Origin of the sequence: Myroides marinus (assembly GCF_900109075.1) — a bacterium.
In the GTDB taxonomy this organism is placed as follows: domain Bacteria; phylum Bacteroidota; class Bacteroidia; order Flavobacteriales; family Flavobacteriaceae; genus Flavobacterium; species Flavobacterium marinum_A.
Map to the genome: position 1 here is coordinate 1 of NZ_FNYS01000003.1, position 57,671 is coordinate 57,671.

Genomic DNA, 57,671 nt, shown 5'->3' on the forward strand with positions numbered 1-57,671 from the left:
TGGGAAGGAAAGCGTTTCTACCATGTAAGTACTGATGAAGTATATGGAAGTTTAGGAGAAACAGGTTTTTTCTATGAAACAACAGCTTATGATCCTAATTCACCTTATTCAGCTTCTAAGGCAAGCTCAGATCATTTCGTACGTGCGTATGGAGAGACTTACGGTATGCCTTATGTAGTGAGTAACTGTTCTAATAATTATGGACCTAATCACTTCCCTGAGAAGTTAATTCCACTGTGTATTCACAATATTATCAATAAAAGACCACTACCTATTTATGGGAATGGAAAATATACGCGTGATTGGTTATATGTTATTGATCATGCTAGAGCAATTGATGATGTATTCCACAAGGGTGGAAGTGGAGAGACATACAATATTGGAGGATTTAACGAATGGCAGAATATAGACCTAGTTAGAGAGTTGTGTAAACAAATGGATGCTGTCTTAGGTCGTTCAGAAGGTGAAAGTGAACAGTTAATTACGTTTGTAAAAGATAGGCCAGGACATGATTTGCGTTATGCTATCGATGCTACTAAGATTAATAAGGAATTAGGATGGTCACCATCTGTTACATTCCCAGAAGGATTAGCTAAGACTATTGAATGGTATATGAATAATCAAGATTGGCTAGATAATGTAACAAGTGGAGCATACGCTGATTATTATAATGAACAATATAAATAGGTTTATAGTTTACTGTTAGCGGTTTACAGAAAATGTAGGACGTTGATAGTTTTCGTTAGATGAAATGTAGAGACGCAATACTTTGCGCATACCCAAAAGCACAAAAAGAAGAAATGAAAGGAATAATACTAGCAGGAGGATCAGGAACACGATTACACCCTTTGACATTAGCAGTAAGTAAGCAATTGTTACCTATATATGATAAACCGATGATTTATTATCCTCTATCGGTATTGATGTTGGCAGGGATACGCGAGATATTAGTTATTTCTACACCACATGATTTACCAAACTTTAAGAAGTTATTTGGTGATGGAAGCCAGTTTGGTATTCAATTGAGTTATGCTGAACAACCAAGTCCTGATGGATTGGCACAAGCTTTTATTATTGGAGATAAATTTATTGGAGATGATGATGTATGTTTAGTATTAGGAGATAATATATTTTATGGTGCAGGAATGCAGAAGTTGTTAAAAGCATCTATAGAAACTGTGAAAAATGAGAAAAAGGCGGTAGTATTTGGGTATTTTGTAAATGATCCAGAGCGTTATGGTGTAGCAGAGTTCGATGTGGAAGGAAATGTGTTAAGTATCGAAGAGAAACCTGTTATGCCAAAATCTAATTATGCAGTAGTAGGCTTATATTTTTATCCTAATTCTGTTGTGAAAATAGCTAAGGAAGTAAAACCATCCCATCGTGGAGAGTTAGAGATAACTTCTGTAAATCAAACTTATTTAGTAGAAGATCAGCTGAAATTACAGACTATGAGCCGTGGTTTTGCTTGGTTAGATACAGGTACACATGAGTCATTAACAGAAGCTACTGAATTTGTGAAGGCAGTTGAAAAGAGAACTTCACTAAAGATTGCTTGTTTAGAAGAAATAGCTTTGACTTATCAATGGATATCAAAGGAACAAGTTGTAAAGAATATTGAGGGCCTTAAGGGTGATTATTACGATTATATTAAAAAAAGATTTATATAATGATTCCAGTTGTAAAACCTTTTCTTCCTCCATTTGAAGAATATAAATTGTTGTTAGAAGGAATATGGGAACGTTGCTGGCTAACTAATATGGGGCCATTAGCAACAGAATTAGAAAACAAATTGCAAAAAACATTAAATGTTAGTAATTTACTATTTGTAACTAATGGGACTGTTGCTTTACAGATGGCCATTAAAGCCTTAGAATTAAAAGGCGAAATTATAACAACTCCTTTTTCATTTGTTGCAACAACAAGCACAATTGTATGGGAGGGGTGTACGCCTGTTTTTGTAGATATAGATAGAGAGAGTTTAACAATCGACCCTACTCAAATAGAGGCAGCTATTACTAAAGATACAGTTGCAATCTTAGCTACACATGTATATGGTAATCCATGTGATATTGAAGCGATTGATATAATTGCTAAAAAACATAATCTAAAGGTGATATATGATGGAGCCCACGCATTTGGAGTAGAATACAAGGGAGTATCTATTTTTGAATATGGTGATATATCTACTTGTTCTTTACATGCTACAAAGTTATATCATAGCACAGAAGGAGGATTTGTTGTAACCAAAGACAAAGATTTAAATATTAAATTACAGCGTATCCGTAATTTTGGAATATCTGGATTTGATACTTTTTCTGATTTAGGTTTGAATGGAAAGAATTCAGAGGTGCATGCTGCTATGGGAATAGTTAATCTCAAATATATTGAGAATATTCATAGTAAACGTAAGTTATTGTATGAGACTTATACAGAAGGTTTAAGAGGATTTGCTGCTGTACAACCTATATGGAGAGAAGGAGCAACAATGAATTATCCTTATTATCCTTTAGTTTTAGAAAGTGAAGAATTACTTTTATGCGTACGGGAAGCTTTGTTACAAGAAGATATTCATCTACGTCGTTATTTTTATCCATCACTTGCTTCTTCTTTACCTTATTTACCTGAACAGTTACTGGAGGTAACTGAAGATATAGCAAAACGAGCAATTTGTTTGCCATTTTATTACGACTTGGAAGTAAAAGACGTTAAGCGTATTTGTGAAATTATGTGTGGAATGTAATTAAAGATGTAAGATGAAGATAGCTATTATGCAACCTTATTTTTTGCCTTATATTGGTTATTTTCAATTAATAAAGGCTGTAGATAAGTTTGTTTTTTATGATGATGTAAATTATATAAAACAAGGGTGGATAAATCGTAACAATATATTACTACAAGGTAAAGCATCTTTGTTTACGATTCCTTTAGAAAAAGCAAGTTCTTTTACTAAGATTAATAATGTTAAGTTACATCCTATATTATTTGATAATTGGAAGGTTAAGTTCTTGCGTTCAATAGAACAGAATTATAGAAAAGCACCTTATTTTAGTGATGTCTATCAGTTGATTTGTAGTATTTTAGAGGTTAATAGTGATAGGATAGGTGTGTTAGCAAAAGATAGTGTCATTACAGTATCTAAGTATCTACAACTAGAAACGGAATTTGTTTATTCATCAGATTTCTACATGAATAATGAATTATCAGGTAAGTTTAGAGTTATTTCTATATGTGCTAAAGAAAATGCATTAGTATATATAAACCCTATAGGAGGGCAAGAATTGTATAATAAGGAAGATTTTTTATCTCAAGGTTTAGATTTATACTTTATTCAAAGCAAGAAACAGATATACCAACAATTTAAAGAAGAGTTTGTTCCTTGGTTATCTATTATAGATATTTTGATGTTTAATAGTGTTGAAGAGATTCAATTAATGTTAGATGAATATAATTTAATATGAGAAAAGCTTTAGGAGGATATTTAGAGTTAGACCTTATTTCTAGACAACAGATTCATGATAGTGCTATAGCTGTTAATACAGGGAGAAATGGTTTACGTTATATATTATGTACAAATAGATATAGAAAAGTGTTTTTGCCATATTTTACTTGTGATGTAGTACTTAATACCATAAAAGAAGAAGGGATAGAGTATGAATTTTATCATATAGACACTCTTTTAGAACCTATATTTCAATGGGAAGTATTGAAAAGTGATGAAGCATTTCTTTATACAAATTATTTTGGTTTGAAGGATGGTTTTATATCTAAGTTAGTTAATGTAATTGAAAATTGTATTATAGATAATGCACAGGCATTTTATGCACAAGCAATTAAAGGAGTAGATAGTTTCTATTCTCCTCGAAAATTCTTAGGGGTTCCAGATGGTGGATATGTATATTGTAAAGAATACTTAGATATTGATAAAGTAGATGTGTCTTATAATAGAGTATCTCATCTATTAAAACGTCTAGAGATTGATGCTGAAGAGGGATATACTGACTTTACAGAAAATGAAGAACTTTTAGCGAGGTTACCTTTAGAAAAGATGTCTGTATTAACTTGTTCATTAATTAAAAATGCAGATCATGAATACATTAAAGAAAAGAGAAGAGCAAATTATAGGTATTTGTATGAATACTTTAAGGATATCAATAAGATTTGTTTGCCTTTAGAAGAGAGTATTGTTCCTTTAGTTTTTCCTTTGTGGATTGATAAAGATATTAGAGGTGTATTGCATAAAAACCGTTGTTATACAGCTACATATTGGCCTAATGTTTTAGAATGGACAGACGAGTATTCTTTAGAAGAAAAATTGGTTAAGGAAGTAGTTTATTTACCAATTGATCAAAGAATATGTTTTGAGGACTTGAATGAAATTATTAATATAATTAAAAGTATAAAGTAATGAATGTTAGAGGGAAAAAAGTGCTATTGAGAGCAATAGAAGAAAAAGATTTAGAGTTATTGCATAAATGGGCAAATGATCCAGAAATTAATTATATGTTGGGAGGCTGGCATTTTCCTACAAGTATAAAAGATCAAAATAAGTGGTTTGAAAGTTTAAATGTTTCAAGTTTGAACCAGAGGTTTGCTATAGAAACAGAGGAATTAGGATTAATAGGTACAATAAATATTGTGGATATTAATTGGAAAGATCGTCGTGCTTTTACAGGAATGCTATTGGGAGATAAAGAAATGAGAGGAAAAGGATATGGAGTAGATGCTATAATGGCTATGAATCGCTATGCTTTTGAAGAATTAGGATTACAAAGACTTGATGGAACAATGATTGCTTATAACGAAGCTTCTATTAATGTGTATACAAAAAAATGTGGATGGGTCATTGAAGGAGTAAAGAAAATGGCATATTTTAGAAAAAATGCGTGGTGGGATGAAGTAGTAGTTGGTATTACTCTAGATGATTATAGTAAGTTAATAGTAGATTGTGATTATTGGAATAAATAGTATTAGGCAATGGGATATGTAATTATTGATGAAACAGTTAAAAAACCACTTGTTTCTGTTGCTATGCTAACGTATGGGCATATTGATTATATTAAGCAAGCTATTGAAAGTGTGTTGATGCAGGAAACAAATTTTCCAATACAATTAGTTATTGCGGAAGATTGTTCTCCTGATAATACTAGAGAAATAGTTAAACAGTATCAGGAAAAGTATCCTCATATCATAAAATTGATACTACAAGATGTTAATGTAGGAGCAATTATAAATAATCAGATTCTTTTAGAGAACTTAGATGGCCACTACATAGCTCCTTTGGAAGGAGATGATTATTGGTCAGATAGTAAAAAACTTCAACAACAAGTTGACTTTTTAGAACAAAATTCCGAGTATAATTTGGTCTATACAGATGCTCAATATTTTACTCAAAAAACACAGAAACTTGACCTTCAACGTACACAGCAAATCAGTGGATTTGATGATTTATTGGTAAAAAATAGGATATTTACATTAACAACATGTTTTAGAAGAGAAGTTTTAGATTCTTATTTCAAAGAAGATTATCAGAATTTAAAAACATTGCCATTTGGAGATTATTCATTGTGGCTTTATGCTACGACTCAAGGTAAAGCTAAGTATTTACCTATAGTATCTTCAGTTTATCGAATACTTGAGGAATCAGCTAGTCATTCTAAAGACATCAATAAAATAGTTGCTTTTGAAGAGGCTGTCAGTGAATGTAGAATGTATTACCTAAATAAATATTATACAGGTGATAAGGAAGCGTTGAAAAATAAGTTACTGGGCTCTAAAACTTTGTCAATAATAAGGTTAGCACTAAGAAATGAAAATGAAGAGGTTTTTAATAAATATAAAGATGATTTAAAATATATTGCTAATTATAAGTATAAATACTACCTTATTTATTCACTAGGTAAAATTAACTTTAAGATATTTATAAAACTCTATAAAACTTTTAGTAAAAGATAAAGTGGTTAAACTTGTAAGTACCAGTCATTAAGTAATCTTAAACTTAACTATTATTAGAAATATAAAAAAGCGATTAACCCATATGGGATTAATCGCTTTTTTATATTTCTATGATTAACTCCTTATTAAATCCATTATCTCTATCATCTATATACCCATGTGGATTACAGATTACTTTTGTCTGCCCAATATTATACTGAATAGGAGAGTGTATATGTCCATGAATCCAATACTGAGGTTGATGAGTCATAATAAAGCTTTCCAAGTTTGATGTATAAGCAGCAGTAACAGGATCATTCTGATATTGCTCAGGAACTGATAATAAACTTGGTGCGTGGTGAGTTATAACAATGTTTTTCTCTACTATAGATTCTCTGAGACTTTGTTCTAACCATCTCATTGATTTTTGGTGTATCTGATACACATCTATGCTACGTAACTTAGAATAAGAAGGGTCTCTTTTAATACGTTTATAATCGTTCATTTTTTCTTGGCAAAGCATACCATATTCTATGGGATTACCAAAAATAGAAAAGTCAGTCCATAAGGTACTTCCATGAAAGCGAATGTTACCAATATCAACAAAGCTATCTTCTAATACATGTATATTGCTACCTTTAGCTGCATCTTGTATTTTATACAAGGTTTTAGGATAACTTCCTTTATAGTATTCATGATTTCCTAAAAGGTATATTACTTCTTTAGTAGGAATATATTTTTTGATCCATTCAATACCCTTGGTGCCAATATGAGTATCACCAGCTAATATAATAAGGTCAGCTTGAACAAACTTTAGAGAACTGCTGTATCCGAACTCTAAATGAAGATCACTAAGAATTTGGACTTTCATATATTTTGTTTTAACAAAAATAAGAATTAGTAGGAGAGTTTACAGTATAATATTATCTTTAATAGATTGATAAAGCAAAGTGTAATGCGCAAAGATGAGTTGAAACTAAAAAAAGAAGACTTCTATCCGCCATTAGGTTTAGTGGCAGTGATGTGGTTTATATTCGGATTACAATACCTTGGTCTATTTGAGCATTGTTATGGTGTGATACCCTGGCGTATCGAGGGAATTAAAGGGATATTCTTGAGTCCTTTGTTCCATGGTAGCTTAGATCATATTATGAGTAATACACTTCCTTTATTTGTCTTATCAGTCATCTTATTTCTGTTTTATAAAAGACAAGCTTATACAGTTCTAATCTTTGGATGGATATTGTCAGGTGTTATTTTATGGTTATTTCCAGATATTGGCTATTTTCAGACTTCATTAAATAGTTGTCATATAGGAGCAAGTGGTCTAATTTATATGTTAGCTTTCTTTCTATTCTTTAGCGGAATATTCTTGCGTCAAGTAGTACTTATTCTGGTGTCTATTATTATTGCTATTCTTTATGGAAGTTTAGTTTATGGTGTGTTTCCTCATCTTGTCGCAGATGGTGTATCTTGGCAAGGGCACTTAATTGGAGCTGTTGTGGGCTTATTGTTTGCCTATCAATTAAATAGAAAGAAAAGAATAGTAAGAAGAAGTAGAAGGTAATTTGTTTGTTGTGAAGAGAGATAGTGGTAAATGTGATGTTTAGTGAGTTTTATTAGAAGTAAAACTACTTTTTTATAGTAAAATTAACAAGTTGGATAGTGTCATATTTCAGAAAAAAAATATTTTTGTGGTATGAAATATGTATCACTAATAGTATTATTGTTCTTCGTGAATTTCCTTGCTACGCCGACTATTGCGGTGTTGGCTGGTATTGACTTGGAGATACCTTCTGTGACTATTTCTGAAGAAAATAAAAAACCAATCACCAATGCAGAAGAAGAGCATAATGGACACGCATGGGATCTATCAGCTTTTCATAATCTTACTCTTTTAGATGCAGGTGAAAGATTGGAAACTAACTTCTCTCAATTAAAACTCGTGTACGAATCACAAGAGTTTGATATCTTATTACCCCCTCCTGAACATTTAGCTTAATTATCTATTAAGTAGATATTACAAAAGACATTTATAGGTGCCTTATATTTTGATATAAGAGAATGATTATGCAGTATAATTCATACTGTTAGAACAGTGCTATGTTTATAATTGTATCTATTAAATGTCTAATGTAACAAACAGAAGTCTCTATTGCAAAAGTGTTAATTGTCAGCAATAAGAGATACTTCAGTTTTATTAACTCAATCCCAGTTTTTAGCGAATTAAGCATTTTGTTATGCTTGTTATCATTTGATTTTTTGTACTTCATAAATCAAAAGGATTCCTATTGCTTTTATCGAAGTGATTTTAGCTACTACTGGAATGAAAAATTAAGCGTAAACAGAAAATGATAAATAATATGAGTTTTGCAGCACTTAAAAAAAGTGTTGCACCAGGCCTTGTGGTCTTTTTAGTCGCACTTCCTTTGTGTTTAGGAATTGCGTTAGCTTCTGGAGCTCCGCCTATTGCAGGAATTATATCAGGAGTTATAGGAGGAATTGTAGTGGGAGTTTTAAGTAATTCTAATGTTAGTGTGAGCGGTCCGGCAGCAGGATTAGCAGCTATTATATTAGGAGCTATTACAGAGTTAGGATCGTTTCAATTATTCTTAGCTGCAGGAGTTATTGCAGGAGTTATCCAAATAGTCTTAGGACTTTTAAAATCAGGAACTATAGCTAACTATTTTCCTTCAAGTGTTATAGAAGGAATGTTGGCAGGTATTGGATTAGTGATTTTAATTAAACAGATTCCTTTAGTATTTGGTGTTGATTCAGTAGGAGACATCACTTCATTTGCTTCAGTGCAAATGGGGACTGTAATTATAACAGTAGTGTCTTTAGCTATCTTGTTGCTTTGGAATAAGATGAAGTGGACTAAAAAAGTGTCTTTTCTTCCTGCAGCCTTGATAGTGGTAGTGGTGGGAATATTACTTAACCAATTTTGGATTGCTACAGAGAGTTCTTTAGCAATCGAATCATCAAGATTAGTATCTATTCCTGCATTTGACAGTTTATCAGATATTACCTCAATATTTGTTTTCCCAGATTGGGCTGGTTTTACTAATCCTGCCGTATGGGTAATAGGAGGTACTATTGCTATTGTAGCCTCTATTGAAACATTATTGTGTATCGAAGCTACGGATAGATTAGATCCGTTAAAACGCCATACAGATACCAATAGAGAGTTAAAAGTACAAGGATTAGGAAATATACTGAGTTCTTTATTAGGGGGATTACCTATGACTTCTGTAGTAGTGCGTTCGTCTGCGAATGTTAATGCAGGAGGACTGTATAAAGCATCAGCAGTAATACACGGTATATTCTTACTTGTAGCTGTAGTGTCATTGCCATTAGTGTTAAACATGATTCCTCTTGCCTCATTAGCAGCAGTATTAATATTAGTGGGATACAACTTAGCCAAACCAGCTGTAGTAATGCACTTTTGGCATAAAGGTTACACACAGTTTATCCCTTTTATAATCACATTTATTATGGTAGTAGCTACCGATTTATTAGTCGGAGTTCTTATAGGTATGGGAGTTAGTGTACTATTCCTACTTATAGGTAATGTCCGCAAAGCATTCTCTATGAATCGCTCTATTAAGGAAGAACAATTAGTTTATACGTTGACATTAGCAGAAGAAGTATCATTCTTAAATAAAACTGCGATAAAGAATAGATTGTATCAGTTGCCAGATAACTGTCACTTATCTATAGATGCTAAGCGTATGGGGTATATCCATATTGATGTATTAGAATTGATAGAGAATTTTATCAATGAGAAAGCAAAAGAAAAAAACATACTAATTACAACAACAGGTTTCCACAAAGAAATAAAAGTATCAGGAGACCAACAGAACATTATTTTATCACACAGAAAAACTATATAATTATGAATTCATTTACAAAAGAAATATTAGCAAACACAACACCAGCACAAAGTTTAGAGTTATTGTTAGAAGGGAACAACCGCTTTGTAAACAATTTAAAATTCAATAGAAACTTCTTACACCAATTACAAGAAACAAAAGATGGGCAACACCCTCATGCTGTTATTCTAAGTTGTATGGATAGTAGAGCTCCATTAGAGCACGTATTAGATCAAGGAATTGGAGATATCTTTAGTTTGAGAATTGCAGGAAATGTATTGACAGACGAGGTAATAGGAAGTATGGAATACGCATGTAATGTGGTTGGAAGTAAGCTGATTATGGTGTTAGGGCACAGTAGATGTGGTGCAGTAACAGGAGCGTGTAATCACACAACTTTAGGTAAGTTAGATACTATTTTAGAGCGCATACACCCTGTAGTAGATAAAGTAAAAGCTAAACACGCAGGAGAAGATATTTCTCCAAGTGAATTAGTAGAATTAGTAACTGTGGAGAACGTAAGAGCAATCGTTCAACAATTACAAAGTGTTAGTCCATCTTTAACAAAGCTGATTGCTGAGGAGAAGATTGGAGTAGTTGGAGCTTATTACGATGTAGTAAGTGGTAAAGTGGAGTTGATCTGCTAAGATTATTTGATTAGAGGAAGAAAGGGTGTCAGTATTGACACCCTTTTTTTATAAAGGATATTTATCGATATTTTGATAAGTGTTAAATACTGCTGCGATATATACGGTTTGTTTGTAAGGATTGATTCTAAAAAAAAAATGACATACGGAAATTTCTTAATCGAAATAACACGTATGTCATTATATCTTATTTGAAGGAAAGGATTAACCTTTAATACCTTTATTGTTTTATCAAATTGTCGTTTAAAAGATTCTAAAGCTTGTTTAGAGATAGAGTAGTAATACTCAAATATATCATCTAAGTCTTGTATAGTACTTGGAAGAATAACTATATTATAAGTCATACTTTTTATATAGCTGTTTTAAAGCATCGTTTAGAGGAACATAACTCTAAGTTGGTTCTGCAAGGCGTTGTTCTAAGATTCCTTGTTGCTCTAATGTAATTGTAAGATCATCTATCTGTTCACTATACTCAGCACCTATTATTTCAAGAAATTCTTGAAATACAGCTTGCTTGTTATTTGGTATTATAACGTGGTAGCTTATCACGGTGGTGTGTTTAAGTAATTGATTGTTAATTTTTTACTTTTACAAAGTTATTGTTTTTATTTTGGGTTTAAGTTATAAAAATGAACCTTTTTTGATAAAAGTTTATTAAATACAATATGTTGTATAAGTGCTTAGTATGTACTAAATCTATATAGTTTTGATTTCAATGAATCCGTTGTAATTCCGTTATGAGTCCGTAGTGAGTCCGTTAAAATGATAAAAACAACGGAGTGAGGACGGAATTATTAGGCAGTCATAGTTGATAGATGCATAGTAGGATTTTTACAGATCGATAGTAGTACTAAGGATAACCTTGTTGTTTTAAGCGTTAAATATGTTCATTCATGTCACTTTATCGTCGAAAATTAAAGACATTTTTATAATTTGCAAGTTACTAATTGTTTAAATAGAGATGATTAGTGACCTTATTAACTAAATTAAAAATGAGAGAATTTATATTTGATTGTGTTGATACAACACGTTTTGAACTGAGAATATTGGAATGTGAAACTTATCAAGAATTCCTTAAAATAGCTACAGATGAAGAAATGCTTTATTATATAGGAATACCTAGTACTGAAGTAGCTGAAGAAAAGAAAAAAGCTCAGTATGGGTTTCGTACATATAATAAATCATATTTGATGTTTTTGATTATAGATAGAGAAACATCAGAGATTTTAGGTTATTGTGGGTATCATACTTGGTATCTGGAGCATGATAGAGCAGAGATAGGGTATGGTCTTTATAGCGATAATTGGAAAGGAAAAGGAGTAATGACTGAGGTATTAAATACTGTTCTTCATTATGGTTTCACTGAAATGAACTTAAGACGTGTAGAAGCGTTTATTAGCCCTGATAATGTAGCATCATTAAGCACTGTTAAGAAGTTCGGATTTATAAAAGAAGGCCAGTTAAGAAGCCATTACGTGAAGGGAGATAATATAGAAGATTCGGTTGTGTATAGTCTTTTAATTAATGAGTATAATAGTATGAATTCAAATAAGTAATGAGATGAATGTAAGTATTAGTAATTTAAAACATATTACAATTGTAGAATTAGTAGAAGTATTTAATGATTCTTTTTCTGATTATATTCTTCCTTTTCATCTGACAGAGGAGAGCTTATCCTTTAAAATTAATAGTGAATTGATTGATCTCGAATTGTCTGTTGGAGCCTATGATGGAGCACGATTAGTTGGGTTTATGCTTACAGGGGTTAGAAGAGAAGGAGAAGAAGTCTACTATTATAATGCAGGTACAGGAGTAAGACCGTCTCATCGAGGCTTGAGATTGGTAGCGTTGATGTATGATTATGCTTTGCCAATTTGGGAAAAAGGAGGAAAAAAAGTAACGCTAACCTTAGAAGTAATTAAAGGTAATGATAAAGCTATTAAAGCTTATCAAGCGCAGGGCTATGAGATAAGTAGAGATTTATTGTGTTTCAAAGGAGATCCTAGAGAGGTTCATTACATCGATAATAATATAGTGATAAAGGATGTAGAAGAAGTGTGTTGGAATACAGTGACTCCTTTTTGGGATATACAACCTAGTTGGCAGAACTCTATAGCAGTGCTTAATCAAGCTAAAGAAGATGTACGATATAAATTAGCAGAGTATAATGGCGAAATAGTTGGTTATATTGCTTATCATAAGAGTAGTGGTAAAGTTTTTCAGATAGCAGTATCTAAGGCATACCGCCATAAGCGTATAGGCAGATTATTGATTAATGATGTAGTCAATATGTTAGAAAAACCATTATTAGTAACGAATGTGGATCATAGAGGAAGTGAAGTAGTAGATTTCTTAAATAAGATAGGATTAGAGATGTATATTACTCAACATGAAATGACGAAGAGAGTTAAATAAATTTAATACAACAATGGTATGCAGTTAGTAAAACCAAAAGGATTAAAACAAGGAGATACTGTAGCTACTATTTCTCTCTCTTGGGGAGGTGCTGGAGATTTACCTCATAGATATAAAGTAGGAAAGCATCAAATAGAAAGTGTTTTTGACCTTAATGTAGTAGAAACTACTAATGCATTAAGATCAGCTCAGTGGATATATGATAACCCTAAAGCGAGAGCTGAGGACTTAATGGAAGCGTTTAGAAATCCAGATATTAAAGCGATTATCAGTAATATAGGCGGAGAGGATAGTATTCGTTTATTAAAGTATATTGATTTTAATGTAATTCGTGATAATCCTAAAATTTTTATGGGGTTTTCTGATAGTACAGTTACTCATTTTATGTGCCTTAAAGCAGGGTTAAGTTCATTCTATGGAACATCAGTATTAGTCGGTTTTGCTGAGAATGGAGGAATGCACAAATATCAAGTAGAAGATATAAAACGTACTTTGTTTTGTAACAAGGCTATAGGTGAAATACATCCTAATAAAGAAGGATGGACAACTGAATATCTAGATTGGTTTGATATTTCATTACAACATACTAAGAGGAAATTGACGCCTAGTAATGGGTGGAGGTTCTTAAGAGGGGGAAAGTAAAGTTCAAGGCCCTTTAATAGGAGGGTGTTTAGAAGTACTAGATATGATAAAGGGTACAATAATATGGCCAGAGTTAGAAGTATGGAGAGGAGCAATATTGTTTTTAGAATCATCAGAGGAGAAGCCTGATCCGAAATATGTAAAGTATTGGTTAATGGGGTTTGCAGCTATGGGAATTCTAGATGTAATAAATGGAATAATAGTAGGTAGACCTTATGATAATGAATTCGTACAGGAATATGATGCTGTAATCTTACAGGTACTAAATGAAGAAGGATTGTATTCTCTACCAGTAATTACTCAAATGGACTTTGGGCATACTTGTCCTACTTTTACGTTGCCTTATGGTAGAATAGCAGAAATTGATTGTGAAAATAAGAGTTTTAGTATTTTAGAAAATGCTGTGGATTAATGATGTAATTAAATACAGAACTAATTTAGGTTAATTAAGATGAAAGATAAATTATATCACGATGAGAGTTTAGTTCAATTCTATGATTATGACAATGAGAGAACTAGTGATTATGATCAGTATTTAGCTATAGCAGATAAAGTAGAGCGTGTTTTGGACTTAGGATGTGGTACTGGAAGATTAGCAGTAGAATTAGCAAAACAAGGAAAGCAAGTTGTTGGAGTAGAGTTCGCATCTGCGATGCTTGATGTAGCAAAACTTAGAAGTTCATTAGTAGAATGGATACAAGGGGATGCAAGATCAATACGTTTAGATCAGAAGTTTGATTTAATTATTTTGTCAGGACATGTATTTCAGGTTTTTTTGACAAAAGAAGATCGATTAGCTGTTTTAGAAACAATAAAAGAGCATTTAAGTCCCAAAGGGAGATACATCTTCGATAGTAGAAACCCCTTGGCAAAAGATTGGTTAACTTGGACAAAAGAAGAATCAATACGAAGGTTTAGTCACCCTCTTTTTGGAGAAGTTACTGCGTGGAATACAATAGAAGGAGACGCAAAAGAACTTATATATTCTACTTTTTATATTGTAGAAAATACAAAGGATGAGTATAGTGCCAAATCAAAAATATCTTTTCCAACGGTGAATGAAATTGCAACGTTAGTGTCAGAAGTTGGATTAGGTATTGCGAATGTGTATGGAGATTGGCACTTTAATTTATACACAGAGTCTAGTGAAGAAATTATATGGTATGGTTATGCCTAATAAATTGATATAAAATGGAAAGTAAAAAGCTAAAAGAAATAGCTCAGTCATATGCTAAGCATAGAGAATTAAATGATTTTATTACTTATGGTAGTGTTGCTGCAGCTATAGAAACTATAGATGGTAATGTATATACAGGTGTAAGTATAGATACTGCCTGCTCGATGGGATTCTGCGCAGAACATGGAGCTGTATCAGAAATGCTAAAGCATGGTGAGAATAAAATAAGTAAAGTAGTGGCTGTAACAGAAGAAGGTAAGGCTGTCCCTCCATGTGGGAGATGCAGAGAATTAATGTCTCAATTATCACAAGAAAATGAGAATGCTATGGTAGAGGTGGAAGACAACTGTTTTGTTACTTTAGGATCACTGATGCCTTACGATTGGAAAAAAGGAATGAACAGAGAGTGGTAATTTAGATTACAGCATATATTAATCTGTTTTTTCGGTTTTAATTAACATCGGTTTGACATATTTTGTTCAAGTATGAAGTGAAGAAATATGTATCTTTCAATGCAGAATTAAATACTAAAAAAACACATTCTTTTAGACTATGGGATTGCATATAGGAGGACTAGTTATCGATAGAAACTTTCAATCAGATATCAAAGAGTTAGAACAGATATTGGGTAAGAGAATAGTTTTTGAACAAGAGACTACATTTAAGAAAGCTTCTGCTAATGATAAAGAAAAAGATTCTATTGATTTGTTTTTTTCTGATTCAGGAACATTGATACTAATGAATATAGAACAGGCTTCTACCTTATTTAAGGCAAAGGGTCAACAGGCTGTTTCTTTTGTAATTGATGAAGAGTCAATGACTTTTGGAGTTCATTATACGCGTAATGGTTTCTTAATAAGAAAGATAATTGAGGTTGAAGGTGAGGTTGTTGAGAGAAAAGGAGAACAATTAGAGTTTGAAGAATCAGAAGAGGATAAGATAGAACTGATTTATCATTTAATAGAGGAGGTATTAGATGAACACCTTTGGGATATTAAACCTGATACAGTATGTATGCGTTATCAATTAGAAGATATTGATAAAGAGTCTAAACAGGAGCAAGAGATAAGCATTCATCCTACAATTGAATTCGAAGATTTAGAAGAGTTTCCTACAGAAAAGACAACTCAACAAATTATTAATCATCAAGAGGAGATAACAAAGGTTAAAAGACCTAAGAAGTCAATACTTAAAAAGGTGATTAGAGGTTTAGGTCTAGAAGAAACAGACTTCAATATTATAAAAAAAAGAAAAGGGGAATAAATATTCCCCTTTTTCATTATATTTTTTTTTCCTCTGCAGGTTTGTTTTTATTGATTTCATCCTGAAGTTGACGTCTTATTTTTTGTTCGCGTTCTAAAGATGATTTTCTTAATTCATCAAGCTCTTCTTCAGTTTCAGTTAGCTTACTTTTAACTTCTTTGATATCCATGAAGCTCTTTTTAAATCTGTAGTATATAACTCCTAATAGAATTATAAGTACACCTATTATCGCCCATATAATCGTTAAGAATGTAGATTTTTCAGACGATAAACCTAATACTTCTATATTAGTTGTTTTAGTTAAAGATGTTTGTAAAGAATCTTGAGTAACTTTTAATTTAGCTGTTAATGCTTCTACAGAGTCCTTATGTTCTTGTGAAGCATCTTTATTATTTACTATAGTTAAGTGTAACTTAGTTAAAGAGTCATTTACGTTCTTTTGTAATTGTTGTAATTTATCTAGTTGAACAATTTTTGAGTTTTGCCAATTCGTTGATTCGTTTAGTAAAGTGTTGAATTGGCTGTCTATTGTATTTGTATTGTCCTGTGCGAAACCAGCAATATTAAATGCACATAAAACAATAGCCAATGTAAATCTTTTTTTCATCAATATTTTTTATTCCTGTATCCTTGTTTAGACACTTGTTGTTATATAATTCCGATCGTTAGTAAACATATATTAAGAATAAAAAGGAAGGTAGAATAGATAATACTAATTAGTTTGTCTTTAAAAAATGTATGAGAGTACATATAAAGACCAAAAATAACTATCTCCTTATTTGAAATCTTTCTGATTTTGTTTACAAGTGCAATATATAAAATGTTTATTATTATTTAAAATTGATTTAAAATTATTATAATTTTTAAGTGTTTATCAGTATAAGTGTTTGTTTGGTTCTTTTTTGTGACGTGATATCTGCTTTTTTTCTAATAATATGTAAAAAAATTATAAGAATGAAGCTTAGACATATATTTCAAAGTGGTAATAAAGGGATGTAAAACATTAAAAAATCCCATTAATCATATACTTAAATGCTAAGCTCAAGCTTATTTTAAGGCTTTGTGACTTTAAATATCTTGTTGAGTAATAACTAAGAGGTGTTAATATTTAATTGTAATAATAGGTATTTAGTACCATAATCTCATGGGTAGAAATAAAAAAACCGTTGATGACTCAACGGTTTAATATATTATTTTTTAATTCTATTTTATGTCTGTTACATAAGTACCGAAATCAATAAGCCCTTTAGTAAATGACTTATTAGTATAGTTGGCTTTGACAAATGTTACATTAATAAGTTTGATTTCATGAAGTAACTTAGGCTTAGAACCGTCAACAGGTTTTGTCTCTCTAGTTCTAATAACTATTTGTCCTTGTAGAGCTCCCCAATGTTCTAGTAGTCTATTTGGATTAGATGGACTTGAACCTGGTATATCGCCATCATTATTGCACACGTCTGTTAGTTTAATTCCTCCTCTTTGATACTGTTTTAATTGTACTAATCTATCTTTAGATAGTTCAATTACTTTATCAGTAGTAGTCGGAGCAGTAGGTAGATCCGCTTCTGTTAGATTTAAACTTAATGCCTCTTTATCTCTTAAAGTATACAATAGGTTATTGCAACTAAAATCGTTTAACCCTTGAGTATTGTTATTATTGAAGTTAAAGTCTAGTGCTCTAGTAATATAGTTAGTTGTTCCAAACAACATTTTATCATACTTGATGTTAGTTTGTCCTTCGCTAAAGTTTATGTTCTTTAATGAAAAGATATATTGGTATATTAAATTAACTGCATTAGATGTAGTCGAGGTTGCATTAGTTATTTGTAGATTATCTTCAATAACAACTGTTCCTCCTGGTGATGCAGGAATACTCTGTATAACAGAAGGTGAAGCTGGAGGAGGAAGATTACATATAGAGTTAGCAGCAACTTTAGCACTATATTTTCTATAGTCTAAACTAGTAGCTGTTCCATCAATATTAACTTCTTTAATACTATTAGTCTCATCCTTCATAATGTTTTCAGCATCTATAACTAAGATAAGAGCTTCATCATTTTGTAGTTTAAAATATATTTTATCAGCACCTAATGTAGTACATCTCTCTACAGCAGTTACTTTACTAAAATCAATGTCCTTATATACTAAATTACCATCATCACAAGAGGTAAGTAAAAACATGAAAGAAATACCAGTTAGGGTAAAAAACTTTTTCATCTGTGTGAATATATTATTTTCTACAGCAAAAATAGTTTTTTTCTTTACTATAAAACAGTTTGTACAGATATATTATGTTTTTTATAGCTTTTTACTGTTTACTATAGAATAGTTGGTAAGTGGTTTTACTTTATTTATAGTTAGTTATGACAGATATGGGTAGTTTAATGGATTGCTAAGGATGATATTGTAATAAAAAAAAGAATATTCTAATAGTAGGTAGAGGTAGTATTTGTCTATATTTGAAAATGTTAATTTAATTGTAATAAACACTTTTGGCACATGAGTAACACGGCAGTAAAAACTAATTATCCTGCATTATACACATTAGTTACAGTATTTTTCTTTTGGGGCTTCTTTGGAGCTGGAAATAGTATTTTTATCCCTTTCTGTAAGGCTTATTTTCATTTAGATCAGTTTCAATCTCAGTTAATAGATTTTGCTTTCTATACAGCCTATTATTCTGGAGCTCTTATACTATTTATCCTTAGTACTGTAAAGGGAAAGGATTTAGTAACAAGTTATGGGTATAAGAAGTCAATAGTATTTGGATTATTGTTTTCTGCTATAGGGGCAGGCTTAATGATTTGGGCTGTTAATGTTAATATATATACAGCTTTATTAGTTGGTTTATTTGTTGTAGCCTTAGGGTTCTCATTACAGCAGATAGCTGCTAACCCACTTGTTATATCAGTTGGAGATCCTAAGACAGGTACTAGTAGGGTAAGTTTAGGAGGTGCTGTTAACTCGTTAGGGGGTACTATTGGTCCGCTGTTAATGGCGTTCGCTCTTTTTGGTAGTACAGTAGCTTTAACTGATGATCAAATTCAACATTTGAGTTTGTCTAGTATGACATTACTTTATGCTGGTGTAGGATCTTTGTTTGTAATTGCAGCTATGTTATTTAAGTTTTCGAAGAAGATTCCTGATGGGGTACAAGTGGAACCAATGGAATCAGCTAAAAAAGCAATTACAACATTGGTCACTATGACTGTGTTATTAGTAATGATTTATATTCCTGTATTTAGTACTTATAGTGCGAGTTCGCTAAGTAGAGTAGAAGCATTAGAAAAAGAACGTACAACATTGGTAGAAGGGTTAGGTAGAATTGAAGACACAGAGAATAAAAAAGAGATAGAGAACAGTATCACTAATATAGATAATCAGAGGAAAGAGTATGTGGAATCTCTAGATAATAAACGTATTGTATTGTTATCAACAGCTCTTATTGTGATAGGAGGGGCTATTTTCTATGCATATAGAAGTAGTAAGAAAAATAAAGAAGGCTGGGGAGCGATGCAATATCCTCAGTTATTGTTAGGTATGTTTGGAATCTTTGCATATGTGGGAGTTGAAGTTAGCATTGGGAGTAATTTAGGAGAACTATTAAAATTGGAAGAGTTTGGTAGTTTACAGTCTTCACAAATAACACCGTATATCTCAATGTATTGGGGGAGTTTAATGATTGGTCGATGGGCAGGAGCGGTAAGTGTATTTAATCTATCTAAAGTGCGTCAGATACTTGCGATGATTATAGTACCTTTTATAGCATACTTTGTAGTTTTAGGAGCAAATTCTTTGGCAGGAAATGATGTGACACCATTGTATTACTACTCTATCTGTGTTTTACTACAGATTGTACTTACTTATTGGGCTAAGAATAAATCTGCACGTACATTAATACTATTCAGCCTATTTGGTTTGACAGCAATGGTTATAGGATTGTTTACTTCTGGTATGTTAGCTATCTATGCCTTCTTGGCAGGAGGGTTAGCATGTAGTGTATTGTGGCCTGCTATTTTTAATATTGCGATAATAGGTTTAGGCAAGTATACTGCTCAGGGATCATCATTATTAATTATGATGATCTTAGGAGGAGGTATAATACCTCCTATACAAGGGAAAGTCGCTGATATTATTGGAATTCATCAGTCTTATATAGTTAGTTTATTGTGTTTTGCATATTTATTGTTCTTTGGGATGATGGCCAAGAAGGTTTTATCTAGACAAAGCATAGATATTGATAACATAAATTAAAACTTGTATTTTATTGAGTTAGAAGAGTAGGAAACTTTATTTGTAAAATAGTTTTGTTCGAAGAATGGTTAAGCAGCCTTCTAGAGTTCTTCGGAAAACAGTATCTCGTTCCGAACAAGTATTGAATTCTTCCGTAGAGCTTCCGAAGAAATTAGTATACTTAATATGTGTTTTTTTTTGATATTCAGTATGTTGTGTTTTTTAAAGTGGAATATAGTGGAACTTTATGGAAAAAAGTGGAAAATATTGGAAGTTTTAGGAAGAATGTGGAAGTAAAAAGGATTCTGCTTTAAAAATAAATTACTTTATGTGGCAAGTAAGCAATAAATGTTTTGTTATTGACTGATTTTTGTAGTCAAATTAGAACATATAAAGTATAGAATTAGTTAATTTTGCAAAACAATTGAAAAGTTGTTAATTGATTTGTGCTAGTAATACGAGTTTTATTACATTTGCGAATACGTGACAATAAAAGACAAGACAAAACAACTCTTTCTTAGAAAGAGAATAACAATAACTTACCAACAAAAATAAAATGAAACACGTTTATCTTGATAATGCTGCGACTACATCTGTACGTCCAGAAGTAATCGAAGAAATGATCAATGTACTTAGAAATGATTATGGTAATCCTTCTTCTACTTATGCTATCGGTAGACATGCAAAGGCATTAGTTGAAAATGCAAGAAAAATAATTGCAAAACAATTTAATGTTTCTTCTTCAGAGATTATCTTTACTTCATGTGGAACTGAAGGTAATAACTGGATTTTGCGTTCTGCTGTAAAGGATCTAGGAATTAAAAGAATTATTACTACTAAATTAGAGCATCACGCTGTATTAAATACAGTAAAACAATTAAATGCAGAGTTTGGAGTAGAATTAGTGTTCTTAGATATATTACCAACTAGTGAAATAGATTATGCTCAATTAGAAGAGTTATTAAAAGATGAATCTAAACCAACTTTAGTAACTTTAATGCATGTGAATAATGAAGTAGGAACAGAATTAGACTTAAAACGTGTTGCTTCGTTATGTGAAGCTCATAGTGCTTTATTTCACTGTGATACAGTGCAGTCTATTGGGAAAACTAGAATTGATTTAGCTGAGACTCCTATTGATTTTATCGTAGCTAGTGCTCATAAGTTTCACGGTCCTAAAGGAATTGGATTTGCTTTTATCCGTAAAAAGAATGTGTTGAAACCAGTAATGTTTGGTGGAGAACAAGAAAAAGGATTGAGAGCTGGTACTGAAGGAGTGCACCAAGTAGTAGGTATGGCTAAGGCATTAGAAATGGCTTATGATTTATTAGAAGAAGAAAAAGCACATATTTCTAGTATTAAAGAATACTGTAAAGATAGATTGTTAGAGGTTTATCCAGATGTATGCTTTAATGGAAATAATGTTGGATTCTACAATATCCTGAATGTATTATTACCATTATCAGAGGAGAAAGCAGCGATGATGTTGTTTCAATTAGATATGAAAGGAATTGCAGTATCAAGAGGTAGTGCGTGCCAATCAGGTAGTCAAAAACCTTCACATGTGTTATCACAATTCTTATGTGCTGAAGATTTAAAGAAACCAAGTTTAAGATTGTCTTTTGGACATGAAAATACAAAAGAAGATATCGACATATTAATCGATGTTCTTAAAACAATATAATCACATCTTGTAATTATACAGAAGAAAATCCACCAAGTAAAAGGTGGATTTTTTTTGTTTAGAGTATCCTTAATAGATACTTTACTCAAAAAATAGAAAAGTTCCCTGAAAATAAGATTGCTTTAAATAAACATTAGCATTAAATTTGCGCAAACAACACAACATTTATGAGTTCGAATAATAGATACGCACTACGCGGAGTTTCTGCAGAGAAAGAAGACGTTCACAATGCAATTAAAAATATTGATAAAGGATTATTTCCTAAGGCATTTTGTAAAATAATACCAGATCATTTAACAGGTGATGAAGATTACTGTCTAATTATGCACGCAGATGGTGCAGGTACAAAGTCTTCTTTAGCGTATATGTACTGGAAAGAAACAGGAGATATTTCTGTATGGAAAGGTATAGCACAAGATGCATTAATAATGAATATTGATGATTTGTTATGTGTGGGAGCTACTGATAATATTATGCTTTCTAGTACTATAGGTCGTAATAAGAACTTAGTACCAGGTGAGGTAATTTCAGCTATTATTAATGGAACAGAAGAGTTAATAAACGAATTAAAAACATTTGGAGTTACGATTCACTCAACAGGAGGAGAAACTGCAGATGTAGGTGATTTAGTTCGTACTATTATAGTTGATTCTACTGTAACAGCTCGTATGAAGAGAAGTGATGTAATAGATAATGCTAATATTCAAGCAGGTGATGTTATCGTAGGATTAGAGTCTTTCGGACAAGCTACTTACGAAAAACAATATAATGGAGGGATGGGAAGTAATGGGTTAACTTCTGCTAGACATGATGTTTTTGATCATTCTTTAGCGGCGAAATATCCAGAAAGCTTTGATTCATCTGTCCCAGAAGAGTTAGTTTACTCTGGAAAAGTTCAATTAACTGATGCTGTAGAAGGGTCTCCTTTAGATGCAGGAAAGTTAGTTTTATCTCCTACGCGTACTTACGCACCTATAATCAAAACAATTTTAAGTAAATACGATTCTACGAATGTACATGGTATGATTCACTGTAGTGGAGGTGCTCAGACTAAAATATTACACTTTGTAGATAACTTACATATTATTAAAGATAATATGTTCGCAGTACCGCCGTTATTTAAACTAATTCAAGAACAGTCTAACACAGATTGGAGAGAGATGTACCAAGTATTTAACTCTGGTCACCGCATGGAATTATATGTTAAACCTGAAGTAGCTGCTGATATTATAGCTATCTCAGAATCATTTAATGTTAAGGCTCAAATAGTTGGTAGAGTAGAAGCTTCAGAAGAGAAGAAACTGACTATCACATCTGAGTACGGAACATTTACATACTAATACTAAAAGAATATTATATACAATGGCAAGATTGCTTTCTATCGATTTCGGTAAAAAACGTACAGGTATAGCTGTAACGGATGATTTTCAAATTATTGCATCTGGATTAACGACAGTCGATACAGAGCAATTATTGCCGTTTTTAAAAGATTATTTTTCAAAGGAGAATGTTGAGAAAGTCATTATTGGAGAACCTAAGCGATTAAATAATGAACCTTCAGAAGTTGTACCATTGTTAAATAGCTTTATAGAAAAGTTTAAACAGTCTTTTCCTACTATGCCAGTAGAAAGGATAGATGAGAGGTTTACATCTAAGATGGCTTTTCAAACGATGATTGATAGTGGTCTTAAAAAGAAACAAAGACAGAATAAGGCGCTGATAGATGAAATAGCAGCAACTATTATTCTTCAAGACTATATGAGAAAATAGATTCAATCATTTTTAATTTATTTAAGAAAAGTTGTTAGTTATTTCTCTTAAATAAAGAGTAATTTTGCATATTAATAAATCCGATATAATGTCAAATATACAAAAATCAGAGGCTGATGTTGTTTTGGTAGGAGCAGGTATTATGAGTGCTACGCTTGGAGTCCTACTAAAAGAGCTGAAACCAAACTTAAAAATAGAGGTTATTGAGCGTCTCGACAGTGCGGCTGCCGAAAGTTCTGATGCAATGAATAATGCAGGAACTGGACACTCTGCGTTTTGTGAATTAAATTATACGCCTGAAAAAGCAGACGGTACAATAGATGCTAGTAAGGCAATCAACATTGTAGAGCAATTTGAAATTTCTCGTCAATTTTGGTCTTATTTGGTAAATAAGAATGTTCTTAAAAATCCAAGTAGTTTTATCCATACAGTACCACATATGAGTTTTGTATGGGGAGAAGATAACGTGAACTATCTTAGAAAGCGTTATAATGAACTTCAAAAGTATCCATTATTCCAAGGAATGGAGTTCTCTGATAATAAGGAGAAAATAAAAGAGTGGGCTCCGTTAATTATGGAGAACCGAAAAGAAAGTGACGTATGTGCTGCTACTCATATGCAGTTAGGTACAGATGTTAACTTTGGAGATTTAACACGTCAATTATTTGATTATCTAAAAGACGAAGATGGAGTTAATATGACATTCAATTGTGAAGTTAATGATATCAAACGTAATGGAGCAGATTGGAATGTGTATACATCAGATAAAAAAGGGCAGAAAAGAGTAATTAAAGCTCCATTTGTTTTTGTAGGAGCAGGAGGAGGAGCAATTTTATTATTACAAAAAGCTGATATTCCTGAGAGCAAAGGATACGGAGGTTTCCCTGTAGGAGGAGAATGGTTAGTATGTCGTAACCCAGAAGTAGTAGAAAAGCACATGGCTAAGGTTTATGGTAAAGCATCTGTAGGTGCACCTCCAATGTCAGTACCTCACTTAGATACTAGATTTATCGATGGTAAACATTCTTTATTATTTGGACCATATGCAGGATTCTCTACTAAGTTCTTAAAAAAAGGTTCTTACTGGGATTTAATTAAGTCATTAGAATTAAACAATATAGGTCCTATGTTAGGAGCTGGTCTTCGTAATCTAGACTTAACAAAGTATCTTATAGAGCAGGTATTACAATCTTCTAAATCTAGATATAGTGCTTTAAGAGAGTACTACCCAGATGCAAAAGATGAAGATTGGAAATTAGAGCAAGCAGGACAACGTGTTCAGGTTATTAAAAAAGATCCAAAAGGTAAAGGTATTCTTCAGTTTGGAACAGAAGTAGTAAGTGCAGGAGATGGATCTATTGCAGCACTATTAGGAGCTTCTCCAGGAGCTTCAACTGCAACACCCATCATGCTTAAACTTTTATCTCAATGTTTTAAAGAAGAGTTTAAATCTGCAGAATGGCAAGCTAAGTTTAAAGAAATGATTCCTACATTTGGAGTTAAATTAAATGAACATCCAGAATTAGTAGCAGAAGTAAGAGAGAATACAAGTAAAACTTTGAAAATATATCCTCATAATAATTAAAGAAAAGCACCTCTATACGAGGTGCTTTTTTTTGTAATATACTTCCGTTGTTTATTGTGCTTTTTATTAAATTAGTAATTATTGTGCTTATTTTTACTATAGTAGTATAGATATTCGTAAAATATGCTTTTTATCTCATATCTTTACGTCCTCTTTGTGATAAAGAGAACTTAATTTATTACACTACGCGAATGATCCTCTTTGGTTATCTAAAATTAAATACACGAATATTTTATTTATTAGTGCCTATCCTGTGTTTAGCGATGCATAGTTGTATTAAGAAGGAAGTGTCGAATCCAAAGATACAAGATTCTTTAAGAGCCTTTATAGATCAATATGTTGATTATTCTGCAGATTCTATTGATATAACGAAGAGAGACTCTATATCTAGAATTATCTTATCTCTACCTAATTCCAAAATAAATAGAGAGCTTACCAAAGATTTTATCTTTAAAACTAAGTGTGAGAAAGAAGTTGCAGATTACTTTTTAAAATGTTCCTTAGAAGATAAAGATAGTTTAGGTGTTGGAAATGCATACTTTTATATAGGAGATTATTACCTAAGAAAACAAATGCACGATAGTGCTTATTCTTATTTTTTACAAGCTGAAAATGCTTTTGATCTTATAAAGGATTCAATAAATTTAAGTAAAACTTTATTACAAAAAGCAGTAGTATTATCTAAGAATGGTGTTTTTTCAGAAGCAGAAAAGCAAGTCTTACATTCATTAAATTATAATACTTCAGAGACACCAATATATCATAAACAAATGCAGTTTATGATAATAGGTGATGTATTTAGTGGGTTAGGTATGTTAGATGATGCTACGTATTTCTATTCACAGGCATTAGATATGCTAAATTATGATGAGCTTAAATCTGTTTCGTCACCAGGAATAAATAATCTAAAAATTGTTTATTTGACCTCTAGTCTTGGAAATATATATATTGAACAAGAGAAATATGATCAAGCAGATGCTCTTTTTAATAAAATAATTGAGAAGTATATTGATCGTAAAAATTTAAATTCAGAAAGATATTATGCATATGTAGCTATTAGTTTAGCTAATTTAAAAATGAAACAACACGATCTGCCTAAAGTATATTCTTTGTTAGAAGAAGCAGTTAATATTGGAAAGAAGAATAAGAACCGTATCATAATTCATAGTGCTCAGCTTAGCTTAGTGGAGTATTATTATTTAAATGGACAAAAGGAATTAGCAGGGCCTCTTTTAGATACGATAAATACGGAGGTCAAAGAGGTAGGTGATTTCAAAAGTCAATTGAAGGCATTAGAGCTATATCTTGCCTATGCAGGGGGAGATTCATCTAAGTATTTTGAAGATTATATAGAGATAGGTAAGCTCTTTAAAGGAGAAACAAATCTAGTTAAAAATAACTTTATACGAATTAAAGCTGAAACAGCTAAGTTGCTAAAATTAAATAGACAATTAAGCGATAAAAATAAATTGCTTACTGTTATTGGTGCATGTTTATTCGTTATTATATGTAGTATTTTAGTTATTTATCTATATCGTTCTAAAATGAAAGAAGTTCGGTTAATAAAAATGTTTCAACGTGATACTGAACAGTATTATAACTCTGTTATTAATATTCAGAACTATTTAAACTTAGTTAAAGATAGGGAAAGGAGTAGTATGGCTAAAGAATTAAATGATGGAGTCTTAAATCGATTATTTGCAACGCGCTTTTCCTTAATTCAATTAGGAGAAAAAGAGATAGAAAGTAAAAAAAGCATTTTAATAGATGAAATATTAGAAGTTGAACGTTATATAAGAGATATTTCACATACTATAGTAAATGAACAGGCTATTGAAATACAGGGTTTTGAGCAATTGATTCGCGAATTAGTTTTAGTGTATAGTAAAGAATCAACAATCAAGTTTAAGGTAGAAATAGATCCCTTATTAGATATTGAAAATTTAAGTCATCAGAAGAAAATTAATATATATCGTTCTATACAAGAAATGTTACAGAATGTTCTAATTCATTCAAAATGTAGTATATGTACTATATATTTTGGACATAAAACACCTTCTTTATTAGAGTTAAAAATAGTTGATAATGGTAAAGGTTTTGATAGTCGGGTTACTAAGAAAGGAACTGGTTTATTGAATATTAAAGAAAGAATAGAACTTATTAATGGTAAGGTTTTTATCATTAGTAAAATAGGAGGTGGTACTACATTTTTATTTGTCATCCCTATTTCATAATTTATGACAAGAATTGTGTAATAGATAGTTTATGTTTTTGTTATTTGTGATTCTTTTAGGTTTATATTATTATATATTATGTGTGAATTGTATGTCTTCTTTGTAATATTAGTATTTAAGATGTTATTGTGTTAAGTCTGTTAAAATGTTGTATATCTTTGTTTTACTCTAGATAAAAGCGAGTAGGAGTACTTATAAAGCTTAGAATGACTAATAACTTATTAAAATGTTTATTGTGTGTTTTTATATTACTTTTTCTTTCTAATTGTGATAAGAGAGAAAGTAAACATGATATACAGATAACAGATATAAAAAGTTTTATAGAAAATTATAATCGCTTTAATACTACAGATAAAGACAAAGCAAGTGCAGACTCTGTCGGACAGATTTTAATTAAGTTAAAAAATACTCAGAGCACTAGAGATGTATTACGTAGATATATCTTATTGACTGGTGCAGATAGGAATTATATTGAGGAATTATTTAAAAAATCTAGAAAAAAGGAAGACTATAGTAATGAAGCCCACGCTTACTTTTTGTTAGGGCAATATTTCAGTAAAAAGTTTCAGACTGATAGTACATTCTATAATTATACCAAGGCTGAATTCTTATTTAAAACAATACATGATTCTATAAGTCTTCAGGATGTATATGCACATAAAGCCGTATTACTTATAAATCACAGAATATTTCTAGAAGGACAAACACAAATTCTAGAAGCTATGAGCATTAACCAGAGTAATAAAAGTGCAAAAGCAAAATACTCTGAAAGCATGATTATGGCTAATGCTTTAACTGGGCTAGAGCAATATGGTGAAGCTCTTAGGGAATCGGATAAAGCATTTGAGTTATTAGAAGATCCTGAAATGCAAAGTGTACTTAATGAAGATGCTATCAGGTTAAATAAAATAACCATTTATGCAAATATTGCTGAAGTATATATTAAGCAAGGAGAATATGAAAAGGCAAAAGAACTTATTAAAAATACTATCAATAATTACATTGTAAATGAGTCTCTTTATGATTCACTGATGCTAGCTCATTTATTACTGAGTTTATCTGAGGCTGATTTAAGAAGTGGAAGTTATCAAAATGTGGAGCGAAATTTAAAACAAGCTATTGTTTTACAAGCGAAATATAATAATGTTCAAGATTTAAATGCTTGTAGGATAGTTCTAGCTGAGTTCTATTATTTACAAGGTAGGGAGAAAGAAGCTCAAGAACTAGTTAGAGATATAATGAACTATGCTCAAGGTACAAGAGAGTTAGTGTTAGAGAAGAATATCTTAACAGTATTATTAAAGTATAAAAAAGAGGATTATCAGAAGAATTTTATACGATACGAGGAACTTAATAAGCTTATTCTTGAAGAAAATAATGTTGTTAAAAATACATTTGCTAGATTGAGTTTTGAGGCAGATAATTTACAAAGGACTAATGAAAAGCTTTTAAGCCAAAAGGAATTAATAACTAAGATTGGTGGTGTTTTATTTTTTATTGCCATATCTGTTTTCTTTATTATACTATTTAGACAAAAGTCAAAAGAAGTTTCTTTGATAAAATTGTTACAACGTGATACTGAAAAATATTATGATTCTATTTTAAATGTACAAAATGAGTTAAATGAGGCACGAAATCTGGAAAGAAAAGAAATAGCAAAAGAGCTTCATGAAGGGGTATTAAATCGGCTGTTTGTTACTAGGTTCTTATTGATGCAGGTTAGTAAAGAATCAGTAGATGAGCATAAGATTTCATTGATTAATGAAGTAAAAGAAGTAGAAAAATATATTAGGGGAGTATCACATTCGTTAGCGAATACAGAAGATTTTAAAATCAATGAATTTGATCAATTATTAGAGGATTTAGTTCAAATACAAAATAGAAGTGAAGTAACTATTTTTAAACTTTATATGGATAAAGAAGTATGCTTTGATAAGCTTACTAATCAGTATAAAGTACATATATATAGAATTGTACAGGAATGCCTTCAGAATGTACATAAACATGCAAATGCAACAGAATGTGTTGTGCAGTTTCTAAATAATAACAATGAAGCTTTCAAAGTTATAATAAAGGATAATGGGCAAGGCTTTGATGCTGATATCGTAAAAAGAGGAATTGGCTTTGCAAATATTAAAGATAGAATCGAGTTTATGAAAGGTAAATTAATTATTGATAGTAAACCAGGAGAAGGAACAGTTATTTCTTTTGTTGTAGAAACTAAGAAAGTACAAAAACGTTAATTATTATCATTTATAAAAGCAAAACGCCCTTATAAGTTATATTCATATAAGGGCGTTTTTTATTATTCTTTTTCTGAAGAAAACTTAATTCTTCTTGAGAAATACATTAGTATCGCGAGTATAGTAAATAGACCTAAACTACCAACTATTAGCGCAGCTTCTTTTAGTTGTAATAAGAAGAATAAGAAAGCATACAATGCCGCTAATAACCCAAATATTGTCATAGCAATACGTCTGTTCTTAGATAATCCGTAAATAAATGAGGTAATTAAAAGTATGGTTGCTGAAGCAGATATGGCATAAGCTATCGTAAATCCTAAGTATTCTGCAAAAGAGAGTAGGAGTACAAAGTTTATACATAATGCTAATCCGACAAGCGTGTAATGAAGAAGATTAATAGCTAGATTCTTTATATTTTCCATAAAGAAGAAGGTTGCAAATGTTAATCCTATAAAAAGTAAGGCATACTTGGTTGCTCTATTTACTTTACTATAAAAATCGTTCATCTGTAAAAACTTTAATCCAAAACTGTAATCTTGAAGTTGGTGTATTGTTTCTAGATTAGAGTTAATTGGAATAGACTGATAAATAGTCCATTTAGAGTTTTCGTTGATTGTTTGTTTCTCATCTGTTTCTGGTAAATAATTACCTACATATTTGATATCCTTATAATCAGATTTGATATTTACATTTGTTTGCTTAGCTGTGGCTAAGAAGTTTAATTCTGTAGAACCTTTTAGTAGGATAGGGAAACTGATCTCTTCTAGATTGATATCCTTATCCAATATATCATAACTTAAAAAATTATAAGCAGGCGCAGCCATTAAATTTCTGTCTTGTTCAAAGAACTGTTTAGAATTTTTGTTAATGAAAATCTCTTGAGTAAATCCTTTACTATCCGATACAGAGAAGATTATTTTAGCACTACTAAAAGCTTCTTTATCTATTAGATTTAATTTAGTTGCTAATTCATCTAAAGTTGGAAAACTCGCATTAATAAATAGATTAGTATTGTATAACGTTACTTCATACAAACTCCTTTTCTTTACTTGTGTTTTAATATCTCCTGTAATATCTTGTTTAGTAGGTGCTTGTAGGTAACTGTGTTTTTGTCTCATTATTTTACCATCTTCAGCAATAAAGCTTGTGCTATATTCTACTAATACAAATGGACCAAAGATAGTCTGATCTCGTCCCCATTTAGAGGTAACTTCGGTAATGACTTCAGTTTGAAAGTTCTCTCTTTCGGATATTAAACTACTTATAAAAGGCAATGTAATTAATAACATAAGAGATAATACTGCGATTATCAATCCTTTAATCATTGGTTTTTGATTTTCTTTTATCATAATACATGTTTTAAAAGCACTTTGTTTTTCAAAGTGTTTGGGTAAAAAAAATTATTTCAATGTTTTTATTATATTTTCTAAATAAGCAAGGTGCTGTTTGAAGGCATATTTACCTTCTTCGGTAGCTGAGTAGGTAGTGTTTGTCTTTCTACCTACGAATCCTTTAGTAACTGTAATATAGTTACTATCTTCTAAGTTTTTAAGATGAGATGCAAGGTTACCATCTGTTAAGTCTAGATATTCTTTTAGATCTTTAAACGAAAGTGATTCATCGACCATCAATCCGCTCATTATTCCTACTCGGATGCGGTTGTCAAAGACTTTGTTTAATTTTTCTAAATCGAATTTCATATTCTTATTGTTTTATTTTATCGTATTTATTCCATAGGATTACTCCATAAAGCAAATGTACTAAACCAAATCCAAGAGCCCAGAACAATAAGGTATAATCTATAAAATAGAATGCTAATAATCCCAGTATAATCTCTAGTGCAGCAATACCTTTTACTTCTTTGACAGTATCTTCTTGAACGCTAAATAATGCTAAACCATAGAACACAAGTGTAGTAGGTAGAGCTAGCTGTAATAAATAGTGATTATAAAAAATAAGACATAATATACCAGCTACTATTAAAGGAATAGAGAAACGGACTAATAAACGTTTAGTAACCTTGTTTAAGAAAGACTTTCCTTGTTTACGAGTCTTCTTAATCGTGAAGTAAAACCCTCCTGCTACAGCTACTATAAATGTTATTAAAGCTAGTGATAATAACATACCTGCTGTGTAAGAGGTTTGATAAGGATCACTTGTAGTTAAGTTCTCATAAGTATATGTAGAGGATGTTTGCCACCAATATAGAATAGCAGAAGCCCCAAGTCCACATAATCCAACCCAAATACCGCTCCATCCACTAAGGCTTAAAAACTTAGTAGAACGTTCCATAATCGACTTGATTTGATTTAAATCTTCAATAGCTTTATTTGTCATAGTAAAAGTACTTTGAAATACAAAGTTAATAAAATAATGATATGAACAACATTTGAATAAGAAATTGTTTGAAAAATATTCTAATCCTTTATGCTATCTAGTGTTATAGATGGAATAACTGTTCTTTTAAAATCCCAAATAATAATGTTTTAGTTGTGATTATTGTCAATTGACGCAGAATAAGATGGAAGTAATTCAGTAAATTGATTATTTTCGAACTGATTAATTGATAATTTAAAGATGATGGATCATACATATAGATTTGTAACAGAGAAGGAATTAAATGCACAAGAGAGTAGTATTTATGGTGAGCAAGTAGAACAATTTAATGTTTGGCCTGCATATATTTTAGCAGGTAAGGTTAATCAAGAATATTGGGAGGTAATCTATGATATCTTTTCAGAGTATCAATTCTTTATGTTAGAAGGAGATATTGTGATAGGTAATGGCAATTGTATTCCTTTGCATTTGACTAAAGAGGAACTGTCAGATTTACCTGATGGTGGTTGGGATTGGGCATTAGAGAAGGCTGTGAAAGATTATGAGAAAGGATTAGTGCCAAATACACTTTGTGCTTTGCAAATAGGTTTAAACAAAGAATATCAAGGTAAGGGGATAAGTAATTTGTTAATTAGTTTTATGAAAACAATTGCTCTTAATAAAAAGAAGGAGTCCTTTATCTTACCTATACGTCCTAATCTTAAAACGAATTTCCCTTTAATCCCAATGGAAGATTATATACAATGGGTAAATAAAGAAGGATTGCCTTATGATGCGTGGATTAGAACTCATGTAAAAGGAGGTGCAAGTATTGTGAAAATATGTAAGCAATCTATGTATGTAGAAGGAACAATCGAAGAGTGGGAGTTATGGACAGGACTTGTTTTTCAAAGTTCAGGAGAGTATCTATTGCCTAGACTACTTAATCCTATAACAATAGATTTGACTTTAAATAAAGGGACTTATATAGAGCCTAATGTCTGGATGCAGTATGACCTAACAAGATAAACTTCTTTATATAGAGGAAGTAATTCATTGTGTTCTTAGGTGTATAGAGCCTTGTAGCCAAATCTTTTATGGCTAGTAGTGTATTTAGTGAATATTTATTATATTGGCATTCTACAAAAACTAATAAATTATGCAACAAAATACTCCCTATACGCCTACTAACAAGGTGCGTATAGTTACAGCTGCGGCTTTATTTGATGGCCATGATGCAGCGATTAATATTATGCGTCGTATTATTCAATCGACGGGATGTGAGGTAATCCACTTAGGACATGATAAAAGCGTTGAAGAAGTAGTAAATACTGCAATACAAGAAGACGCTAACGCTATAGCAATGACTTCTTACCAAGGAGGACATAATGAATACTTTAAATACATGTACGACCTTTTGAAAGAAAAAGGAGCAGGACATATCCGAATCGTTGGAGGAGGAGGAGGAGTAATTCTTCCAAGTGAAATCAAAGAATTAATGGATTACGGAATCACTCGTTTGTATTCTCCAGATGACGGTCGTGCTATGGGATTACAAGGGATGATTAACGATATGGTACAAGGTGCGGACTTTCCTACTATGGATCTACAATTACCAGAAGGAAAAGACGTATACCAATCTTTAGCAGATAAAGATATTACTACGATTGCTCGTTTGATTTCTTTGGCAGAAAACAGAGAAGAAGACTTCCTAAAAGTATTCAAATTCGACGAGGCTAAACATAAAAACACACCAGTATTAGGTATTACAGGAACAGGAGGAGCAGGTAAGTCATCAATGGTTGACGAGTTAGTTCGTCGTTTCTTGATTGACTTTCCAGAGAAGACAGTAGCATTAGTTTCTGTTGACCCATCTAAACGTAAAACAGGAGGAGCGTTATTAGGAGATCGTATTCGTATGAACTCTATTAATAATCCTCGTGTATTTATGCGTTCATTAGCTACTCGTCAGTCTAACTTAGCATTATCGCGTTATGTTGAAGAAACACTTCAAGTACTTCAAGTAGCGAATTACGATTTAATTATCTTAGAAACATCAGGTATTGGACAGTCAGATACAGAGATCTTAGATCACTCTGATGCTTCGTTATACATTATGACACCTGAGTTTGGTGCAGCTACACAGTTAGAAAAAATCGACATGCTTGACTTCGCTGACATTGTTGCGATCAACAAGTTTGACAAGCGTGGTGCATTAGATGCAATCAGAGATGTAAAGAAACAATACCAACGCAATCACAACTTATGGGATGTAAATCCTGATGAGATGCCTGTGTTTGGTACGATTGCTTCTCAGTTTAACGACCCAGGTACTAATGCTTTGTATAAAGCTATTATGGATAAGGTTGTAGAGAAGACAGGTGCTAACCTAACTTCAAATATGGAGATCACAAAAGAAATGAGTGAGAAGGTATTTGTTATTCCACCTAATCGTACTCGTTACTTATCTGAAATTGCTGAGAACAACCGAAAATATGACGAAACTGTATTAACTCAAAAAGAGGTAGCACAGAAGTTATATGGTATTTTTAAAACAGTAGAAACAGTTGCTGGTAAATTACCAGAAGTTGATAAATCAGGAATAGTTGAAGAAAGTGTTGCGTCTAAAGATGCTGATACGCAACTATTCATCAATCTTCTATTAAAGGAGTTTGACAAGGTGAAGATGAACTTAGACCCATACAATTGGGAGGTTATCTTAACGTGGGATCAAAAAGTAAACAAATATAAGAACCCAGTATATTCATTTAAAGTACGTGATAAAGAGATTAAGATTGCTACACATTCAGAGAGTTTATCACACTTACAGATTCCTAAGATTGCTTTGCCGAAGTATGAAGCTTGGGGAGATATCTTGCGTTGGTCATTACAAGAGAATGTTCCAGGAGAGTTTCCTTTTACTTCAGGACTTTATCCGTTTAAACGTGAGGGAGAAGATCCTACACGTATGTTTGCAGGAGAAGGTGGGCCAGAACGTACGAATAGACGTTTTCACTATGTGTCTTTAGGGATGCCAGCTAAGCGTTTATCAACTGCTTTTGACTCTGTAACCCTTTATGGTAACGACCCAGGACACCGCCCAGATATCTATGGTAAGATTGGTAATGCAGGAGTTTCTATCTGTTGTTTAGATGATGCGAAGAAGCTTTATTCAGGGTTTAACCTTGCACATGCCTTGACTTCTGTATCGATGACAATCAATGGGCCAGCACCTATGTTATTAGGATTCTTCATGAATGCTGCTATTGATCAGCAATGTGAGATCTATATCAAAGAGAATGGGTTAGAAGCAGAAGTTGAAGCAAAGATTGAAGCTATCTATAAGAAGAAAGGTGTTGAAAGACCTCGCTATAATGGAGACTTACCAGAAGGTAATGATGGGTTAGGATTAATGCTTTTAGGAGTTACTGGAGACCAAGTATTACCTCAAGAGGTTTATCAAGAGATTAAAAAGAATACTTTATCACAAGTACGTGGTACAGTACAAGCAGATATTTTAAAAGAAGATCAAGCACAGAATACTTGTATCTTCTCTACGGAGTTTGCACTTCGTTTGATGGGTGACGTACAAGAGTATTTCATTACTAAAAACGTTCGTAACTTCTACTCAGTGTCTATCTCAGGATACCACATTGCAGAGGCAGGAGCAAACCCAATTACCCAATTAGCGTTTACATTAGCTAACGGATTTACATATGTAGAATACTACTTAAGTAGAGGAATGGATATTAATGATTTCGGTCCTAACTTATCTTTCTTCTTCTCTAATGGTATTGATCCAGAATACGCTGTTATTGGACGTGTAGCTCGTCGTATTTGGGCGAAAGCATTAAAGAATAAATATGGTGCTAACGAACGTGCTCAGATGTTGAAATACCACATCCAGACTTCAGGACGTTCACTTCACGCACAAGAAATTGACTTTAATGATATCCGTACAACGCTTCAGGCGCTTTACGCTATTTATGATAACTGTAATTCACTTCATACTAACGCGTATGACGAGGCTATTACGACTCCTACAGAAGAATCTGTACGTAGAGCTATGGCAATACAGTTGATCATTAATAAAGAACTAGGATTGGCTAAAAACGAGAATCCAATACAAGGATCGTTTATTATAGAAGAGTTAACTGACTTAGTAGAGGCAGCTGTATTAGCAGAGTTTGATAGAATCACAGAAAGAGGAGGAGTATTAGGTGCAATGGAAACAATGTATCAACGCTCTAAAATCCAAGAAGAGTCATTGTACTACGAAACATTGAAACACGATGGTACATTCCCAATTATTGGGGTAAATACCTTCTTGAGCTCTAAAGGATCTCCTACAGTTGTACCTGCGGAAGTTATCCGTGCTACAGAAGAAGAGAAGTTATTCCAGATCAAAACAAAAGAAAACTTAAACAAAGCAAATGAAGCTTTAGTGAAAGAAGAATTAGAGCGTATTCAAGAAGTTGCTATCCAGAATGGCAATATCTTCGAGGCGTTAATGGATGCTTCTAAAGTGTGTTCGTTAGGTCAGATTACTTCAGCATTGTTTGAAGTAGGAGGGCAGTACAGACGTAATATGTAATAGATTATATAAGTATAAATAGGAAGAGAGCAGTGATGCTCTCTTTTTTATTTCCAAATTTTAAATATATGAATCCTCATAAGATTGTGTAGGGTGTAGAGAAGAAGATATTAATCATAAAAAAAGCCTAGTTAGAATTTCTAACTAGGCTTTTTTAGGTTATACTATAAACGATTAGTATTATCTGATTTGAGCATTTACATTATTCTCTAATTGATATTGTATTTTGCTCATGATTTTATCTACTTGGCTATCTGTAAGCGTTTTTGTAGTGTCTTCCATGTGGATAGAGATAGCATATGATTTCTTCCCATCTTCAATCTTATCACCTTGGTACACATCAAATAAAGTAACGTCTTTAATGATAGCTTTATCTACTTGTTTAACGATGTTGTAAATCTCTTCGAAAGTAACAGCTTCATCGATTAATAAAGCATAATCACGTTTTACAGAAGGGAATTTGTTGATTTCAGTAAGTTTGATCTTAGCAGAAACTACTTTTAATACATTATCCCAGTTAAACTCAGCATAACAAACTTCTTGTTTGATATCAAAGTGTTTAGTAACATGTTTCTTAAGAATACCAAACTCCACGATAGCTTCTTTACCTACATAGTAAGCAATTCCTTCAGAGAATACATCAGACTCTATAGGTTGAGTACTTACTTTAGAAAGACCTAAACGAGCTAATATTCCGTTGATATACCCTTTAAATTCAAAGAAAGTAATAGGTTTTTGTACAGAGTTCCAGCTTGCTTTAGTAATATTACCTGTTGCAAAAACAGAAAGGCGTTTGTACTCCTCATAGTTGTTAAGCATTTTGTGGTAAGTCTTACCAAACTCAAAGAATTTTAGATCTCCACGTTTTCTATTGACATTGTATGCGATAGATTCTAAACCACCAAATAATAATGATTGTCTCATTACTGATAAGTCATAACTCAATGGGTTAAGAATATCCACTTGGAAGTTAGATTTAATATTTTCACTTAACTCAGTGTAAGCAGGAGTAGTCAATGAGTTATTCATAATCTCATGGAACCCTTGTGCTACTAACTGTTGAGCTACGATATTAGTTACTCTATGATCTTCAGTTCTAGAGCTGTTAGCAATAGTAGCGTTAAGTTTAGATGAGAAAGTAATGTTGTTAAATCCATATACTCTCAAGATCTCTTCGATAACGTCTATCTCTCTTGTTACGTCAGCACGGTAAGCAGGTACAGTAATACCAATTCCGATATCAGACATATTGTGAACCTTGATATCTAATGATACTAAGATTTTTTTGATTGTTTCTTTAGAGATTTCTTCTCCTAATAATCTTGTAATATTATTGAAGTTTAAGAATACAGAATGCTCTTCTACTTTCTTAGGGTATAGGTCAATAATATCAGAAGTAATCTCTCCACCAGCTACTTGTTGGATAAGTAAAGCTGCATGTTTAAGAGCATATTCTGTAATAGCAGGGTCAACACCTCTCTCAAAACGGAAAGATGAATCTGTATTAAGACCATGTCTCTTAGCTGCTTTTCTTACAGTAACAGGGTTAAAGTAAGCACTCTCTAAGAAGATTGTAGATGTATTTTCAGATACAGCAGATTTGCTACCTCCGAATACACCAGCGATACACATAGGTCCGTTCTCATCACAGATCATTAAATCATCTTGGTGTAATGTTCTTTCTACACCATCTAGAGTAACGAATTTAGTGCCAGCGTCAACTGTCTTAACGAATACTTTACCACCTTTAATCTTTGCAGCGTCAAAAGCGTGTAATGGTTGTCCTAAATCGTGTAATACGTAGTTAGTAACGTCTACGATATTGTTTTTAGGAGCGATACCGATTGCTTTTAATCTGTCTTGTAACCAGTCTGGAGAAGCTTTAACTTCAACACCAGAAATAGTTACACCACAGTAACGAGGTGCTTTTTTATAATCATCAACTACAACATCAATTTTTAATGTTCTTCTTTCAACTTTAAATTTGCTAACAGAAGGAGTGATTAATTCTTTGTGTTGAGTATCTTCTTTTGAATTTTGTAATAGACTAGCTCTAAGATCACGAGCTACTCCCCAGTGACTCATAGCATCTGAGCGGTTAGGAGTAAGACCGATTTCAAAAACTTCATCTGTAGTGATGTTAAATAGAGTAGCAGCAGGAGTACCTGGAGCCCATTTCTCATCTAATACTAAAATACCACTACCATCTGTACCTAGACCAAGTTCTACCTCAGAACAAATCATACCAAAGCTTTCTTCTCCACGAATTTTGCCTTTTTTGATTTGGAATGCATTTCCTTCTGCGTCAAAAAGTTCTGTTCCAATAGTAGCAACCGGTACTTTTTGCCCTGCAGCAACGTTCGGCGCACCACATACGATTTGTACTGGCTCACCTGTTCCTAAATCAACTTTTGTTACGTTTAATTTGTCTGCATTTGGATGTTTTGTACAAGATAATACGTGTCCAACAACAACTCCTCTTAGACCACCTTTAAGACTCTCGTATTGAGTAATACCTTCTACTTCTAGACCTAAGTCTGTTAAGATTTCTGAAGTTTCTTCCGATGTTATGTCTAATTTAATGAATTGTTTTAACCAATTGTATGAAATATGCATTCGAGAATATTTTTTTATAAGTACGCAAATATACGCATTGCCAAAGTTTAAGTGAAATTATTTATGATTAAAAAATCACAAATTAGCGTTAAGTGAAGAAATTATAGAAATTTCTGTTTAATATCCTCACTAGGTATCATACAGCTCTCTTTTTTGCCATACCATTTATAGCGATTTTTAGCGATATAGTCATACATCTTATCTGTTATACCTGTTGGTAAAACGGAGAAAATATTAACTAACGAGTAAAAACCACCTAGCTTTGAGGCAATCTGAAAAGCTGCTTTTGATTTTATATAATAGGCTATACCTGGTTCATATAGAACGATACTGTCTATTTTAGCTCTATCAATACCGATATAGTTCAATATCTCTTTTCCTTTATCAGAATCTAGAGAGACAAATCTGAACTGATCAGTATTATCAGCCTTAATGATCTTATTGACGGCATTGTCACATAAGTTACAAACACCGTCAAATAAGACTATCTTTTTGTTACGAGGTATATCTAACATTATTTTTTGCGTTCTACCATTTCTAATTGATCTAAACTCACCTTAGAAGTAAAGATACCATAATTAACAGTCGCTTTGTTTTTTTCTATCACATCTATTGTTCCAACAGAACGACCATCTATCATTCTCACACGGTCACCGACTTTAAGAGGGAAGTTCGTTTTCTTTTGAGCATCTTGTAGTTGTTTTTTCGCTTTTTCTTCTTTCTTTTCCTTGCGAATAACCTCTACTTTTTGTTCTACCTCTTTAAGAAGTTCTTGTTGCTTTATTTCTTTTTCTTTCTTCTCTTTTATCGTGATTTTTTGACGTTTAGAGTTTTCGATTTCTACTACTTTTAATACTTCACCAAATAAGGTTTTCTTACTCTTATTATTAAAGTATTTTTCAGATAAATCATCTAAACGCTGTCCTAAAGCTACTAAACGTTGATTAGAGTCAAATAACTCTTGGTAACGCTCCAGTTTATCTTGAATTTTAGCATTGATGGTTTCCATCTTTTTGCTTTCATCTCTAGCTTTAGTTTCTTCTTCTTTTAGATTCTGAGAAGTTCGTTCTAGTTTATGTCTTTCTTTTTGAAGGTTTGCAATAGTTTTATCAAAGCGCACTTTATCTCCTTCAACTTTTTTCTTCGCTCTATTGATTAGACTAAATGGAATACCATTTTTCTGAGCAACTTCAAAAGTAAATGAACTACCTGCCTGTCCCACGTTTAGTTTATACATCGGCTCTAGAGACTTTTCATCGAATAGCATATTTGCATTTGTAGCATTAGGCAGTTCGTTTGCTAGTATCTTAAGGTTAGTATAGTGAGTAGTGATAATACCATAAGCACCTCTATCATAAAGCTCTTCTAAGAAAACTTCTGCTAACGCACCTCCAAGCTCTGGATCAGATCCAGTACCGAATTCATCAATTAAGAACAGTGTGTTATCATTACATTTCTTTAAGAAGTAATTCATATTCTTAAGTCTGTAACTATACGTACTCAAGTGATTTTCGATAGACTGATTATCTCCTATATCTGTTAGTATTCTGTCAAATAAGAATGTTTTACTTCTTTCGTGGACAGGGATTAATAATCCTGATTGTAACATTAGTTGTAGTAATCCTATCGTTTTTAACGTAATACTCTTACCACCAGCATTAGGACCAGAGATAACGATAATTCTGCTATCATGTTCTAAAGTAATAGTCTGTGGATAAGTAGGTTTGTTCTTTTCTCTATTATTTAGCAATAGGATAGGGTGATATGCTTCTCTGAAGAACATCTCTCTTTCTTTACTAATCTCAGGCAAAAGACCATTGATCTTATTAGCATACTTCGCTTTACCAGCAGTAACATCTATATAAGTAAGAAAACTCTGATACTCCAGTAATAAGTCTCTGAATGGACGTATTACGTTGGTTAGGTTCTTTAATATACGCACTATCTCTTCGCGTTCTTCATATTCTAGATTGTTTAATTCTCTAGAATATCTCAATGTCGCTTCTGGCTCTATATATACGATACTTCCAGTCTTAGAAGTACCTAATACACTACCTTTGACCTTGCGTCTATGCATTGCGATAACGGCTAGTACACGTCTGTTCTCTACTACAGTCTCTCTGATATCATCTAGATATCCAGAACTGTTGTATTGTGTAAGAGCAGATCCAAAACTTTGATTGATTTTACCGCGAACTAAGTTGATGTTTTTGCGTATATTCAACAGGTCTAAAGAAGCATTATCTTTAATCTCTCCGTATTTATCGAGTACATTGTCTATTTCCTTTAAAATAGATTTCTCTAGAGGAGTTTGTTGTGCTTCAAAGTAAAGATTAGGATAGTACTCTTCGAATTTCTTTAGAAAAGAAATCAAAGTAATCGTTGTCTCTGTTAGCGTAGCTATTTTTTTAAAGCTACTGACTTCTAAGAAACTATTTTCGATCCCTAGGAATTTTAATTCGTAACCGATACTGTCAAAGTAGTGATTTGGGATAATATTATTATTCGTATAAGAAGAAACGTATTCAGAAGTCTGTCTCAGCGCTCGCATTGTTCCCTCTTCAGTTTTGAAAGGGCATATTTCCATAGCAGCTTCTTTACCAGCTTCTGTAGTACAAAGTGCTGATATTGTTTCTAATACTGTATTGAATTCTAAATCTTGTAATGTTTTTGTGTTTATTGATGTCATTTTATTAAAATGAGAATAAATACAAAAATAACATTATTTGAGTGAATTAGGGGCTTTTAATTTAGAACACTCTTATTTTTTATATAAACGGTTTTAGGTCAAACTAGGATATAAGTTAGTAGTAATTAAAAAAATATAGAGATATACTTTCACTTTTTTCCATTTTTCCCTAATACTTTCTTTTGTTCTGAAAAGTTCTACTTTGTTCTAGTGTTTAAGTGTATGTGATTGATAATTAGTATTTTTTATTTTTTAAAAGATATCTATGTATTATAGCAATGGATATTTTACATTTGAAGTAGTGCTAATTCAAGAAAAAATGAAAAGTAATAACTATGTACAGCAATTGTTGGAGGATTTGAAAGAGAGGGTAGTGGTAAAATCACTAACTAAAGGAGAAGAAATACTTAGCATAGGGCATGTGTGTGATTATGTTGGAATAGTACGCAATGGTAGCCTTCGTATGTATTATATAGATAGTGAAGGTAATGATGTCTCTTTTGGGTTTTATCTAGCAGGAGATATTTTTACGAATTATGAAGGAGTACTTACTGATGTTCCTTCTCAGATGATTATCGTAGCAATGGGTTATACAACAGTAGAATTAATCCGAAAAGAAGATTTGCTTAGCTATTATGATTCTTCTTTAGAGCACCAAAAACTTGGGAGACGTATGGCTGAGCTTATATTCATACAAGCTAAAAAGAGAATAGACTTCTTACTTTTCTTAACTCCAGAACAGCGATATCTACAATTGATGGAGATTTCTCCAGAAGTGTTTGATTGTATTCCACAGAAACACATCGCTAGCTATATAGGAGTGAAGCCACAATCTCTTTCTCGTATCCGAAAACGATTACAAGAGAAGTAGTATTCCTTAGACTCTGTATTAGTCCAATATAATCAGCTAGTCCTAAGTTTATAACATCAAGCATATTTAGTATGTTTTAGAAATTACAGCCTTGACTTTTTTTGTTACTTTTTGGTGTCAAGACAAAAAAGTAAAAGAATAAAATAGTTATAAGGTCAGTCATGTAATATTAAAATATATTATGAATCTAGGTTAACTTAAGTGAATGTTTTAATAACTCGAGTAAAGTAGTTTTGTGTTTAAATAATAAATATCAAAATCATGACTTTACTCGTATTCATAAAGATAGTTAATGCCTTAATTTTCTCTTTCTTATCAGGAGTACATATTTATTGGGCATTCGGAGGTAAATGGGCAGCAGAAAGTGTTTTACCTACTAAAGATGGAGTGAAGAAACTAAATCCTTCGCTAATCGGGACATTAGTAGTAGCGGCAGGTTTGGCATTGTTCGCATTCATTAGCGGAGCTGACCTAGTTCAGTATAAATGGGGGTATTTAGTACTCTCAATTCTATTCGGATTAAGAGCAATTGGAGACTTTAGGTATGTAGGCTTATTTAAAATAGTTAAAAATAGTGTATTTGCTAGGAAAGATACGGCAATCTTCATTCCTCTTTGTATTTATTTGTCACTTAGTAATGCATTTTTGTATTTCTGCTAAAAATCACTGATAATCGTTGATAACTGATATAAATCAGTTGATTAATGCTGATAATTTACGTATTTTGGAATTGTTATTAATAGACTAAAAACATCGTGTCTTTAGTCATTTTCAAATACTTTTAATATGAGATATGTATCGGCTTCAGAAGCGGCTAAAGTAGTAAAGTCAGGAGATAGAATTTATGTACATGCTGCAGCAGCTACCCCTAATATATTAACTAAAGCTATAAGTGATAGAGCAGAAGAACTACGAGATGTAGAGTTTTGTCATATTCACACAGAAGGAGCAGCTCCTTATTCTGATCCGGCGTTATCAGCTAGTTTTCATGTTAATTCTTTCTTTATTGGTAAGAATGTTAGACATACTATAGCAGCTGGTAATGGTTCTTATACTCCAGTGTTTTTAAGTGAGGTACCTAATCTGTTTAGAAAAGGCGCTTTAAAAGTAAATGTAGTTCTTATCCAAGTATCGCCACCAGATGAGCATGGATTCTGTTCATTAGGAACTTCTGTAGAAGCTACTGTAGCGGCTATGGAGAGTGCAGATACTATCATTGCTCAAGTGAACAACTTTATGCCACGTACTTTTGGAGATAGTATATTACATATCTCTAAGATAGATATGGCTGTAGAGCATCATACACCTATATATGCACAGAAGTTAGTTCAAGTAACAGACACAGAAGCAAAAATAGGGGATTATGTAGCAGAGCTAATTGATGATGAGAGTACGCTACAGATGGGGATAGGATCTATTCCTAATGCGGTGTTATCTAGATTAGGCAATCATAAGAATTTAGGGTTACATACAGAGATGTTCTCTGATGGAGTAATCGACTTAATAGAGAGTGGTGTGATTAACTGTTCTAAGAAAACAATAGCTAAAGGTAGAGCGTTAGCAACCTTCCTTATAGGATCTGAACGTTTGTATAAATTCGTAGATAACAATCCTTTTATTGTTATGAAAGAATCTAGCTATGTGAATGATACTTCTATCATTCGTCAAAATCCAAAAGTAGTAGCGATTAATTCAGCTCTAGAAGTGGACTTAACAGGGCAGATATGTGCCGACTCTCTAGGAGTACATATGTATTCAGGAGTAGGAGGGCAGATGGACTTCGTACGCGGAGCATCACTTAGTAAAGGAGGTAAGGCTATTATCGCACTGTCTTCTACAAGTAATAAAGGGCATAATCGTATTGTACCTTTCTTAAAACAGGGAGCTGGAGTAGTGACTACTCGTGCGCATGCTCAGTATATTGTTACAGAGTATGGTGTGGCAGATTTATATGGTAAGACTTTAAAACAACGTGTGGAAGCAATGGTTAATATTGCACATCCAGACTTTAGAGAAGAAATCTTGAAGACATATTATAATAGTATAAAGTAGTTGGTTATATTGAGACAAACCCAGATTCCACATTAGCCAAATACTACGAGCTAATTCTACTTTATATCTCTTTCACTTCTTCTAAAATCATATTATAGTATGCTTTTTTCATAAGTTTAGAGCTATTTTGTATAATTCACTCTCGTTAATTTGTCTATCGCGGAATATGGGTTAAAGGGGATTGCCCTTTGTGGTGAAGGGTAGTCTCTTTTGTTAGTACATCTGACACTTTTAAATTGTGAATAAATAGGAATGAAAAAGCCATTGCGATTAGCAATGGCTTTTTTGGTATTATTTTCGTTTATATCCGAATAATTCTTTCTCTTTAATGATTTTAGAAATACCTTCTGGTAGTTGTTCTTCCCATCCTTCTGTATTTTGTTGAAGAAGTTTAAGTACATCTCTAGAGAATATTTTTAAGTGATCCTTTTTGTAGTCTTCGATATCGATAATTTGCTCGTTTTTCTTAAAGTATTTGTACAAGTCTTTTAAATGTAATGATACCTTAAGGTTAGTAGAGTCAACGATTTCACCTTGGTCGCCAATCATTGGGTAAAGATAAATCTTCATTGTGTTTCTAAATAGCTTCCCTAGAGCTTCTAAGATACCACCAGTTAGATTAGTGTAGTATTTCTCTTCAAAAATGTTTAACAAGCTACTAACTCCCATAGCTAGAGCAATCTTCTGATCTGTGTATTTAGAGAAGTACTCTGTTAGTTTATAATACTCTTGATAGTTAGAGATCATTACAGTCTGTCCTAATGAACATAGTAAGTCTGCTCTTTCTAAGAAGTCTATCTCATCTAGACTACCTTCTGCTAGTAAGTTAGACAGTGTAATCTCAAAGACTACAGTTGTATTTTCTTTTGCAACATTATTCTTAGTTAAGAATTTGTCTAAAGATTTCTGGTACATGTCCATATTCACGACAGTAACTGGTCTAAAGCTACCTCTTAAGGCTAAGATATTTTGTTTATACAATACATTAGCAGCTAATTCACAACGGCCATTAGGGCTAAACATAACAGCGTCTGTCATCCCATTCTTAACTAATTGTAAGCTCATTAATCTGTTGTCTACCTTGTCAAATAAAGGTCCAGAGAAGTTGATACTATCGATTTCAATTTGGTCTTTATCTAAGTGGTCATATAGACTGTAGATGAGTTTTTTGGGATCATTGTGTTGGTAGAATGCTCCATATATAAGGTTAACTCCTAATATACCAAGAGTTTCTTGTTGTAGTTTAGAGTCTGTTTCCTTAAACTGTATGTGTAATACTATTTTATTATAAGGCTCACCAGAAGCAGATTGGAACATAATACCTACCCACCCGTGTCCTTTGTTCTTTTTAGCATAGTCAATAGTTGCTACTGTGTTAGCATAACTAAAGAAAGTTTTAGTAGGGTTCTCCGCGCGTATTAAACGCTCTTCAATCTTTTTGGTCTCATAATCAAGCATTTTGATTAATCGACTCTCTGTTACATAACGTCCATCTTCTTCTACAGAGTAAATAGCGTCACTAAATACTTTGTCATAAGCAGACATCGCTTTGGCTACAGTTCTAGACGAACCTCCAGCTCTAAAGAAGTGACGAACAGTTTCTTGTCCAGCACCAATCTCAGCAAATGTTCCGTAGATGTCATTGTTAAGGTTGATTTTAAGTGCTTTATCTGATATTGCAGGTTGGTGTTCTATGAATCTGTCACCACCTAATACTAAGTCTTCAGCAAAGTTTTTCATCTATTAGCTATTTTGAACAAACCTAACAAATATCGTGCAACAAAAAAAGATAAACCGTACTTTTGTGGAAAATTTAATGTCATTTTGGAAGTTTATTTTTTAGGAACAGGAACCTCTCAAGGTATTCCGATCGTAGGTATAGATCATCCAGTAGCTCACAGTATAGATTCACGTGATAAGAGATTGCGTACATCTATCTTGGTTAAGTGGGAGGATAGCACTTTTTTGGTGGATTGTGGACCTGATTTTCGACAGCAGATGTTGACGGCAGGTTGTACTAAGTTAGATGCTATTTTATATACACATGAGCATGCGGATCATATTGCAGGGCTTGATGAAATACGTCCATTGACATTTCTTCATGGGCCAATGCCTCTGTATGCTTCGGAGAGAGTGATGAGGGCATTAGAGAAGAGGTTTGATTATATATTCACTAAAGAGGACCGTTATCCAGGAGCTCCGAGTGTAGAGGAGTATATTGTTCAATCTGATGAAAGTTTTGAAATAAATGGCAAGACGATCGTTCCTTTGGATATCATGCATGGACCATTACCTATATTTGGTTATCGCTTTGGTGATCTGGTTTATATCACAGATGCAAAATATATCTCTGATAAAGAAATAGAAAAGATTAAGGGGTGTAAGGTGTTAATTGTAAATGCATTGCGTATTAAGGATCATCCTACTCATTTTAGCTTAGAAGAATCTTTGACATTTATAGATCAAATAAAACCAGAGAAAGCGTATCTAACCCATATAGCACAAGACTTAGGTTTTCATGAAGAAGTGCAGAATATACTGCCAAAAGATGTATATTTGGCCTACGACAATTTAAAAATCACTATTTAATTATTATTAGAATATGAAGCATAAAGCGTTCTTTTACTTGTTTCTTTTTGCATCTGTACTATTAGTATTGTTTTATGCAAACAATAAAAATATGTATAAGATGGAAGAGAAAAAGTTAGATATAGCTCATAAACGTATAGATATAGTACGAGATTCATTAAAACAAGCAACTAAAGAGTTTAATGAAGCAAATTACTTCTCTATCGAATACAACAATGACGCACAGGAATATTTTAATTATAAAAATATTGACCGCTCTTTAGCGTTAATTAAAGAAGAAATATTAGCTTTAAACCATCAAGAAAATGGTAATCCTCTTGTTCCTTATGGAGTTATGAATGGAAATAAGTGTATTATCAATAAAATAAAAATTCTTAATCACAGATGGATTGTTGCGGATTTTTATGCTGGAGATTTACATGGGGAAGTAATGATTAAGTATATTTATACAGAAGGGAAACCAACTGAATTTAAGACAATAGAGACAGTGTTATATACTGCACAATAATATTGATAACTTAATATAGTTAAATATGAAAATATCAAGAAGTTTGTTTGTTTTGTTGCTTTTGATGTTTGCTTCATGTGACTTTATTTTAAAGGATAAAGGGGAGCCTGAGATCGGAACAGTTGTTACAGATGGTAGTACTGAGATTGTAGTATTGGAAGATGATGAGGAAAGCAATGGATGTGCATACTCGGCAGGTTATAGATGGAGTAATATTCAAGAGGATTGCATTCGTATATTTGAAAAAGGATTTAGATTAAATCCGATAGGAGTGACAGGAGAGGAAGTAGAAGAGAATGAGATGGAGGACAACGATGTAAGTTGTTTTGTTATCTTTTCTACTGATAAAAAGAAAGCAGAGATCTTCTTGCCAAACCACAAGAAAGGACTAGTCTTAGATCAATCTAAAGATAAGCGTGTTTATACTAACTCTGGGTGGGAGTTAAGTCAAGAGAAAATGGAGCTGAAGAATAAAGGAGAGGTGGCATTTACAGCAGCTAAGACAATCGAATTGAAAGTTATAAATACCGATCAACCCATAGAGGAAGATGGTTATAATGAATAGGAGGTAAAACTCATTACATGAAAATAAAAAAGCTAGTAGTAGAACTACTAGCTTTTTTTATATCTATTAAGGACTCTTATTCTTCTAATAAGAAGTCTTTGAAATCTTTAAAGTTTAAAGGGTGTACGCCGTGACCTACTGGGTATTCCTTGTAAGTATGTGTTATATTAAGACTGTTTAATATAACTGGTGTTCTTCTTGCCCAATCAATAGGGATTACTTGATCTACTGTACCGTGAGAAGCAAATAATTTAAGTTTGTTTAAATCATTGTCTTTGTAGTTTGGTACAATGATGTTTTCGTTGAAATATCCGCTTAGAGCAACTACTTTATTAACCTTGTTAGGGTATGATAGCGCTATAGAGTAGCTAAGTATAGCTCCTTGGCTAAATCCTACTAGATTAACGTTATTAGCGTCTATAGGGTATTTTGCAAGTAATTCGTCTATAAAACGAACAATTAAGTCTCTTGACTCAATTGCTTGAGCATCGTCAGAGAATTTATTCGCATCAGCGTCAAATGTTATTGCATACCATGCATATCCATAAGGAGGTACAGTGTAAGGTGCACGAGCTGATATTACATAATAATCTTCTGGTAATTCAGGAGCAAAGGAGAACAAGTCTTCCTCGTTACTACCATACCCGTGTAATAAGATGATAACAGGGTTACTGTCCTTTATTATTTTAGGCTCTTGAATTAAATATGAAATTGAAAGTGATGTATCCATAAATTAAGCTGATAATTTGTCAAACCATTTTTGGAAATATACACCAATTTTTGGAATTGGCTTAATTTCTCCACTAGCAGCTCCGATAAAACTGTATACCCATAGAATGAAGAAACAGAAATAAAAAGGACCAGATATTAACCAAGTGTCAAATCTACTAGCCATAGATCCTAAAGCAAAGAATAATATAGTCAAACCAAAAGCTTGTTTGATATAAAATCCTGAGAATCTATTTTTAGGCTCTATGTTCATAAATATGGCAACCAGACATCCTAAGATAGTCATGTGTGCTACTATAGCCATTGTTTTTCCGGTTTCGATTTCCTTTTCGTTAAAAGTCTTCAGCATTGCGTAATAATATTATTTTAAGGTTTGTTTGTCTCCATTGATAACTCCGTATACTTCACCATTCATATTATGGTTTAAGAAAGCAGAGTTTTTCGATTTAGACAGTATATTTTCTTTGGTAAAGATATATTCTTTTTTAGGATTAAACAGTGTTAGATTGACCTTACTACCTTCTGTGATAGCGTTAGATTCTATCTTGAAGATATTTCTAGCTGCAGTTAGTTTTTCGATAACTACTTCTGTTGGTAATACTGTGTTTAGTGCTGCAAAAGCAGATTCTAAACCAATTGTACCATAAGACGCACTGTTAAACTCTAGTTTTTTGTGTTCGATGTCTAGAGGATTGTGTTCAGATGTGATACAGTCAATTGTTCCGTCTAGTACACCATTGATTAAGGCTTGTCTATTTGCCTCATTTCTCAAAGGAGGTAATACTTTATAACGAGTGTCAAAATCAGCTAGTTTCTCATCTGTCATTGTCAATAAATGTACAGCTGTACTACAAGTCACATTTAATCCTTTTTGTTTAGCTTCTTTAATTAACTCAACAGATTTAGCTGTAGAGATAGTTGGAAAGTGTATTTTTCCGCCTGTGTATTCTAATAAAAATAGGTTGCGTGCTATTTGTATTTCCTCAGCTAGAGTAGGGATGCCTTTTAAGCCTAGTTTAGTGCTTTCTACACCTTCATTAGCAACTCCTTTACCTTTGATACTATTGTCTTGAGAAAAAGCTATTACAAGACCGTCAAAATCTTGAACATATTGTAAAGCGATTTTTAGGACATTAGCATTTTGTATTGGTTTTTTATAATCTCCAAAAGCAATAGCTCCTGCGTTCTTCATATCGAATAATTCTGCCAGGTCAGTACCTTCAGATTTCACAGTTAAAGCTCCGATAGGAAAAACTTCAGTCGTTTGTCCAAAAGCTTTTTGCTTAATAAAACTAACAATACTTTGAGAATCAGTGATAGGATTAGTGTTAGGTTCAACTGCTATTTGTGTGAATCCACTTTTAGCAGCTACTTCTAAACCGTGTGCAATATTTTCTCTTTCTTCAAATCCAGGTTCGCCTAAACAAACAGAACTATCAAACCAACCTTGAGAAATGTGTAAGTTGTCATATGTAACTTGTTCAAATTGGTTGTTATCGATTTGATTAGCGATTTTTGTAATAGTCCCATTTTCTATTTGAATGTCAACTGTTTGATTGTTGAATGGGCTAGTAGAGTCGATTACTTTTGCAGCTTTTAAAATGATATTCATTTTCTGTGAAGTAGTTTTTAATTAGTGATGTGTTGTTATTTCGTACAAAAATAGGCTTTATTTCTATTTTATCATATTTACAAATGGTGAAAATAGAGCAAAAAAAATACATCCACTATTTGGATGTATTCGTTTTTTTCGTTGCTAATACTTTAGAATTATCGTAGCAGTCATTTAACGCTTGATAGATTTGAAAGTCTGTTGCAGTGTAAATAAATTTATCACTGTAATTACAATTTTGTAGAGATTTGACAATGTCTTCTCTAGTGATTTCAAGCATTCCACAAACAATTTCTCTATCATATCTAGTTTGCATTAAAGCAATCATGTTTTGATCTTCTTTGATAGCTTCAAGTTTTTTAAGCTTTTTATCCTTTCCTTTAAATAGGTTATATACAGCATCTACAGGACTAAAGAAAGTACCCATAGCTGTACCGTAATAAGGGGTTTGATTACGTCTGTAAAAATCGAATTGCATTTTATCATTTAATTCGATCAGCTTAGTATCAACTTCCAGATAACCCGTTAAGTCAAACTTCTTAATAACAATTTCGTCTAATACCACTGATTGTTCAGTAAAGTATATTTTTAGATTTTCATTGTTTAACCAGTCATTGGTTACCTTTAGCTTAATCGGTATATAACCAGGGTAGGATAGATGTATGGAATCATTTAGGTTCGCTTCTACAGAAAAAGATCCGTCGCGTTTACTAATTGTTCCTTTGACTTGGGTAGTGTTAATAACATTAACGTCATCAACAGGTAAAAATGATTTGTCGTTTAGAATAGTTCCTTTTACAGTACTGCGATTTTGTGCAAATACAGTTAGTGAGGTAAGTATTATAAACAAGAAAACTGTAAAATTTCTCATAGTTTTTAAGATTGCTTAAAAATAAAAGATATTTTACAGTTTTATATACTATTTGGTAAAAATTAACAATTTAGTCTCTTCTAGTTCTTCTAGATGAGTCACCATCGCCACTTCTTCTTGATCCACGTTCGTTACGAGGAGCTCTTTCAGATGATCTTCTGTCACTACGACCTTCAGATGATCTTCTTTCTCCACGTCCTTCAGATGATCTTCTGTCGCTACGACCTTCAGATGATCTATTAGATGATCTTCTTTCACCACCTCTAAATCCTCCTTCTGATCTTCTTTCGCCACCTCTGAATCCACCACCACTTCTTCCGCGGTTGTTGTGATCACGACGTCCACCATTACGGCCACCATCGTTGTTAGAGATTTCAACATTAACACGACGTCCTTTGTATTCAAGACCGTTTAATGTTTCCATAACTTTCTCAGCGTGTTCAGCTTCAGTGTTGAAGAATGAGAAACCATCTTTAACGTCCACTTTGAATAAGTCATCACGACCTAACTCTAAAGTATCACGTAAGAAGTCTTTTAATGTCATCCAATCTAAATCGTCTTTCGCTCCAAGGTTAACAAAGAAACGAACAGCTCCATCAGTAGGTACTTCTTTAGAGTTATTTCTTCCTTGAGAAACGCTTTGAAGACTGTTAGAAGATTTTTGATAGTACTCTAAGAATCTATTGAATTCTACAGAAACTACTTTTTTAATGATTTCTTCTTTATCAAAGTCTTGAAGTAATTCAGAGATTGCAGGTAAGTAAGTTTCTATTTCAGTATTTACTTCTACTTCTTTGATTTTGTTAGCTAAGTGGAATAATTGAATTTCACAAATCTCAATTCCAGAAGGAACTGGTTTCTCTTCAAATTTAGTTTTGATGATTCTTTCGATTTGTTGAATTTTTCTTAATTCACTTTTCGTTACGATAACCATAGAAGTACCTGATTTTCCAGCACGACCTGTACGTCCACTACGGTGAGTGTAAGTTTCGATTTCGTCTGGTAATTGGTAGTTTACTACGTGAGTAATATCATCAACGTCAATACCACGTGCAGCAACGTCAGTAGCTACAAGCATTTGAATTTGTTTACCACGGAAAGATTTCATTACAGCATCACGTTGTGCTTGAGATAAGTCACCGTGTAATGCAGCAGCGTTGTATCCATCCTCGATAAGTTTTTCAGCAATAGACTGAGTATCTCTTTTTGTTCTACAGAACACAACAGAGAAGATATCTGGATTTGCATCTGCTAAACGTTTAAGCGCTGGGTAGCGATCTCTAGCAGATACTAAATAAAATTCATGACTTACATTAGTGTTACCTTGGTTTTTGTGACCAACAGTAATTTCTTCTGGAGTTTTCATGAATTCTCTTGCGATACGAGCTACTTCTTGTGGCATCGTAGCAGAGAATAACCATGTACTTTTTTCTTTTGGAGTATCAGCTAAAATAGAAGTGATATCCTCATAGAATCCCATGTTAAGCATCTCATCTGCCTCATCTAAGATACAGTATTGGATGTTTTTAATGTTAACCATACCACGGTTAATCATGTCTTGCATTCTACCCGGTGTAGCTACAATGATTTGAGCTCCACGTTTTACGTCTTTAGCCTGTTCTGTAATGCTAGCACCCCCGTAAACAGCCACTGAGTGAAGTCCTTTTACATACTTCGAGTACTGTTTAATCTCATTTGCGATTTGCAAACATAACTCTCTAGTCGGCGATAAGATAAGACCTTGTGTATTCTTATTAGAAACGTCTATCTTCTGAATCAAAGGAAAACCAAAAGCTGCGGTTTTCCCAGTCCCCGTTTGGGCTAACGCAACAATGTCGGTATCTTTCTCTAATAGTAATGGAATCGCTTTTTGCTGGATCTCTGATGGATTTTCAAACCCCATATCCTTGATCGCAGATAAAAGAGATTCATTTAATCCTAATTGTTCGAAATTGTTCATATAAATATTAAAATAGCCGCAAATATACTACTATTCAAATTATAATTGTAGTTATTGCATGTTTATTATTTAAAAATAATTTTATCGTTTGTTTTAAGCGTATATTTTGAAAAATGTGTAATAGCTATTTGTGCCTAAATAGTTATTCTTTTTTTGTGAAAAGCTTAGAATTCAGATGGTTTTGATATTAATTAAAGAGTGGCGTAAATTGAGAAATCTCTTTTTAATTAACAGCAATAAATCTGGTAAAAATTACTTTTTAGATGTAATTATTTAGTCAAATCGCGTGTATATTGATATAAATAAGTGGTTTATTGAGTTTTTACACAGCTAAAAGTATGCCGAAAAGTGAGTTTCGTATAAATTGAATTAAAAAAGGGCATATAAAATTTTATATGCCCTTTACTATATAGTTGGATTTGATTAGTCTTGTTTTAGTAAAAAGTCAACTAATTGTGCAACAGCTTTTCCTCTGTGACTAATAGCATTCTTCGCTTTTATATCTATTTCAGCAAATGATTTATCCATTCCTTCTGCTACGAAAATGGGATCATAACCAAAACCATCAGTTCCTTTTCTCTCTTTTAATAACTGACCATCTATAATTCCAGTGAAGAAATAAGTCTCCGTGTGTAGATTAAGTGCTATTACAGTTTTAAAGTTAGCTTTTCGATTGCCTTCTTCTTTTAGTACTTCTAATAGTTTATCTATGTTGTCATTGTCATTTTTTTGTTCACCAGCATATCTAGCAGAATATACCCCAGGAGCTCCATTTAATGCGTCAACTTCTAAACCAGAGTCGTCAGCAAAACAATCATAACCATAATGTCTTTTGACAAAATCAGCCTTTAGCTTTGCATTTCCTTCTATTGTATCTGCGGTCTCAGGAATGTCGATATTACACCCGATGTCTTCTAAACTTAATATTTCAATAGAATCAGGTAATTGATTTCTGATTTCTTTAATCTTGTTTTTGTTGTTTGATGCGAAAACTAATTTCATAATGTGCTGTGTGTTTAGCTTATATAGTTCCAAATAGTTGTTTTACTATTTATGATATTTAATTTGTTTTTTATTCTTTGATTTTCTGGTAACTCTAATGTAGGGTCATCTTTTAATAGCTGTACAGCGTTATGTCTAGCATATAGCATGATGTCTTGATCTTTGACAATATCAGCTATCTTTAGAGGGAGTGTACCACTCTGTTGTGTTCCCATGATATCACCTGGGCCTCTTAGTTTAAGGTCAACTTCAGATATTTCGAAACCATCATTAGTACGGCACATTGTTTCCATTCTAATTTTAGAATCATTACTTAATTTGTCACCAGTCATAAGTATACAATAGCTCTGTTCCGCTCCACGTCCCACGCGGCCTCTTAACTGGTGTAATTGTGATAGACCAAAACGCTCTGCACTTTCGATAATCATCACAGAGGCATTAGGTACATTCACACCAACCTCAATAACAGTAGTAGCGACCATAATGTTAGTCTCTCCTTTAATAAACCTCTCCATTTCTCTATCTTTTTCAGCAGGAGTCATTTGTCCATGGACTATACTCACACTGTATTCTGGAAGAGGGAAATCTCTAGATATAGCTTCATAACCTTCCATTAGATTTTTATAATCCAATGTTTCGCTCTCATCGATTAGTGGATATACAATATAGACCTGACGCCCTTTAGCTATTTCAGTCTTTAAGAAATGCCATACTGCTAATCGCTTTCCTTCAAAGTAGTGATTAGTTTGAATAGGTTTACGTCCAGGAGGTAATTCATCAATAACAGAAATATCTAGATCCCCATATAAACTCATTGCTAGAGTTCGCGGAATAGGGGTAGCTGTCATCACTAATACATGTGGAGGCAATGTGTTTTTATGCCAAAGTTTAGAACGTTGTTCTACTCCAAATCGGTGTTGCTCATCTATAATAGCTAAGCCAAGATTTTTAAAGATAACCTTATCTTCAAATAAGGCATGTGTACCGATTAATATATGAAGTTCACCAGAGGCAAGTTCTTCATGTAATATTCGCCTGTCAGCTGTTTTAGTAGACCCTGTTAATAGTTTGATATTTAATCCTAGTGATTTACCAAACTCAGAAATTCCTACAAAGTGTTGTGTAGCTAATATTTCTGTAGGTGCTACTATACAAGCTTGAAAGCCATTGTCTAATGCTAATAAGCAACTCATAAAGGCAACAATGGTTTTACCAGAACCAACATCCCCTTGTAATAAACGGTTCATTTGAGCTGGTGCACCTACGTCATTTCGGATTTCTTTTAATACTCTCTTCTGTGCTCCAGTAAGCGGGAAGGGTAGGTGTTCACTATAAAATGTATTAAAGTAGTCACCAACGTGTTCAAAAGGATATCCTTTAATTTTGTCCTTTCGGGCAATATTCTTTATTAGTAATTGCAATTGAACATAGAATAACTCCTCAAACTTTAATCTAAATTGCGCTTTGCCAAGCATATCCGCATTCTTAGGAAAGTGGATATTAATTAAAGCATCTTGCATGGAGATTAAGTTCAATTTTCTTTTAAATTCATCTGATAATGTGTCTATGTATAAAGAATGAGTTTCTTTTACTAATTGCATCATCATTTTGATAATAGATTTATTAGATATCCTAGCTCCAAACTTTTCAGTAGAAGGATATACTGCCTGCATAGAAGTAGCTATGTTTTTTTGGTGTTCTTCTAGTAAGTCTAATTCAGGATGTGGCATAGAAAAGCTATTGCTAAAACTATTTAGTTTGCCAAAAGCTACATACGGTGTATTGAGTTTAAGATTCTCTTGTATCCATTTAAAACCTTGAAACCATACTAATTCAATCTGCCCAGTACCATCTGTAAAAGTTGCAACAAGACGTTTTCCTCTTTTTTGTTCAACCGTTTTTATATGTATGATTTTACCGATAATCTGTACTTCACTACTGTTGTTGTACAGTTCATTGATCTTATAATATTGAGTTCTGTCAATATATCTGTTAGGGTATAAGTGTAGTAAATCTCTATAGGTGAATATCCCTAGCTCACGTTTAAACAAGTCAGCACGTTGAGGGCCAACTCCTTTAAGGTATTCAATAGGGGTATCAAGTAGATTATTAGACATATTATTTAAATAAATACAGTGCTAAGATACAAATTTATGGGACGAAATACCTAATTTGAAGGTAGTGTCTCATGCTATAAATTAGGGCAAAAGCTGGTTGTAGAAGAGAATTGAGAGGATTAGGAAACAAAAAAAGTGGGCTATTGCCCACTTTTAAACTCACTCTAATGAATGATTATTTTTTTGTTTTAGAAATTTCTTTTACTAAAGTGTATTTAATAGAAGAAGCATCAGCAGGAACGTTTTCTAATTTTTCACGTTTTACTTCTACCACGTATTCATAACCTTCTTCATAATTAAATCCGTCAATACTAGTATACATTAGAGTCCAGTCTTTATCACCATCCTCTTTAATTTGCATACATTTCATTGGAGCAACACCTGTACAATCTACTAACTTAGAAGCGATAGTATAAGTAACATTTCCTAATTCTTCTTTTGCTTCAGGAGCAGTTTCTGCTGGAGCTTCTTCTGGAGTTACAGCTTGTTCAGTTGTTTCTGTTGCTGGAGCTGTTGCATTTTGATCTCCATCTTTTTTACAAGAAGTGAAAGCAAATCCAACTACAGCGGCTAATAATAAAATCTTTTTCATGATAATTGTTTTTATTAAAACAAAGATACTAAGTATTTAATATTTATTGTATTAAAAATCAAATAAAAAGTTATAAAGGATTTGTTAGAAGGAGGTTTAATGTATTTATTTCACAAGTAACGACAAGAGATTAGATGTTGCGAATTAGCTTTACAACATAAAGAGTCTATAGCTTCTTTATGAATATGAACATAAAGAACCTTAGAAAGTAATTAAATCCTGATAAGTTGGATAGTGTGTCTGGCTACAGTAATCATCTTATCGCTTATGAGAAGCTACATTATTCATT

The 57,671-nt window shown here is 32.6% G+C and carries 52 protein-coding genes and 1 pseudogene (1 of these 53 running past the window's edge); 32 read left to right on the forward strand and 21 right to left on the reverse strand.

The features are described from left to right. From BMX53_RS04525 to BMX53_RS04555, 7 genes are all read left to right on the forward strand, one after another. On the forward strand, positions 1 to 687 hold a 687-nt coding region (locus tag BMX53_RS04525), incomplete at its 5' end, for a dTDP-glucose 4,6-dehydratase (protein ID WP_074744808.1). A 113-nt stretch (positions 688 to 800) separates the two neighbouring features. After that, positions 801 to 1,670, forward strand: coding sequence for a glucose-1-phosphate thymidylyltransferase RfbA (gene rfbA / locus BMX53_RS04530; protein ID WP_038987387.1), 870 nt, complete (start codon positions 801 to 803; stop codon positions 1,668 to 1,670). After that, the gene (locus BMX53_RS04535) at positions 1,670 to 2,743 is read left to right on the forward strand and encodes a DegT/DnrJ/EryC1/StrS family aminotransferase (protein WP_074744810.1); all 1,074 of its coding nucleotides are present in this window, start codon (positions 1,670 to 1,672) and stop codon (positions 2,741 to 2,743) included. The genes rfbA and BMX53_RS04535 overlap by 1 nt, the downstream gene beginning before the upstream one ends. 13 nt (positions 2,744 to 2,756) lie before the next feature. After that, the gene (locus tag BMX53_RS04540) at positions 2,757 to 3,461 is read left to right on the forward strand and encodes a WbqC family protein (protein ID WP_074744812.1); all 705 of its coding nucleotides are present in this window, start codon (positions 2,757 to 2,759) and stop codon (positions 3,459 to 3,461) included. Next, positions 3,458 to 4,408, forward strand: coding sequence for an aspartate aminotransferase family protein (locus BMX53_RS04545; protein ID WP_074744814.1), 951 nt, complete (start codon positions 3,458 to 3,460; stop codon positions 4,406 to 4,408). Before BMX53_RS04540 ends, BMX53_RS04545 begins: the two co-directional genes overlap by 4 nt. Next, the gene (locus tag BMX53_RS04550; protein WP_038987391.1) at positions 4,408 to 4,968 is read left to right on the forward strand and encodes a GNAT family N-acetyltransferase; all 561 of its coding nucleotides are present in this window, start codon (positions 4,408 to 4,410) and stop codon (positions 4,966 to 4,968) included. Before BMX53_RS04545 ends, BMX53_RS04550 begins: the two co-directional genes overlap by 1 nt. A 9-nt stretch (positions 4,969 to 4,977) precedes the next feature. After that, complete coding sequence (locus BMX53_RS04555) at positions 4,978 to 5,955, forward strand: glycosyltransferase (protein ID WP_063175829.1); 978 nt, start codon at positions 4,978 to 4,980, stop codon at positions 5,953 to 5,955. A gap of 100 nt (positions 5,956 to 6,055) precedes the next feature. Here the strand turns inward: BMX53_RS04555 and BMX53_RS04560 are convergent, their stop codons facing one another. Continuing rightward, positions 6,056 to 6,805, reverse strand: coding sequence for a metallophosphoesterase (locus BMX53_RS04560; protein ID WP_074744816.1), 750 nt, complete (start codon positions 6,803 to 6,805; stop codon positions 6,056 to 6,058). 84 nt (positions 6,806 to 6,889) lie between these two features. Here BMX53_RS04560 and BMX53_RS04565 point away from each other — a divergent pair, with 84 nt between their 5' ends. The 4 genes from BMX53_RS04565 to BMX53_RS04580 all read left to right on the forward strand — a co-directional run bounded on the left by BMX53_RS04565 (position 6,890) and on the right by BMX53_RS04580 (position 10,453). Next, positions 6,890 to 7,501: a rhomboid family intramembrane serine protease gene (locus BMX53_RS04565; protein WP_074744818.1), complete on the forward strand. Its 612-nt coding sequence runs from the start codon at positions 6,890 to 6,892 to the stop codon at positions 7,499 to 7,501. 132 nt (positions 7,502 to 7,633) lie between these two features. Beyond that, on the forward strand, positions 7,634 to 7,936 hold the full coding sequence (locus BMX53_RS04570; protein ID WP_074744820.1) for a hypothetical protein: 303 nt from the start codon (positions 7,634 to 7,636) through the stop codon (positions 7,934 to 7,936). Positions 7,937 to 8,285: 349 nt separating this feature from the next. Beyond that, positions 8,286 to 9,827, forward strand: a complete 1,542-nt coding sequence (locus BMX53_RS04575) for a SulP family inorganic anion transporter (protein WP_038986718.1) — start codon at positions 8,286 to 8,288, stop codon at positions 9,825 to 9,827. Positions 9,828 to 9,829: 2 nt separating this feature from the next. Beyond that, entirely contained in the window at positions 9,830 to 10,453 is a 624-nt protein-coding gene (locus BMX53_RS04580) for a carbonic anhydrase (protein ID WP_038986719.1), read from the forward strand. 2 nt (positions 10,454 to 10,455) lie between these two features. Here BMX53_RS04580 and BMX53_RS04585 read toward each other — a convergent pair whose 3' ends face one another. Continuing rightward, positions 10,456 to 10,797 carry a type II toxin-antitoxin system RelE/ParE family toxin gene (locus tag BMX53_RS04585; protein WP_244154465.1) on the reverse strand — a complete coding sequence of 114 codons (342 nt, stop codon included), beginning with the start codon at positions 10,795 to 10,797 and terminating at the stop codon, positions 10,456 to 10,458. Positions 10,798 to 10,843: 46 nt separating this feature from the next. Further along, entirely contained in the window at positions 10,844 to 11,002 is a 159-nt protein-coding gene (locus BMX53_RS19070) for a hypothetical protein (RefSeq protein WP_167357238.1), read from the reverse strand. A gap of 443 nt (positions 11,003 to 11,445) precedes the next feature. Here BMX53_RS19070 and BMX53_RS04590 point away from each other — a divergent pair, with 443 nt between their 5' ends. The 6 genes and pseudogenes from BMX53_RS04590 to BMX53_RS04615 all read left to right on the forward strand — a co-directional run bounded on the left by BMX53_RS04590 (position 11,446) and on the right by BMX53_RS04615 (position 15,950). Continuing rightward, positions 11,446 to 12,009 (forward strand): GNAT family N-acetyltransferase, encoded by a 564-nt coding sequence (locus BMX53_RS04590; protein WP_074744822.1) that lies wholly within the window; start codon positions 11,446 to 11,448, stop codon positions 12,007 to 12,009. A 4-nt stretch (positions 12,010 to 12,013) separates the two neighbouring features. Beyond that, positions 12,014 to 12,868 (forward strand): GNAT family N-acetyltransferase, encoded by an 855-nt coding sequence (locus BMX53_RS04595; protein ID WP_074744824.1) that lies wholly within the window; start codon positions 12,014 to 12,016, stop codon positions 12,866 to 12,868. A gap of 18 nt (positions 12,869 to 12,886) precedes the next feature. Continuing rightward, positions 12,887 to 13,922 (forward strand): annotated as a pseudogene (locus tag BMX53_RS04600) (S66 family peptidase). 39 nt (positions 13,923 to 13,961) lie between these two features. Next, positions 13,962 to 14,687 carry a class I SAM-dependent methyltransferase gene (locus BMX53_RS04605; protein WP_074744826.1) on the forward strand — a complete coding sequence of 242 codons (726 nt, stop codon included), beginning with the start codon at positions 13,962 to 13,964 and terminating at the stop codon, positions 14,685 to 14,687. Positions 14,688 to 14,701: 14 nt separating this feature from the next. Beyond that, complete coding sequence (locus BMX53_RS04610) at positions 14,702 to 15,100, forward strand: cytidine deaminase family protein (RefSeq protein WP_074744828.1); 399 nt, start codon at positions 14,702 to 14,704, stop codon at positions 15,098 to 15,100. A 139-nt stretch (positions 15,101 to 15,239) separates the two neighbouring features. Next, complete coding sequence (locus tag BMX53_RS04615; RefSeq protein WP_074744830.1) at positions 15,240 to 15,950, forward strand: hypothetical protein; 711 nt, start codon at positions 15,240 to 15,242, stop codon at positions 15,948 to 15,950. Between the two features lie 16 nt (positions 15,951 to 15,966). Here BMX53_RS04615 and BMX53_RS04620 read toward each other — a convergent pair whose 3' ends face one another. Continuing rightward, positions 15,967 to 16,557: a hypothetical protein gene (locus tag BMX53_RS04620; RefSeq protein WP_074744832.1), complete on the reverse strand. Its 591-nt coding sequence runs from the start codon at positions 16,555 to 16,557 to the stop codon at positions 15,967 to 15,969. Between the two features lie 596 nt (positions 16,558 to 17,153). Then, on the reverse strand, positions 17,154 to 18,167 hold the full coding sequence (locus tag BMX53_RS04625; protein WP_038987970.1) for a hypothetical protein: 1,014 nt from the start codon (positions 18,165 to 18,167) through the stop codon (positions 17,154 to 17,156). Positions 18,168 to 18,449: 282 nt separating this feature from the next. Between BMX53_RS04625 and BMX53_RS04630 the strand changes: the two genes are divergently transcribed. The 7 genes from BMX53_RS04630 (at position 18,450) to BMX53_RS04660 (ending at position 29,699) form a co-directional block, all read left to right on the forward strand. After that, positions 18,450 to 20,204 (forward strand): MFS transporter, encoded by a 1,755-nt coding sequence (locus BMX53_RS04630; protein ID WP_038987969.1) that lies wholly within the window; start codon positions 18,450 to 18,452, stop codon positions 20,202 to 20,204. Between the two features lie 535 nt (positions 20,205 to 20,739). Next, positions 20,740 to 21,867: a cysteine desulfurase family protein gene (locus tag BMX53_RS04635; protein ID WP_074744834.1), complete on the forward strand. Its 1,128-nt coding sequence runs from the start codon at positions 20,740 to 20,742 to the stop codon at positions 21,865 to 21,867. A gap of 167 nt (positions 21,868 to 22,034) precedes the next feature. Then, the gene (locus BMX53_RS04640; protein WP_074744836.1) at positions 22,035 to 23,207 is read left to right on the forward strand and encodes an AIR synthase related protein; all 1,173 of its coding nucleotides are present in this window, start codon (positions 22,035 to 22,037) and stop codon (positions 23,205 to 23,207) included. Between the two features lie 22 nt (positions 23,208 to 23,229). Next, on the forward strand, positions 23,230 to 23,637 hold the full coding sequence (gene ruvX, locus BMX53_RS04645) for a Holliday junction resolvase RuvX (protein WP_038987964.1): 408 nt from the start codon (positions 23,230 to 23,232) through the stop codon (positions 23,635 to 23,637). A gap of 88 nt (positions 23,638 to 23,725) precedes the next feature. Beyond that, positions 23,726 to 25,222, forward strand: coding sequence for a malate:quinone oxidoreductase (locus BMX53_RS04650; RefSeq protein ID WP_074744838.1), 1,497 nt, complete (start codon positions 23,726 to 23,728; stop codon positions 25,220 to 25,222). A gap of 287 nt (positions 25,223 to 25,509) precedes the next feature. Beyond that, positions 25,510 to 27,456, forward strand: a complete 1,947-nt coding sequence (locus tag BMX53_RS04655; protein WP_244154466.1) for a tetratricopeptide repeat-containing sensor histidine kinase — start codon at positions 25,510 to 25,512, stop codon at positions 27,454 to 27,456. A 206-nt stretch (positions 27,457 to 27,662) separates the two neighbouring features. Further along, the gene (locus BMX53_RS04660) at positions 27,663 to 29,699 is read left to right on the forward strand and encodes an ATP-binding protein (protein WP_074744842.1); all 2,037 of its coding nucleotides are present in this window, start codon (positions 27,663 to 27,665) and stop codon (positions 29,697 to 29,699) included. 62 nt (positions 29,700 to 29,761) lie between these two features. Here the strand turns inward: BMX53_RS04660 and creD are convergent, their stop codons facing one another. Genes creD through BMX53_RS04675 form a run of 3 tightly spaced genes read right to left on the reverse strand, consistent with a single transcriptional unit; the run spans position 29,762 to position 32,036 of the window. Further along, positions 29,762 to 31,048 (reverse strand): cell envelope integrity protein CreD, encoded by a 1,287-nt coding sequence (creD, locus tag BMX53_RS04665; RefSeq protein WP_074744844.1) that lies wholly within the window; start codon positions 31,046 to 31,048, stop codon positions 29,762 to 29,764. A gap of 51 nt (positions 31,049 to 31,099) precedes the next feature. Then, positions 31,100 to 31,399, reverse strand: a complete 300-nt coding sequence (locus BMX53_RS04670) for a winged helix-turn-helix domain-containing protein (RefSeq protein ID WP_063175810.1) — start codon at positions 31,397 to 31,399, stop codon at positions 31,100 to 31,102. A gap of 4 nt (positions 31,400 to 31,403) precedes the next feature. Beyond that, on the reverse strand, positions 31,404 to 32,036 hold the full coding sequence (locus tag BMX53_RS04675; RefSeq protein ID WP_074744846.1) for a hypothetical protein: 633 nt from the start codon (positions 32,034 to 32,036) through the stop codon (positions 31,404 to 31,406). A gap of 240 nt (positions 32,037 to 32,276) precedes the next feature. On the opposite strand from BMX53_RS04675, the gene BMX53_RS04680 reads away from it, so the two are divergent. Both BMX53_RS04680 and BMX53_RS04685 read left to right on the forward strand, forming a co-directional pair. After that, complete coding sequence (locus BMX53_RS04680; protein ID WP_074744848.1) at positions 32,277 to 33,044, forward strand: N-acetyltransferase; 768 nt, start codon at positions 32,277 to 32,279, stop codon at positions 33,042 to 33,044. A 130-nt stretch (positions 33,045 to 33,174) separates the two neighbouring features. Continuing rightward, entirely contained in the window at positions 33,175 to 36,609 is a 3,435-nt protein-coding gene (locus BMX53_RS04685) for a methylmalonyl-CoA mutase family protein (protein WP_038987956.1), read from the forward strand. Positions 36,610 to 36,789: 180 nt separating this feature from the next. On the opposite strand, the gene pheT is transcribed toward BMX53_RS04685, so the two are convergent. The 3 genes from pheT to BMX53_RS04700 all read right to left on the reverse strand — a co-directional run bounded on the left by pheT (position 36,790) and on the right by BMX53_RS04700 (position 41,914). Continuing rightward, a complete protein-coding gene (pheT, locus tag BMX53_RS04690) occupies positions 36,790 to 39,225 on the reverse strand; it encodes a phenylalanine--tRNA ligase subunit beta (protein WP_074744850.1) in 2,436 nt (811 codons plus the stop codon). A 101-nt stretch (positions 39,226 to 39,326) separates the two neighbouring features. Beyond that, positions 39,327 to 39,740 carry a thiol-disulfide oxidoreductase DCC family protein gene (locus BMX53_RS04695; RefSeq protein ID WP_063175805.1) on the reverse strand — a complete coding sequence of 138 codons (414 nt, stop codon included), beginning with the start codon at positions 39,738 to 39,740 and terminating at the stop codon, positions 39,327 to 39,329. Continuing rightward, positions 39,740 to 41,914 (reverse strand): endonuclease MutS2, encoded by a 2,175-nt coding sequence (locus BMX53_RS04700; RefSeq protein WP_074744852.1) that lies wholly within the window; start codon positions 41,912 to 41,914, stop codon positions 39,740 to 39,742. The genes BMX53_RS04695 and BMX53_RS04700 overlap by 1 nt, the downstream gene beginning before the upstream one ends. A gap of 319 nt (positions 41,915 to 42,233) precedes the next feature. Between BMX53_RS04700 and BMX53_RS04705 the strand changes: the two genes are divergently transcribed. The 3 genes from BMX53_RS04705 to BMX53_RS04715 all read left to right on the forward strand — a co-directional run bounded on the left by BMX53_RS04705 (position 42,234) and on the right by BMX53_RS04715 (position 44,837). After that, entirely contained in the window at positions 42,234 to 42,785 is a 552-nt protein-coding gene (locus tag BMX53_RS04705; protein ID WP_074745066.1) for a Crp/Fnr family transcriptional regulator, read from the forward strand. Between the two features lie 261 nt (positions 42,786 to 43,046). Continuing rightward, positions 43,047 to 43,445, forward strand: a complete 399-nt coding sequence (locus BMX53_RS04710; protein ID WP_074744854.1) for a DUF3995 domain-containing protein — start codon at positions 43,047 to 43,049, stop codon at positions 43,443 to 43,445. Positions 43,446 to 43,571: 126 nt separating this feature from the next. After that, positions 43,572 to 44,837: an acetyl-CoA hydrolase/transferase family protein gene (locus tag BMX53_RS04715; protein WP_038987950.1), complete on the forward strand. Its 1,266-nt coding sequence runs from the start codon at positions 43,572 to 43,574 to the stop codon at positions 44,835 to 44,837. A gap of 291 nt (positions 44,838 to 45,128) precedes the next feature. On the opposite strand, the gene BMX53_RS04720 is transcribed toward BMX53_RS04715, so the two are convergent. Further along, positions 45,129 to 46,577 carry a nicotinate-nucleotide adenylyltransferase gene (locus BMX53_RS04720; RefSeq protein WP_038988483.1) on the reverse strand — a complete coding sequence of 483 codons (1,449 nt, stop codon included), beginning with the start codon at positions 46,575 to 46,577 and terminating at the stop codon, positions 45,129 to 45,131. An 84-nt stretch (positions 46,578 to 46,661) separates the two neighbouring features. On the opposite strand from BMX53_RS04720, the gene BMX53_RS04725 reads away from it, so the two are divergent. From BMX53_RS04725 to BMX53_RS04735, 3 genes are read left to right on the forward strand one after another with little or no spacing between them, the layout of a single operon-like run. Then, entirely contained in the window at positions 46,662 to 47,426 is a 765-nt protein-coding gene (locus BMX53_RS04725; RefSeq protein ID WP_074744856.1) for an MBL fold metallo-hydrolase, read from the forward strand. A gap of 13 nt (positions 47,427 to 47,439) precedes the next feature. Further along, positions 47,440 to 47,934: a hypothetical protein gene (locus BMX53_RS04730; RefSeq protein ID WP_038988485.1), complete on the forward strand. Its 495-nt coding sequence runs from the start codon at positions 47,440 to 47,442 to the stop codon at positions 47,932 to 47,934. A 25-nt stretch (positions 47,935 to 47,959) separates the two neighbouring features. After that, a complete protein-coding gene (locus BMX53_RS04735; protein WP_074744858.1) occupies positions 47,960 to 48,499 on the forward strand; it encodes a hypothetical protein in 540 nt (179 codons plus the stop codon). A 76-nt stretch (positions 48,500 to 48,575) separates the two neighbouring features. Here the strand turns inward: BMX53_RS04735 and BMX53_RS04740 are convergent, their stop codons facing one another. The 9 genes from BMX53_RS04740 to BMX53_RS04780 all read right to left on the reverse strand — a co-directional run. Beyond that, positions 48,576 to 49,229 carry an alpha/beta hydrolase gene (locus BMX53_RS04740; protein WP_074744860.1) on the reverse strand — a complete coding sequence of 218 codons (654 nt, stop codon included), beginning with the start codon at positions 49,227 to 49,229 and terminating at the stop codon, positions 48,576 to 48,578. A 3-nt stretch (positions 49,230 to 49,232) separates the two neighbouring features. Continuing rightward, positions 49,233 to 49,577 carry a hypothetical protein gene (locus tag BMX53_RS04745; RefSeq protein ID WP_063175799.1) on the reverse strand — a complete coding sequence of 115 codons (345 nt, stop codon included), beginning with the start codon at positions 49,575 to 49,577 and terminating at the stop codon, positions 49,233 to 49,235. Between the two features lie 12 nt (positions 49,578 to 49,589). After that, positions 49,590 to 50,840, reverse strand: a complete 1,251-nt coding sequence (locus BMX53_RS04750; protein WP_074744862.1) for a dihydroorotase — start codon at positions 50,838 to 50,840, stop codon at positions 49,590 to 49,592. A gap of 115 nt (positions 50,841 to 50,955) precedes the next feature. Then, the gene (locus tag BMX53_RS04755; protein ID WP_063175797.1) at positions 50,956 to 51,711 is read right to left on the reverse strand and encodes a carboxypeptidase-like regulatory domain-containing protein; all 756 of its coding nucleotides are present in this window, start codon (positions 51,709 to 51,711) and stop codon (positions 50,956 to 50,958) included. A gap of 70 nt (positions 51,712 to 51,781) precedes the next feature. Beyond that, positions 51,782 to 53,671 carry a DEAD/DEAH box helicase gene (locus BMX53_RS04760; RefSeq protein WP_074744864.1) on the reverse strand — a complete coding sequence of 630 codons (1,890 nt, stop codon included), beginning with the start codon at positions 53,669 to 53,671 and terminating at the stop codon, positions 51,782 to 51,784. A gap of 423 nt (positions 53,672 to 54,094) precedes the next feature. Next, on the reverse strand, positions 54,095 to 54,673 hold the full coding sequence (locus BMX53_RS04765) for a non-canonical purine NTP diphosphatase (RefSeq protein ID WP_074744866.1): 579 nt from the start codon (positions 54,671 to 54,673) through the stop codon (positions 54,095 to 54,097). 14 nt (positions 54,674 to 54,687) lie between these two features. Further along, entirely contained in the window at positions 54,688 to 56,790 is a 2,103-nt protein-coding gene (gene recG / locus BMX53_RS04770; protein ID WP_074744868.1) for an ATP-dependent DNA helicase RecG, read from the reverse strand. 175 nt (positions 56,791 to 56,965) lie between these two features. Continuing rightward, positions 56,966 to 57,382 carry a DUF4377 domain-containing protein gene (locus BMX53_RS04775; RefSeq protein ID WP_038988495.1) on the reverse strand — a complete coding sequence of 139 codons (417 nt, stop codon included), beginning with the start codon at positions 57,380 to 57,382 and terminating at the stop codon, positions 56,966 to 56,968. A 284-nt stretch (positions 57,383 to 57,666) separates the two neighbouring features. Beyond that, positions 57,667 to 57,671 carry the 3' end of a DUF6266 family protein gene (locus BMX53_RS04780; RefSeq protein WP_074744870.1) on the reverse strand. 1,018 nt of this gene lie beyond the right edge of the window, so only the last 5 of its 1,023 coding nucleotides appear in the window; its start codon lies off the right edge, out of view; its stop codon occupies positions 57,667 to 57,669.

Coding starts and splice junctions, on each gene's coding strand:
- rfbA (WP_038987387.1), top strand. CDS start 801: ATGAAAGGAATAATACTAGCAGGAGGATCAGGAACACGATTACACCCT.
- BMX53_RS04535 (WP_074744810.1), top strand. CDS start 1,670: ATGATTCCAGTTGTAAAACCTTTTCTTCCTCCATTTGAAGAATATAAA.
- BMX53_RS04540 (WP_074744812.1), top strand. CDS start 2,757: ATGAAGATAGCTATTATGCAACCTTATTTTTTGCCTTATATTGGTTAT.
- BMX53_RS04545 (WP_074744814.1), top strand. CDS start 3,458: ATGAGAAAAGCTTTAGGAGGATATTTAGAGTTAGACCTTATTTCTAGA.
- BMX53_RS04550 (WP_038987391.1), top strand. CDS start 4,408: ATGAATGTTAGAGGGAAAAAAGTGCTATTGAGAGCAATAGAAGAAAAA.
- BMX53_RS04555 (WP_063175829.1), top strand. CDS start 4,978: ATGGGATATGTAATTATTGATGAAACAGTTAAAAAACCACTTGTTTCT.
- BMX53_RS04560 (WP_074744816.1), bottom strand. CDS start 6,805: ATGAAAGTCCAAATTCTTAGTGATCTTCATTTAGAGTTCGGATACAGC.
- BMX53_RS04565 (WP_074744818.1), top strand. CDS start 6,890: ATGCGCAAAGATGAGTTGAAACTAAAAAAAGAAGACTTCTATCCGCCA.
- BMX53_RS04570 (WP_074744820.1), top strand. CDS start 7,634: ATGAAATATGTATCACTAATAGTATTATTGTTCTTCGTGAATTTCCTT.
- BMX53_RS04575 (WP_038986718.1), top strand. CDS start 8,286: ATGATAAATAATATGAGTTTTGCAGCACTTAAAAAAAGTGTTGCACCA.
- BMX53_RS04580 (WP_038986719.1), top strand. CDS start 9,830: ATGAATTCATTTACAAAAGAAATATTAGCAAACACAACACCAGCACAA.
- BMX53_RS04585 (WP_244154465.1), bottom strand. CDS start 10,797: ATGACTTATAATATAGTTATTCTTCCAAGTACTATACAAGACTTAGAT.
- BMX53_RS04590 (WP_074744822.1), top strand. CDS start 11,446: ATGAGAGAATTTATATTTGATTGTGTTGATACAACACGTTTTGAACTG.
- BMX53_RS04595 (WP_074744824.1), top strand. CDS start 12,014: ATGAATGTAAGTATTAGTAATTTAAAACATATTACAATTGTAGAATTA.
- BMX53_RS04605 (WP_074744826.1), top strand. CDS start 13,962: ATGAAAGATAAATTATATCACGATGAGAGTTTAGTTCAATTCTATGAT.
- BMX53_RS04610 (WP_074744828.1), top strand. CDS start 14,702: ATGGAAAGTAAAAAGCTAAAAGAAATAGCTCAGTCATATGCTAAGCAT.
- BMX53_RS04615 (WP_074744830.1), top strand. CDS start 15,240: ATGGGATTGCATATAGGAGGACTAGTTATCGATAGAAACTTTCAATCA.
- BMX53_RS04620 (WP_074744832.1), bottom strand. CDS start 16,557: ATGAAAAAAAGATTTACATTGGCTATTGTTTTATGTGCATTTAATATT.
- BMX53_RS04625 (WP_038987970.1), bottom strand. CDS start 18,167: ATGAAAAAGTTTTTTACCCTAACTGGTATTTCTTTCATGTTTTTACTT.
- BMX53_RS04630 (WP_038987969.1), top strand. CDS start 18,450: ATGAGTAACACGGCAGTAAAAACTAATTATCCTGCATTATACACATTA.
- BMX53_RS04635 (WP_074744834.1), top strand. CDS start 20,740: ATGAAACACGTTTATCTTGATAATGCTGCGACTACATCTGTACGTCCA.
- BMX53_RS04640 (WP_074744836.1), top strand. CDS start 22,035: ATGAGTTCGAATAATAGATACGCACTACGCGGAGTTTCTGCAGAGAAA.
- ruvX (WP_038987964.1), top strand. CDS start 23,230: ATGGCAAGATTGCTTTCTATCGATTTCGGTAAAAAACGTACAGGTATA.
- BMX53_RS04650 (WP_074744838.1), top strand. CDS start 23,726: ATGTCAAATATACAAAAATCAGAGGCTGATGTTGTTTTGGTAGGAGCA.
- BMX53_RS04660 (WP_074744842.1), top strand. CDS start 27,663: ATGACTAATAACTTATTAAAATGTTTATTGTGTGTTTTTATATTACTT.
- creD (WP_074744844.1), bottom strand. CDS start 31,048: ATGATAAAAGAAAATCAAAAACCAATGATTAAAGGATTGATAATCGCA.
- BMX53_RS04670 (WP_063175810.1), bottom strand. CDS start 31,399: ATGAAATTCGATTTAGAAAAATTAAACAAAGTCTTTGACAACCGCATC.
- BMX53_RS04675 (WP_074744846.1), bottom strand. CDS start 32,036: ATGACAAATAAAGCTATTGAAGATTTAAATCAAATCAAGTCGATTATG.
- BMX53_RS04680 (WP_074744848.1), top strand. CDS start 32,277: ATGATGGATCATACATATAGATTTGTAACAGAGAAGGAATTAAATGCA.
- BMX53_RS04685 (WP_038987956.1), top strand. CDS start 33,175: ATGCAACAAAATACTCCCTATACGCCTACTAACAAGGTGCGTATAGTT.
- pheT (WP_074744850.1), bottom strand. CDS start 39,225: ATGCATATTTCATACAATTGGTTAAAACAATTCATTAAATTAGACATA.
- BMX53_RS04695 (WP_063175805.1), bottom strand. CDS start 39,740: ATGTTAGATATACCTCGTAACAAAAAGATAGTCTTATTTGACGGTGTT.
- BMX53_RS04700 (WP_074744852.1), bottom strand. CDS start 41,914: ATGACATCAATAAACACAAAAACATTACAAGATTTAGAATTCAATACA.
- BMX53_RS04705 (WP_074745066.1), top strand. CDS start 42,234: ATGAAAAGTAATAACTATGTACAGCAATTGTTGGAGGATTTGAAAGAG.
- BMX53_RS04710 (WP_074744854.1), top strand. CDS start 43,047: ATGACTTTACTCGTATTCATAAAGATAGTTAATGCCTTAATTTTCTCT.
- BMX53_RS04715 (WP_038987950.1), top strand. CDS start 43,572: ATGAGATATGTATCGGCTTCAGAAGCGGCTAAAGTAGTAAAGTCAGGA.
- BMX53_RS04720 (WP_038988483.1), bottom strand. CDS start 46,577: ATGAAAAACTTTGCTGAAGACTTAGTATTAGGTGGTGACAGATTCATA.
- BMX53_RS04730 (WP_038988485.1), top strand. CDS start 47,440: ATGAAGCATAAAGCGTTCTTTTACTTGTTTCTTTTTGCATCTGTACTA.
- BMX53_RS04735 (WP_074744858.1), top strand. CDS start 47,960: ATGAAAATATCAAGAAGTTTGTTTGTTTTGTTGCTTTTGATGTTTGCT.
- BMX53_RS04740 (WP_074744860.1), bottom strand. CDS start 49,229: ATGGATACATCACTTTCAATTTCATATTTAATTCAAGAGCCTAAAATA.
- BMX53_RS04745 (WP_063175799.1), bottom strand. CDS start 49,577: ATGCTGAAGACTTTTAACGAAAAGGAAATCGAAACCGGAAAAACAATG.
- BMX53_RS04750 (WP_074744862.1), bottom strand. CDS start 50,840: ATGAATATCATTTTAAAAGCTGCAAAAGTAATCGACTCTACTAGCCCA.
- BMX53_RS04755 (WP_063175797.1), bottom strand. CDS start 51,711: ATGAGAAATTTTACAGTTTTCTTGTTTATAATACTTACCTCACTAACT.
- BMX53_RS04760 (WP_074744864.1), bottom strand. CDS start 53,671: ATGAACAATTTCGAACAATTAGGATTAAATGAATCTCTTTTATCTGCG.
- BMX53_RS04765 (WP_074744866.1), bottom strand. CDS start 54,673: ATGAAATTAGTTTTCGCATCAAACAACAAAAACAAGATTAAAGAAATC.
- recG (WP_074744868.1), bottom strand. CDS start 56,790: ATGTCTAATAATCTACTTGATACCCCTATTGAATACCTTAAAGGAGTT.
- BMX53_RS04775 (WP_038988495.1), bottom strand. CDS start 57,382: ATGAAAAAGATTTTATTATTAGCCGCTGTAGTTGGATTTGCTTTCACT.